The 56,985-nt window shown below is 59.7% G+C and carries 50 protein-coding genes, 1 other RNA gene and 1 pseudogene; 30 read left to right on the top strand and 22 right to left on the bottom strand.

All coding sequences use genetic code 11. The features are described from left to right. Nucleotides 1–157: 157 nt before the first annotated feature. Nucleotides 158–1,006 (top strand): hypothetical protein, encoded by an 849-nt coding sequence (locus tag GIV26_RS20280; protein WP_236281981.1) that lies wholly within the window; start codon nucleotides 158–160, stop codon nucleotides 1,004–1,006. 85 nt (nucleotides 1,007–1,091) lie between these two features. Further along, nucleotides 1,092–1,538: a hypothetical protein gene (locus GIV26_RS20275; protein ID WP_236281979.1), complete on the top strand. Its 447-nt coding sequence runs from the start codon at nucleotides 1,092–1,094 to the stop codon at nucleotides 1,536–1,538. Between the two features lie 43 nt (nucleotides 1,539–1,581). On the opposite strand, the gene GIV26_RS20270 is transcribed toward GIV26_RS20275, so the two are convergent. Next, nucleotides 1,582–2,268, bottom strand: coding sequence for an alpha/beta family hydrolase (locus GIV26_RS20270; protein WP_236281977.1), 687 nt, complete (start codon nucleotides 2,266–2,268; stop codon nucleotides 1,582–1,584). Nucleotides 2,269–2,347: 79 nt separating this feature from the next. Between GIV26_RS20270 and ccoN (GIV26_RS20265) the strand changes: the two genes are divergently transcribed. The 16 genes from ccoN (GIV26_RS20265) (at nucleotide 2,348) to hemN (ending at nucleotide 17,145) form a co-directional block, all read left to right on the top strand. Beyond that, nucleotides 2,348–3,772: a cytochrome-c oxidase, cbb3-type subunit I gene (gene ccoN / locus GIV26_RS20265; RefSeq protein ID WP_034128402.1), complete on the top strand. Its 1,425-nt coding sequence runs from the start codon at nucleotides 2,348–2,350 to the stop codon at nucleotides 3,770–3,772. 10 nt (nucleotides 3,773–3,782) lie between these two features. After that, nucleotides 3,783–4,391, top strand: coding sequence for a cytochrome-c oxidase, cbb3-type subunit II (gene ccoO, locus GIV26_RS20260; RefSeq protein WP_003193159.1), 609 nt, complete (start codon nucleotides 3,783–3,785; stop codon nucleotides 4,389–4,391). 3 nt (nucleotides 4,392–4,394) lie between these two features. Beyond that, nucleotides 4,395–4,595, top strand: coding sequence for a cbb3-type cytochrome oxidase subunit 3 (locus GIV26_RS20255; RefSeq protein WP_236281975.1), 201 nt, complete (start codon nucleotides 4,395–4,397; stop codon nucleotides 4,593–4,595). Further along, the gene (gene ccoP / locus GIV26_RS20250) at nucleotides 4,592–5,539 is read left to right on the top strand and encodes a cytochrome-c oxidase, cbb3-type subunit III (protein ID WP_054897851.1); all 948 of its coding nucleotides are present in this window, start codon (nucleotides 4,592–4,594) and stop codon (nucleotides 5,537–5,539) included. The genes GIV26_RS20255 and ccoP (GIV26_RS20250) overlap by 4 nt, the downstream gene beginning before the upstream one ends. A gap of 417 nt (nucleotides 5,540–5,956) precedes the next feature. Beyond that, nucleotides 5,957–7,399, top strand: coding sequence for a cytochrome-c oxidase, cbb3-type subunit I (gene ccoN / locus GIV26_RS20245; protein WP_014719443.1), 1,443 nt, complete (start codon nucleotides 5,957–5,959; stop codon nucleotides 7,397–7,399). Further along, nucleotides 7,399–8,007, top strand: a complete 609-nt coding sequence (gene ccoO, locus GIV26_RS20240; protein ID WP_003193167.1) for a cytochrome-c oxidase, cbb3-type subunit II — start codon at nucleotides 7,399–7,401, stop codon at nucleotides 8,005–8,007. The genes ccoN (GIV26_RS20245) and ccoO (GIV26_RS20240) overlap by 1 nt, the downstream gene beginning before the upstream one ends. Before the next feature lie 5 nt (nucleotides 8,008–8,012). Then, nucleotides 8,013–8,198, top strand: coding sequence for a CcoQ/FixQ family Cbb3-type cytochrome c oxidase assembly chaperone (locus GIV26_RS20235; protein ID WP_003193169.1), 186 nt, complete (start codon nucleotides 8,013–8,015; stop codon nucleotides 8,196–8,198). Beyond that, nucleotides 8,195–9,172, top strand: a complete 978-nt coding sequence (ccoP, locus tag GIV26_RS20230; RefSeq protein WP_014719444.1) for a cytochrome-c oxidase, cbb3-type subunit III — start codon at nucleotides 8,195–8,197, stop codon at nucleotides 9,170–9,172. Before GIV26_RS20235 ends, ccoP (GIV26_RS20230) begins: the two co-directional genes overlap by 4 nt. Before the next feature lie 170 nt (nucleotides 9,173–9,342). Continuing rightward, the gene (locus tag GIV26_RS20225) at nucleotides 9,343–9,597 is read left to right on the top strand and encodes a type II toxin-antitoxin system Phd/YefM family antitoxin (protein ID WP_034128400.1); all 255 of its coding nucleotides are present in this window, start codon (nucleotides 9,343–9,345) and stop codon (nucleotides 9,595–9,597) included. Then, complete coding sequence (locus tag GIV26_RS20220) at nucleotides 9,597–10,007, top strand: type II toxin-antitoxin system VapC family toxin (RefSeq protein WP_034128399.1); 411 nt, start codon at nucleotides 9,597–9,599, stop codon at nucleotides 10,005–10,007. The genes GIV26_RS20225 and GIV26_RS20220 overlap by 1 nt, the downstream gene beginning before the upstream one ends. A gap of 207 nt (nucleotides 10,008–10,214) precedes the next feature. Then, nucleotides 10,215–11,618, top strand: coding sequence for a cytochrome c oxidase accessory protein CcoG (gene ccoG / locus GIV26_RS20215; protein ID WP_057976226.1), 1,404 nt, complete (start codon nucleotides 10,215–10,217; stop codon nucleotides 11,616–11,618). Nucleotides 11,619–11,632: 14 nt separating this feature from the next. After that, complete coding sequence (locus GIV26_RS20210; protein ID WP_014719446.1) at nucleotides 11,633–12,172, top strand: FixH family protein; 540 nt, start codon at nucleotides 11,633–11,635, stop codon at nucleotides 12,170–12,172. A gap of 125 nt (nucleotides 12,173–12,297) precedes the next feature. Beyond that, nucleotides 12,298–14,748, top strand: a complete 2,451-nt coding sequence (locus GIV26_RS20205; RefSeq protein WP_236281973.1) for a heavy metal translocating P-type ATPase — start codon at nucleotides 12,298–12,300, stop codon at nucleotides 14,746–14,748. Between the two features lie 22 nt (nucleotides 14,749–14,770). Further along, nucleotides 14,771–14,983, top strand: a complete 213-nt coding sequence (ccoS, locus tag GIV26_RS20200; RefSeq protein WP_054898601.1) for a cbb3-type cytochrome oxidase assembly protein CcoS — start codon at nucleotides 14,771–14,773, stop codon at nucleotides 14,981–14,983. Further along, entirely contained in the window at nucleotides 14,976–15,659 is a 684-nt protein-coding gene (locus tag GIV26_RS20195) for a sulfite exporter TauE/SafE family protein (protein WP_034128395.1), read from the top strand. Before ccoS ends, GIV26_RS20195 begins: the two co-directional genes overlap by 8 nt. A gap of 103 nt (nucleotides 15,660–15,762) precedes the next feature. Next, nucleotides 15,763–17,145 (top strand): oxygen-independent coproporphyrinogen III oxidase, encoded by a 1,383-nt coding sequence (gene hemN, locus GIV26_RS20190; RefSeq protein WP_236281971.1) that lies wholly within the window; start codon nucleotides 15,763–15,765, stop codon nucleotides 17,143–17,145. Here the strand turns inward: hemN and GIV26_RS20185 are convergent, their stop codons facing one another. Then, nucleotides 17,146–17,613, bottom strand: coding sequence for a FlxA-like family protein (locus GIV26_RS20185; protein ID WP_080757733.1), 468 nt, complete (start codon nucleotides 17,611–17,613; stop codon nucleotides 17,146–17,148). 152 nt (nucleotides 17,614–17,765) lie between these two features. Between GIV26_RS20185 and fnr the strand changes: the two genes are divergently transcribed. Together fnr and GIV26_RS20175 are read left to right on the top strand one after the other, a co-directional pair. Continuing rightward, nucleotides 17,766–18,500 (top strand): fumarate/nitrate reduction transcriptional regulator Fnr, encoded by a 735-nt coding sequence (fnr, locus tag GIV26_RS20180; protein ID WP_005790290.1) that lies wholly within the window; start codon nucleotides 17,766–17,768, stop codon nucleotides 18,498–18,500. Between the two features lie 76 nt (nucleotides 18,501–18,576). Then, the gene (locus tag GIV26_RS20175; protein ID WP_223023648.1) at nucleotides 18,577–19,125 is read left to right on the top strand and encodes an adenine phosphoribosyltransferase; all 549 of its coding nucleotides are present in this window, start codon (nucleotides 18,577–18,579) and stop codon (nucleotides 19,123–19,125) included. Between the two features lie 109 nt (nucleotides 19,126–19,234). Here GIV26_RS20175 and GIV26_RS20170 read toward each other — a convergent pair whose 3' ends face one another. The 6 genes from GIV26_RS20170 to GIV26_RS20145 all read right to left on the bottom strand — a co-directional run bounded on the left by GIV26_RS20170 (nucleotide 19,235) and on the right by GIV26_RS20145 (nucleotide 25,911). Then, nucleotides 19,235–20,383, bottom strand: a complete 1,149-nt coding sequence (locus tag GIV26_RS20170; RefSeq protein ID WP_060764193.1) for an acyl-CoA dehydrogenase family protein — start codon at nucleotides 20,381–20,383, stop codon at nucleotides 19,235–19,237. Nucleotides 20,384–20,590: 207 nt separating this feature from the next. Continuing rightward, entirely contained in the window at nucleotides 20,591–21,193 is a 603-nt protein-coding gene (gene recR / locus GIV26_RS20165) for a recombination mediator RecR (protein WP_014719453.1), read from the bottom strand. 66 nt (nucleotides 21,194–21,259) lie between these two features. Then, entirely contained in the window at nucleotides 21,260–22,294 is a 1,035-nt protein-coding gene (locus GIV26_RS20160; RefSeq protein WP_236281969.1) for an NADP-dependent oxidoreductase, read from the bottom strand. Between the two features lie 140 nt (nucleotides 22,295–22,434). Further along, entirely contained in the window at nucleotides 22,435–22,773 is a 339-nt protein-coding gene (locus GIV26_RS20155) for a YbaB/EbfC family nucleoid-associated protein (protein ID WP_003193199.1), read from the bottom strand. Between the two features lie 43 nt (nucleotides 22,774–22,816). Next, the gene (gene dnaX / locus GIV26_RS20150) at nucleotides 22,817–24,892 is read right to left on the bottom strand and encodes a DNA polymerase III subunit gamma/tau (RefSeq protein ID WP_054898606.1); all 2,076 of its coding nucleotides are present in this window, start codon (nucleotides 24,890–24,892) and stop codon (nucleotides 22,817–22,819) included. A 77-nt stretch (nucleotides 24,893–24,969) separates the two neighbouring features. Beyond that, nucleotides 24,970–25,911 (bottom strand): DMT family transporter, encoded by a 942-nt coding sequence (locus GIV26_RS20145; RefSeq protein WP_236281967.1) that lies wholly within the window; start codon nucleotides 25,909–25,911, stop codon nucleotides 24,970–24,972. 98 nt (nucleotides 25,912–26,009) lie between these two features. Between GIV26_RS20145 and GIV26_RS20140 the strand changes: the two genes are divergently transcribed. Continuing rightward, nucleotides 26,010–26,873, top strand: a complete 864-nt coding sequence (locus GIV26_RS20140; protein ID WP_060772981.1) for a LysR family transcriptional regulator — start codon at nucleotides 26,010–26,012, stop codon at nucleotides 26,871–26,873. A 141-nt stretch (nucleotides 26,874–27,014) separates the two neighbouring features. Here the strand turns inward: GIV26_RS20140 and GIV26_RS20135 are convergent, their stop codons facing one another. Beyond that, entirely contained in the window at nucleotides 27,015–27,605 is a 591-nt protein-coding gene (locus GIV26_RS20135) for a hypothetical protein (protein WP_236281966.1), read from the bottom strand. A 1-nt stretch (nucleotide 27,606) separates the two neighbouring features. Further along, nucleotides 27,607–28,653 (bottom strand): N-acetylmuramidase family protein, encoded by a 1,047-nt coding sequence (locus GIV26_RS20130; protein WP_034128386.1) that lies wholly within the window; start codon nucleotides 28,651–28,653, stop codon nucleotides 27,607–27,609. Nucleotides 28,654–28,952: 299 nt separating this feature from the next. Between GIV26_RS20130 and GIV26_RS20125 the strand changes: the two genes are divergently transcribed. Beyond that, the gene (locus GIV26_RS20125; RefSeq protein WP_268943232.1) at nucleotides 28,953–30,377 is read left to right on the top strand and encodes an AAA family ATPase; all 1,425 of its coding nucleotides are present in this window, start codon (nucleotides 28,953–28,955) and stop codon (nucleotides 30,375–30,377) included. After that, entirely contained in the window at nucleotides 30,374–31,099 is a 726-nt protein-coding gene (locus tag GIV26_RS20120) for a retron system putative HNH endonuclease (RefSeq protein ID WP_236281964.1), read from the top strand. Before GIV26_RS20125 ends, GIV26_RS20120 begins: the two co-directional genes overlap by 4 nt. Before the next feature lie 10 nt (nucleotides 31,100–31,109). Here GIV26_RS20120 and GIV26_RS20115 read toward each other — a convergent pair whose 3' ends face one another. The 5 genes from GIV26_RS20115 to GIV26_RS20095 form a co-directional block, all read right to left on the bottom strand. Then, nucleotides 31,110–33,071: a hypothetical protein gene (locus tag GIV26_RS20115; protein WP_236281962.1), complete on the bottom strand. Its 1,962-nt coding sequence runs from the start codon at nucleotides 33,069–33,071 to the stop codon at nucleotides 31,110–31,112. Between the two features lie 45 nt (nucleotides 33,072–33,116). After that, nucleotides 33,117–33,383, bottom strand: a complete 267-nt coding sequence (locus GIV26_RS20110) for a hypothetical protein (protein WP_236281961.1) — start codon at nucleotides 33,381–33,383, stop codon at nucleotides 33,117–33,119. 5 nt (nucleotides 33,384–33,388) lie between these two features. Then, nucleotides 33,389–33,823: a hypothetical protein gene (locus GIV26_RS20105; protein WP_236281959.1), complete on the bottom strand. Its 435-nt coding sequence runs from the start codon at nucleotides 33,821–33,823 to the stop codon at nucleotides 33,389–33,391. 126 nt (nucleotides 33,824–33,949) lie between these two features. Beyond that, nucleotides 33,950–34,046: signal recognition particle sRNA small type (gene ffs / locus GIV26_RS20100), an RNA gene on the bottom strand. Between the two features lie 98 nt (nucleotides 34,047–34,144). Then, a complete protein-coding gene (locus GIV26_RS20095) occupies nucleotides 34,145–35,311 on the bottom strand; it encodes a zinc-binding metallopeptidase family protein (protein ID WP_236281957.1) in 1,167 nt (388 codons plus the stop codon). 47 nt (nucleotides 35,312–35,358) lie between these two features. On the opposite strand from GIV26_RS20095, the pseudogene GIV26_RS20090 reads away from it, so the two are divergent. Continuing rightward, a pseudogene (locus GIV26_RS20090) lies at nucleotides 35,359–35,478 on the top strand (outer membrane lipoprotein carrier protein LolA); the annotation flags it as partial. A gap of 120 nt (nucleotides 35,479–35,598) precedes the next feature. Here GIV26_RS20090 and ligA read toward each other — a convergent pair. The 4 genes from ligA to GIV26_RS20070 form a co-directional block, all read right to left on the bottom strand. Next, nucleotides 35,599–37,965 carry an NAD-dependent DNA ligase LigA gene (gene ligA / locus GIV26_RS20085; protein WP_034128382.1) on the bottom strand — a complete coding sequence of 789 codons (2,367 nt, stop codon included), beginning with the start codon at nucleotides 37,963–37,965 and terminating at the stop codon, nucleotides 35,599–35,601. An 87-nt stretch (nucleotides 37,966–38,052) separates the two neighbouring features. After that, nucleotides 38,053–38,916, bottom strand: coding sequence for a cell division protein ZipA (gene zipA, locus GIV26_RS20080; protein WP_054898611.1), 864 nt, complete (start codon nucleotides 38,914–38,916; stop codon nucleotides 38,053–38,055). 259 nt (nucleotides 38,917–39,175) lie between these two features. Continuing rightward, a complete protein-coding gene (gene smc, locus GIV26_RS20075; RefSeq protein WP_236281955.1) occupies nucleotides 39,176–42,664 on the bottom strand; it encodes a chromosome segregation protein SMC in 3,489 nt (1,162 codons plus the stop codon). 2 nt (nucleotides 42,665–42,666) lie between these two features. Next, complete coding sequence (locus GIV26_RS20070; protein ID WP_034128379.1) at nucleotides 42,667–43,326, bottom strand: GntR family transcriptional regulator; 660 nt, start codon at nucleotides 43,324–43,326, stop codon at nucleotides 42,667–42,669. 280 nt (nucleotides 43,327–43,606) lie between these two features. On the opposite strand from GIV26_RS20070, the gene xdhA reads away from it, so the two are divergent. From xdhA to guaD, 4 genes are all read left to right on the top strand, one after another. Continuing rightward, nucleotides 43,607–45,055, top strand: a complete 1,449-nt coding sequence (xdhA, locus tag GIV26_RS20065) for a xanthine dehydrogenase small subunit (protein WP_236281953.1) — start codon at nucleotides 43,607–43,609, stop codon at nucleotides 45,053–45,055. Beyond that, nucleotides 45,048–47,474, top strand: a complete 2,427-nt coding sequence (xdhB, locus tag GIV26_RS20060) for a xanthine dehydrogenase molybdopterin binding subunit (protein WP_236281952.1) — start codon at nucleotides 45,048–45,050, stop codon at nucleotides 47,472–47,474. Before xdhA ends, xdhB begins: the two co-directional genes overlap by 8 nt. Before the next feature lie 65 nt (nucleotides 47,475–47,539). Continuing rightward, on the top strand, nucleotides 47,540–48,379 hold the full coding sequence (gene xdhC, locus GIV26_RS20055; protein WP_236281950.1) for a xanthine dehydrogenase accessory protein XdhC: 840 nt from the start codon (nucleotides 47,540–47,542) through the stop codon (nucleotides 48,377–48,379). A 12-nt stretch (nucleotides 48,380–48,391) separates the two neighbouring features. Beyond that, the gene (guaD, locus tag GIV26_RS20050) at nucleotides 48,392–49,696 is read left to right on the top strand and encodes a guanine deaminase (RefSeq protein WP_034128375.1); all 1,305 of its coding nucleotides are present in this window, start codon (nucleotides 48,392–48,394) and stop codon (nucleotides 49,694–49,696) included. Nucleotides 49,697–49,847: 151 nt separating this feature from the next. Here guaD and GIV26_RS20045 read toward each other — a convergent pair whose 3' ends face one another. Next, the gene (locus GIV26_RS20045; RefSeq protein WP_014719469.1) at nucleotides 49,848–50,612 is read right to left on the bottom strand and encodes a GntR family transcriptional regulator; all 765 of its coding nucleotides are present in this window, start codon (nucleotides 50,610–50,612) and stop codon (nucleotides 49,848–49,850) included. 339 nt (nucleotides 50,613–50,951) lie between these two features. On the opposite strand from GIV26_RS20045, the gene GIV26_RS20040 reads away from it, so the two are divergent. Continuing rightward, nucleotides 50,952–52,142: a benzoate/H(+) symporter BenE family transporter gene (locus tag GIV26_RS20040; RefSeq protein WP_197900413.1), complete on the top strand. Its 1,191-nt coding sequence runs from the start codon at nucleotides 50,952–50,954 to the stop codon at nucleotides 52,140–52,142. A 37-nt stretch (nucleotides 52,143–52,179) separates the two neighbouring features. Here the strand turns inward: GIV26_RS20040 and GIV26_RS20035 are convergent, their stop codons facing one another. Continuing rightward, nucleotides 52,180–52,524 (bottom strand): YggL family protein, encoded by a 345-nt coding sequence (locus tag GIV26_RS20035; protein WP_003193255.1) that lies wholly within the window; start codon nucleotides 52,522–52,524, stop codon nucleotides 52,180–52,182. A 236-nt stretch (nucleotides 52,525–52,760) separates the two neighbouring features. Between GIV26_RS20035 and dacB the strand changes: the two genes are divergently transcribed. Beyond that, a complete protein-coding gene (dacB, locus tag GIV26_RS20030; protein ID WP_034128373.1) occupies nucleotides 52,761–54,221 on the top strand; it encodes a D-alanyl-D-alanine carboxypeptidase/D-alanyl-D-alanine endopeptidase in 1,461 nt (486 codons plus the stop codon). Nucleotides 54,222–54,350: 129 nt separating this feature from the next. Here dacB and GIV26_RS20025 read toward each other — a convergent pair whose 3' ends face one another. Continuing rightward, nucleotides 54,351–56,735 carry a sensor domain-containing diguanylate cyclase gene (locus GIV26_RS20025; RefSeq protein WP_236281948.1) on the bottom strand — a complete coding sequence of 795 codons (2,385 nt, stop codon included), beginning with the start codon at nucleotides 56,733–56,735 and terminating at the stop codon, nucleotides 54,351–54,353. Nucleotides 56,736–56,985 lie beyond the last annotated feature (250 nt).

Here is a 56,985-nt window from a genome sequence, read left to right as displayed (position 1 = left end):
AAGGGCTCACTTTCTCCAACAAGTGAGCCCCTTGCAGATGGCTATCACTCATCATCTTTTTATCACAAAGCATTCTATAAAACTGTCAATTCTCACAGTTAACCTTTGAACGCCTCCCTCCTTATAGTGTGAACCTGTCAAACAGGAGCACACCGCCATGTCCCGACCTGCCGATTCAAATAGCGCCCTGCATCCCTTCCCAAAAACCATGGGGCGTGTGCAATGGACTGAAAAATCATCGAACAACGAAAGAACATTGGAAGGCTGGGCTCTCCCACTGCACCTATCCGAATACAATAATCAGTATTGGGTCAAGTTGACGCTCCAGTCCCCAGACACTCAACAATCACTGTTACTGAAAATACCTTGCGACTCCATAAGTACATCACCTAACAAATCAATCAAGCAAAACCCGGAAGCCTTCGCCCACCTGTACATTCAAGGTGCAAACAATAACGCACCTGAAACGGAAGAACGTATTAAACCTGTCGGCGACATTGAAGTAACCGTTGACGAAAGCACAGGGAACACAACGCTGAATTTCGAAGGTTCTTTCGCTGACACAGCGTCGGAATTACGCGAAATAAAATGCTGCTGTGAGTGGCCTGGAACTACCCTTGCCTCACAACATTCGATCTTTAAGTGGACAGAAGGACAAACTCAATACAAGACGGAGGGCTGGTTGGCCTACTCCAGTTCAAGCAAGGCATGGTATCTGACCAGCGAGGAGGGAGAATGGGGTACGCCTCAATACCGTGAATGGGCTATTTTTATTTACTGCGACGATGAAAATGAACAGATCATCGATGAAACATTTAAAAACGGTGATGAGAAATCGAATTTTTACTATGCTCCCTTCGGCGGTGGCACCTATGAAGACGAATACAATGTAACGCTTACACTGACTCAGCAGCCGTTGCGCTGCGAAGCCACCTTTAAAAATAAAATCCGCGACCGTGTAGACATGACTAACGGCACGTTTATGCCTATAAAAGACTGCCCGTAGCCACATCATTTTCACGGATGCTCGTACAGTGAGACCTCAACCCCCTGACAAACTTAAACCCACCCCGATATAAAGGAGCTTTATAATGTCGACCGACCTCTACTCCTTGGAAAATCAAGAAAACTCCACGTCTAAAAATACGTTTACGTGGATTAAATGCAACGAAAGCACATCTGCGGAAAGAGTATATTTTTACCACAACAAAGATAAGACGCGATGGGCTATCGAAGGGTTAATAGGATCCTTTAAGGATAAGAACCTGCTGGGTTATCACTTCAAGATTCCTTATGAAGAAGGGAATATAACTAAAACCTATAACCTCACAACGGAATTTGGAGGTTATCACTCCATCGATTACCCAAATTATGCAGTTACACATTACCTGGCTGAGGAGGCCCAAGTAACGATCACCATCAATACGTTTACGCAAAGAGCAACAGGTTCTTTCAAAGCAACTTTTGAAGATCGGTCGGCCCACATGAATGTTACGGGTGATTTCGAAATGTTCGAGATTCAATACGAACAGTTTTAAAAAAACTCATCACCTTTGCAACACCCAACCTCCTCACAAAGCGTCAGGCGAGAAAACCTGACGCTTTGATGGCCGCCACCTCCAAATGCTGCTCATGACTGAACCCCGACGCCTTTAACGGCTTCAAATCATGATCCCCCGCCACCAGCCACATCACCTCAATGCTCGGCGATAACGCATACCCCTCCACCGCCGCTCGATTGCCCAAGGCATCACGCTCGCCCTGCACAATCAAGGTGGGCGTCGTAAGCGCAGCCAAGTGCTCCACCCGGGGCTTCTCTGGCTTGCCAACCGCATAAAACGGATAGCCCAGGCACACCAACCCATCGGCGCCCAATTCATCGGCCAACAAACTGGCCATGCGCCCGCCCATGGACTTGCCGCCAATCGCCAGTTTCCCAGCGACATGACGTCGCACCTGGGCATACACCTCACGCCACGCCTCCAGCAGTTTCGGCGCCGGATTCGGCGGGCGCTTGCCCCCGTCCAAGCGGCGCTGGGCCATGTACGGGAACTCGAAGCGCAACACGTTCACGCCATGCCCGGCAAGGCGTGCAGCCATGTCGTTCATGAATGCCGAGTCCATCGGTGCGCCAGCGCCGTGGGCCAGGATCAACGTGACCGGCTTATCCGAAGTCGTGCCCGTGGCGACATCCCACAACCAGCCATGTTCCCGTACACACTGCGCCCATTGATCCCCGTCAATACTGGCCTTGTGCTCTTTGCCCATGCTTGCCTCGCTTTTTAGTCTGCCTATAACTCCAGCCCAAGTGCCGCACTTGCTTGGGTTGAACCGTGGATGGGGAACCATGAACACTACTTTAAGTACCGCCTATAACTACAAGGTGGTCCGCCAATTCGCCATTATGACGGTGGTGTGGGGCATCGTCGGCATGGGGCTCGGGGTTTTTCTCGCAGCCCAATTGGTTTGGCCTGCGCTCAACTTCGATTTGCCTTGGACCAGCTTCGGCCGCCTGCGCCCTTTGCACACCAACGCGGTGATCTTCGCGTTCGGTGGCTGTGCGCTGTTCGCCAGCTCCTTTTACTCGGTGCAACGCACCTGCCAGACGCAGCTGTTCGCGCCGAAAGTCGCCGCGTTCTGCTTCTGGGGCTGGCAGCTGGTGATCCTGCTGGCCGCCATCAGCCTGCCACTGGGCTACACCAGCTCCAAGGAATACGCCGAGCTGGAATGGCCGATCGACATCCTGATCACCATCGTCTGGGTCGCCTACGCCATCGTGTTCTTCGGCACGATCATGAAACGCAAGACCAAGCACATCTATGTGGGTAACTGGTTCTTCGGCGCGTTCATCATCACCGTGGCCATTTTGCATATCGTCAATAACCTGGAAATCCCGGTCAGCCTGACCAAGTCCTACTCGCTGTACGGCGGTGCGACCGATGCCATGGTGCAGTGGTGGTATGGGCACAACGCGGTAGGCTTTTTCCTGACTGCGGGCTTCCTCGGCATGATGTACTACTTCGTGCCCAAACAGGCCGAGCGCCCGGTGTATTCCTATCGTTTGTCGATCGTGCACTTCTGGGCGTTGATCACCCTGTACATCTGGGCCGGCCCTCACCACTTGCACTACACCGCCTTGCCGGACTGGGCGCAGTCCCTGGGCATGGTGATGTCACTGGTGCTGCTGGCGCCAAGCTGGGGCGGCATGATCAACGGCATGATGACCCTCTCGGGTGCCTGGCATAAGTTGCGCAGCGACCCGATCCTGCGCTTCCTCGTCGTCTCCCTGGCCTTCTACGGCATGTCGACCTTCGAAGGCCCGATGATGGCGATCAAGACCGTCAACGCCCTCTCCCACTACACCGACTGGACCATCGGCCACGTACACGCCGGGGCGCTGGGCTGGGTGGCGATGATCTCCATCGGCGCGCTGTACCACATGATCCCGAAAGTCTTCGGTCGCGAGCAGATGTACAGCCTCGGCCTGATCAACGCGCACTTCTGGCTGGCCACCATCGGCACCGTGCTCTACATCGCCTCGATGTGGGTCAACGGCATCGCCCAGGGCCTGATGTGGCGTGCGGTCAACGAAGACGGCACCCTCACCTACTCCTTCGTCGAAACCCTGGTGGCCAGCCACCCAGGCTTCATCGTGCGTCTGGTGGGCGGTGCGATCTTCCTCAGCGGCATGTTCCTGATGGCTTACAACACATGGCGCACCGTGCGTTCGGCGCAACCTGCCGAAGTCACCGCTGCCGCGCAGATGGCCTGAGGAGTCGATGATGAAACACGAAACGATTGAAAAGAACGTCGGCCTGTTGATGCTGCTGATGGTGCTCGCCGTGAGCATCGGTGGCCTGACGCAGATCGTCCCGCTGTTCTTCCAGGACGTGACCAACAAACCGGTCGAAGGCATGAAGCCCTACACCGCGCTGCAACTGGAAGGCCGCGACATCTACATCCGCGAAGGCTGCGTGCAGTGCCACTCGCAGATGATCCGCCCGTTCCGCGCCGAGACCGAGCGCTACGGCCACTACTCGGTGGCTGGCGAAAGCGTGTGGGACCACCCGTTCCTGTGGGGCTCCAAACGTACCGGGCCGGACCTGGCCCGCGTCGGCGCGCGCTACTCGGACGACTGGCACCGCGCGCACTTGTACAACCCGCGCAACGTGGTGCCGGAGTCGAAAATGCCGGCCTACCCCTGGCTGGTTACCGCCGCCGTCGACAGCAGCCACACCGAGACCAAGTTGAAAGTGATGCGCACCCTCGGCGTGCCGTACACCGACGACGACATCAATGGCGCCGTCGCCAGCCTCAAGGGCAAGACCGAGATGGACGCGCTGGTTTCCTACCTGCAAGTGCTCGGCACTGCCATCAAGAGCAAGAGGTGAGCCATGGGATTTGAATTCGATGCAGGCACCATCCGCGGCCTTGGCACGCTGGTGGTCGCCATCGCCTTTATCGGCCTGTCGCTGTGGGTGTTCAACAACCGCCGCAATGCGGAATTCGAGCAGGCGCGCCTGCTGCCGTTTGCCGATGAACCTTCCCCATCCGACGCTCAAGCAGAGCCAGCCACAAGGAGCACTCGGCCATGACTACGTTCTGGAGTACATGGATCTGCGTATTGACCCTGGGCAGCCTGATCGGCCTGACCTGGCTGTTGGTCGGCACCCGCAAGGGCGAGACCAAGGGCAGCGTCGACCAGACTATGGGCCACGCCTTCGACGGTATCGAGGAATACGACAACCCGCTGCCCCAGTGGTGGTTCATGTTGTTCGCCGGCACCCTGGTGTTTGCCGTCGGCTACCTGATCCTCTACCCGGGCCTGGGCAACTGGAAAGGCGTACTGCCGGGCTATGAAGACGGCTGGACCCAGACCAAGGAATGGGACAAGGAAATGGCCAAGGCCGACGCCAGGTTCGGGCCGATCTTCGCCAAGTTCGCGGCCATGCCGGTGGAAGAAGTCGCCAAGGACCCGCAAGCGTTGAAGATGGGCGGTCGCCTGTTTGCCTCCAACTGTGCGGTGTGCCACGGCTCGGACGCCAAGGGCGCCTATGGCTTCCCCAACCTGGCCGACAACAACTGGCGCTGGGGCGGTTCGGCCGAGGCCATCAAGGCCACCATCCTGAACGGTCGCCACGCGGCGATGCCGGCCTGGGGTGAAGTGCTGGGCGAGGACGGGGTGAAGAACGTCGCCGCCTATGTGCGTCACGACCTGGCCAAGCTGCCGTTGCCCGCCGACAACACCGCCGACCTGGCCGCCGGGCAAGCCGCCTTCAGCACCACTTGCGTGGCGTGTCATGGTCCGCAAGGTCACGGCGTGGAAGCCATGGGTGCGCCCAACCTGACCGAGCCTGCGGGCTTTATCTACGGCACCAGCCTGGCGCAGTTGCAGCAGACCATCCGCCATGGTCGCCAGGGCCAGATGCCGGCTCAGGACGTGCTGCAAGGCAATGACAAGGTGCACTTGCTGGCGGCTTACGTGTACAGCCTGTCCCATAACGCTGAAGGCGCAACGCCAGACAGCCAACCGCAGTAAAAGCTCTACCTGTGGCGAGGGAGCTTGCTCCCGCTGGAGTGCGAAGCGCTCCCACGATTTTGGGGCCGCTACGCAGCCCAACGGGAGCAAGCGCCCTCGCCACAGGCATAAGTCGCGACCAAGTGTCGCACCCCTTCCAAACCCAACTTTCCCCTCCTCCTATTCGGGTCTACGCTTGTTCCCACAGTGGAGCAATTCTGGCGTAGGCGACGGTATCCGTTGCGCCCTATAAAATTCCTGTCCACTTGATCAGCTTTCTATTTCGGTCTTTATCCTTACACCAAACATGGAAAGGGCGCAGAATCTGGCGTGGAACGCATTGATACAGGTCAGCCATTGCGTTGCAATGGCCCCTCGGTTTCTACATACTTGCGGCCGATTTTACCTATAAAAAAACCTAAACCGTGGAACCTTAGAATGAGCACAGCAATCAGTCCGACTGCTTATAACTATAAGGTAGTCCGCCAGTTCGCCATCATGACGGTGGTCTGGGGGATCCTTGGCATGGGGCTCGGGGTGTTCATCGCCTCGCAACTGGTTTGGCCGCAATTGAATTTCGACCTGCCCTGGACGACTTTCGGCCGCCTGCGCCCACTGCACACCAACTTGGTGATCTTCGCCTTCGGCGGATGTGCACTGTTTGCCACCTCCTACTATGTCGTGCAGCGCACCTGCCAGACGCGACTGATTTCCGATGGTCTGGCCGCCTTCACCTTCTGGGGCTGGCAGGCGGTCATCGTCGGCGCCATCATCAGCCTGCCCCTGGGCTACACCACCACCAAGGAATACGCTGAGCTGGAATGGCCGATCGCCATTTTGCTTGCCATCGTGTGGGTGACCTACGGCCTGGTGTTCTTCGGCACCATCGTCAAGCGCAAGACCAAGCACATCTACGTGGGCAACTGGTTCTACGGGGCCTTTATCGTGGTCACGGCGATGCTGCACATCGTCAACCACGCCTCCCTGCCGGTGAACCTGTTCAAGTCCTATTCGGCCTATTCCGGCGCAACGGACGCGATGATCCAGTGGTGGTACGGCCACAACGCCGTAGGCTTCTTCCTCACCACCGGTTTCCTGGGGATGATGTACTACTTCGTGCCCAAGCAGGCCGAGCGTCCGATCTACTCTTATCGCCTGTCCATCGTGCACTTCTGGGCGCTGATCACCCTGTACATCTGGGCCGGCCCTCACCACTTGCACTACACCGCTTTGCCGGATTGGGCACAGTCCCTGGGCATGGCGATGTCGATCATCCTGCTGGCGCCAAGCTGGGGCGGCATGATCAACGGCATGATGACCCTCTCGGGCGCCTGGCATAAGCTGCGCACCGACCCGATCCTGCGGTTTCTGGTGGTGTCCCTGGCGTTCTACGGCATGTCGACCTTTGAAGGTCCGATGATGGCGATCAAGACCGTCAACTCGCTGTCCCACTACACCGACTGGACCATCGGCCATGTACACGCCGGGGCGCTGGGCTGGGTGGCGATGATCTCCATCGGCGCGCTGTACCACATGATCCCCAAACTGTTCGGCCGCGTGCAGATGCACAGCGTCGGGCTGATCAACGCACACTTCTGGCTGGCCACCATCGGCACCGTGCTCTACATCGCCTCGATGTGGGTCAACGGCATCACCCAGGGCCTGATGTGGCGTGCGATCAACGATGACGGCACCCTCACCTACTCCTTCGTCGAAGCGCTGCAAGCCAGCCACCCGGGCTTTATCGTACGTGCCCTGGGCGGTGCGTTCTTTGCCAGCGGCATGCTGTTGATGGCCTACAACGTCTGGCGCACCGTGCGTGCCAGCGACCCTGTAGAAGCCGAAGCCGCCGCCAAGATCGCCGTTGTGGGAGCTCACTGATGAAGCATGAAGTAGTCGAGAAGAACATCGGCCTGCTGGCCTTCTTCATGGTCATCGCCGTGAGCATCGGCGGCCTGACCCAAATCGTCCCACTGTTTTTCCAGGACGTGACCAACAAGCCGGTCGAAGGCATGAAGCCGCGCACCGCCCTCGAACTGGAAGGCCGCGACGTCTACATCGCCAACGGTTGCGTGGGCTGCCACTCGCAGATGATCCGCCCCTTCCGCGCCGAAACCGAACGCTACGGCCACTACTCGGTCGCCGGTGAAAGCGTGTGGGACCACCCGTTCCTGTGGGGTTCCAAGCGCACCGGCCCGGACCTGGCCCGTGTGGGTGGGCGTTACTCCGATGACTGGCAGCGTGCGCACCTGTACAACCCGCGCAACGTGGTACCTGAGTCGAAAATGCCGGCGTACCCGTTCCTCGTGGAAAACAAGCTCGACGGCAAGGACACCGCGAAGAAGATGGAAGTCTTGCGCACCCTGGGGGTGCCCTACACCGACGAAGACATCGCCGGTGCGGCCGCCGCCGTGAAGGGCAAGACCGAAATGGACGCATTGGTGGCCTACCTGCAAGGCCTTGGCACCATCATCAAAAGCAAACGGTGACCTACATGGATATCGGGATGATTCGTGGCCTGGGCACCGTTGTGGTGATGGTGGCCTTTATCGGCCTGGCGTTGTGGGTGTTCAGCCCACGGCGCAAGTCGGAGTTTGACGACGCGACCATGCTGCCCTTTGCAGATGATCCCGAAGCCATCAAGCACGTCGAGCAAGCTTCTAGGAGTAACAAAGAATGACTACGTTCTGGAGTCTGTACGTCACAGTCCTCAGTCTGGGTACCATCTTCGCCCTGACCTGGCTGCTGCTGTCGACCCGCAAGGGCCAGCGCACCGAGCAGACGGACGAGACCGTCGGCCACTCGTTCGACGGCATCGAGGAGTACGACAACCCGCTGCCCAAGTGGTGGTTCATGCTGTTTGTCGGCACCATCGTCTTCGCCCTTGGTTACCTGGTGCTCTACCCTGGCCTCGGCAACTGGAAGGGCCTGCTGCCAGGCTACAACTACCTCGACAACGACAAGCAAACCCCGTTCGCCAACGGCCAGACCGGCTGGACCGGCGTGCACGAGTGGGAAAAGGAAATGGCCAGGTCGGAGGCCAAGTTCGGGCCGATCTTCGCCAAATTCGCGTCGATGCCGATTGAAGAAGTCGCCAAGGACCCGCAAGCCTTGAAGATGGGCGGCCGCCTGTTCGCCTCCAACTGCTCGGTGTGCCACGGCTCCGACGCCAAGGGCGCATACGGTTTCCCCAACCTGACCGACGCCGACTGGCGCTGGGGTGGCGAACCCAACACCATCAAGGAAACCATCATGAAGGGCCGCCACGCGGTGATGCCAGGCTGGGCCGAAGTCATCGGCGAGCAAGGCGTGGCTGACGTAGCAGGCTTTGTGGTGACCCAACTCGATGGTCGCAAACTGCCGGAAGGTGCCAAGGCCGATGTGGCCAACGGTGAGAAACTCTTCGCCGCCAACTGCGTGGCCTGCCACGGCCCGGCCGGTAAAGGCACCCCCGCCATGGGCGCGCCGGACCTGACGCATCCGGGGGCGTTCATCTACGGTTCAAGCTTTGCGCAACTGCAGCAGACCATCCGTTATGGCCGCCAGGGCCAGATGCCCGCGCAGGAGCAGTTGCAGGGCAATGACAAGGTGCACTTGCTTGCGGCGTATGTGTATAGCTTGTCGCATGGGGATAAGAAGGCTGAGGAGCAGTAAGACCTCTGAAACAATAATCGAGCCCCGCACAGCGAATGCTGGCGGGGCTTTTTTGTTTTAGCTGCGAACCTTTCAAAGCCAAATCTACCGTTCGTAGCCTCAACCTTGCCGCGCGCATTCGCCAGGTAGTAACGTAACTACATTCAGTCCAGCGAAGGGGGACCTACCCCATGACCATCACGACCATTTCCAGCCGCGAATTCAACCAAGACACAAGTGGTGCCAAAAAAGCCGCCCGCAAAGGGCCGGTTTTTATCACTGATCGCGGCAAGCCTGCCCATGTACTGCTAAGCATTGAGGACTACCAGAAGCTGACAGGTCTGAACGCCGACATCGTTGATCTTTTGGTGATGCCGGAAGCCGCCGATATCGACTTCGAAACCGAACGTGCCGTGATCATTCATCGCCCCGTGGACTTTTCTTGATGTATTTACTCGACACGAATGTGATCTCTGAACTGCGTAAACCTCAGGCTGATGCAAATGTCGTGGCGTGGGCAAAAAGTGTGGTGGCGCCACGTATGTTTATTTCGGCGATCACGCTGAAGGAATTGGAAACCGGAGTCCTGCGAATTGAGCGGCGAGACCCGGCGCAGGGGAAGGTGTTGAGAGCCTGGCTCAAGCGTCATGTGATGCCCGCCTTTGATGCCAGAATCCTGCCCGTCGATGCAGCAGTCGCGTTGCGTTGCGCACACTTGCATGTACCCGACCGAGCCAACGAAAGTGATTCATTGATTGCCGCAACTGCGCTGGTTCATGGGCTCACCGTCGTCACGCGCAACATCAGCGACTTCCAATCGAGCGGCGTTGCACTGATCAATCCATGGGACGAATGACCAGCTTACCGACAAAAACCGTCCATACTTGCCAAGTCAATTGATCCAGGTCACGTACACCATCAATTGATTTCCCCCAACGCGACCAAAGGTCGCACCCTTTGCGCACCATCGGGGGCGTATCATTAGGCCACTGCAACACCCTTAATTTGACCCCGGCTGGCACGTACTGGCCGAGGCAAATCTCCACCGCCGTGGGATGCAATGATGAGCGACCAGATACCGGTACATGACGTTACCCCGCCTGCCAAGACCGTCGACCTTTACGCTTCGAGAGAGAAGATCTACACCCGCGCCTTCACTGGCTTGTTCCGCAACTTGCGCATGGTCGGCGGTGCCGCTCTGTTCCTGTTGTACTTCGGCACGGTGTGGCTGAATTGGGGCGGTCACCAGGCGGTGTGGTGGAACCTGCCGGAGCGTAAATTCTTTATTTTCGGCGCAACGTTCTGGCCTCAGGATTTCATCCTGCTGTCGGGCATTCTCATTGTCGCGGCATTTGGCCTGTTCTTTATCACCGTATACGCCGGGCGTGTGTGGTGCGGCTATACCTGCCCACAGAGCGTGTGGACATGGATCTTCATGTGGTGCGAAAAGGTCACCGAAGGCGACCGCAACCAGCGCATCAAGCTCGACAAAGCGCCCATGAGCGCCAACAAATTCCTGCGCAAGTTCAGCAAGCACAGCCTGTGGCTGCTGATCGGCTTTGCCACCGGCATCACCTTCGTCGGCTACTTCTCGCCGATTCGCGAACTGGTGTTCGACTTTTTCACTGGCCAGGCCGATGGCTGGTCGTATTTCTGGGTGGGTTTCTTCACCCTCGCCACCTACGGCAACGCCGGCTGGCTGCGTGAGCAGGTGTGCATCTACATGTGCCCCTATGCGCGCTTCCAGAGCGTGATGTTCGACAAGGACACCTTGATCGTGTCCTATGACCCGCGCCGTGGCGAAGTGCGTGGCCCACGTAAAAAGGGTACCGACTACAAGGCCCAGGGCCTGGGCGACTGCATCGACTGCACGATGTGCGTGCAGGTGTGCCCTACCGGTATCGATATCCGCGACGGGCTGCAAATCGAGTGCATCGGTTGCGCCGCCTGTATCGATGCCTGCGACAACATCATGGACAAGATGGAGTACCCACGCGGCCTGATCAGCTACACCACCGAACACAACCTTTCGGGGCAGAAAACCCATAAGCTGCGCCCGCGCCTGATCGGTTACGCCCTGGTGTTGCTGGCGATGATCAGCCTGTTGGTGTCGGCCTTCTTCATGCGCTCGCTGGTAGGTTTCGACGTCAGCAAAGACCGCGTGCTGTATCGCGAGAACGCCGAAGGGCGCATCGAAAACGTCTACAGCCTGAAGATCATGAACAAAGACCAGCGCGACCACACCTACGTGCTCGACGCCGCTGGCCTGCCAGACCTCAAGCTGCAAGGCCGGCGCGAAATCAAAGTGGCCGCCGGCGATATCGTCAGCATGCCGGTGGAGTTGTCGAGTGCGCCCGAGCAGTTGCCGTCGAGCACCAACGAGGTGACCTTCATCCTCGAAGACGCCGATGACACCAGCGTCCATATTGAAGCCAAGAGCCGATTCATCGGCCCACAAGTCCGTTAACAGGGAACATACGCATGCCCGCAACTACTGCCGCCAGCCCTTGGTACAAGCACCTCTGGCCCTGGATCATCATCGCGATTCTGGCCTGCTCGGTGACCCTGACCTTGTCCATGGTGACCATCGCAGTGAACAACCCGGACAATCTGGTCAACGACAACTACTACGAGGCCGGCAAAGGCATCAACCGTTCCCTGGACCGCGAACGCCTGGCCCAGACCCTGCAACTGCGCGGCAAGCTGCACCTGGACGAACTGACCGGCGAGGTCGAGCTGCAACTGACTGGCTACAGCAATCCAAATACCCTGGAGCTGAACCTGATCTCCCCGACCCAGCCAGAGAAGGATCGCAAGATCAACCTCACCCGCAGCGACAGCGAGCCCGGCCGCTACATTGGCCAGGTCACCGACAAGGTCGAAGGTCGCCGTTTCGTGGAACTGCTTGGCGTGGAAGGCGGCAACACCTGGCGCCTGTTCGAAGAGGAAGAGGTCAGCCATGACAAGGATTTGTTGCTGGGTGACGAACCGTTGCAGGGCGCTGAAGACTTGAAGAAGTAGACGATGATCGTTCCCACGCTCTGCGTGGTAACGCCTTGCTGGACGCTCTGCGTCCGCTTTGTGACGCAGAGCGTCACGGGCAACATTCCCACGCAAAGCGTGGGAACGATCTGCGGAACCGAGTAATGACCCAACCCACCCCCTGCTACCACTGCGCCCTACCCGTCCCCTCCGGAAGCCGGTTCACCGCCCAGATCCTCGGCGAACGCCGTGAACTCTGCTGCCCGGGCTGCCAGGCCGTGGCCGAGGCGATAGTGGACGGCGGGCTGGAAAGCTATTACCAACACCGCAGCGAAGCCTCGGCCAACCCCGAGGCGCTGCCCGTGCAATTGGTGGACGAGCTGGCGCTGTACGATCGCGCCGATGTGCAAAAACCCTTTGTCCGCCATCAAGGCGACCTGGCCGAAACCACCTTGCTGATGGAAGGCATCAGTTGCGCCGCCTGCGGCTGGTTGATCGAGAAACACCTGCGCAGCCTGCCTGCGGTGGCCGAAGCGCGATTGAACCTGTCCAACCACCGCCTGCACGTGCGCTGGGCCGATGGGCAATTGCCGTTGAGCCAACTGCTCAGCGAGCTGCGCCATATCGGTTACGCCGCCCACCCTTACCAGGCCGACCGCGCCGCCGAACAATTGGCCAGCGAGAATCGCCTGGCCCTGCGACAACTGGGAGTCGCCGGCTTGCTGTGGTTCCAGGCCATGATGGCAACCATGGCCACTTGGCCGGAATTCAATATCGACCTGAGCCCGGAACTGCACGTCATCCTGCGCTGGGTCGCGATGTTTCTGACCACGCCCATCGTGTTCTACAGCTGCGCGCCCTTCTTCAAAGGCGCCCTGCGTGACCTGCGCACGCGCCACCTGACCATGGACGTGTCGGTGTCCCTGGCGATTGGCGGCGCGTACCTGGCCGGCATCTGGACGGCGATCACTGGCGTAGGCGAGTTGTATTTCGATGCCGTGGGCATGTTTGCCCTGTTCCTGCTGGCCGGACGCTACCTTGAGCGCCGCGCCCGGGAGCGTACTGCCGCAGCCACCGCCCAACTGGTCAACCTGTTGCCCGCCTCCTGCCTGCGCCTCAAGGACAATGGCCAGAGCGAACGCATCCTGCTCAGCGAGTTGGCACTGGGTGATCGTGTGCTGGTGCATCCCGGTGCGGTGCTGCCGGCGGATGGGGTGATTCTCGACGGCCAATCCAGCATTGATGAATCCCTGCTGACCGGCGAGTACCTGCCGCAACCTCGGCGCACGGGTGAGAGCGTCACGGCCGGCACGCTGAATGTCGAAGGCGCGCTGACCGTCCAAGTACGCGCCCTGGGGCATGACACGCGCCTGTCCGCCATCGTGCGCCTGCTGGAGCGCGCCCAGGCCGAGAAGCCGCGCCTGGCGCAGATCGCCGACCGCGCTGCACAGTGGTTCTTGTTGTGCTCGCTGATCGCCGCCGCACTGATCGGCCTGCTGTGGTGGGAGCTGGACCCCACCCGGGCGTTCTGGATTGTGCTGGCGATGCTGGTGGCGACCTGTCCGTGCGCCCTGTCGCTGGCCACGCCCACCGCCCTTACCGCAGCCACCGGTACCTTGCACAGTCTCGGGTTACTGCTGACCCGCGGCCATGTGCTGGAGGGCCTGAACCAGATCGACACGGTGATTTTCGACAAGACCGGCACCCTCACCGAAGGGCGCCTGGCGTTGCGCGCCATCCGGCCCCTCGGCGCGCTGGACAGCGACCAATGCCTGGGCCTTGCCGCCGCCCTGGAGAACCGCTCCGAACACCCGATTGCCCGTGCCTTCGGCCGTGCGCCGCTGGCCGCCGATGAAGTGCTGAGCACGCAAGGGCTGGGCCTGGAGGGTCGTGTGGGAGAATGTCTGTTGCGCATCGGCCAGCCGGGTTTTGTCTGTGAACTCAGTGGCTGCGCGATTCCCGCCTCGCCGGACGAAGCCGGGCAATGGCTGCTGCTGGGCGACCGCAGCGGGGCGCTGGCCTGGTTCGTACTCGACGACCGTCTGCGCAGCGACGCCCCCGCCTTGCTGGCCGCATGCAAGGCGCGGGGCTGGCGCACGCTGTTGCTCTCCGGCGACAGTTCGCCGATGGTAGCCAGTGTCGCCTCTGAGCTGGGTATCGACGAGGCCCACGGCAGCCTGCGCCCTGACGACAAGCTGCAGGTACTGCAAAACCTGCACAAGGAAGGTCGCAAAGTGCTGATGCTGGGCGATGGGGTCAATGATGTGCCGGTGTTGGCTGCTGCCGATATCAGTGTGGCGATGGGCTCGGCCACCGACCTGGCGAAAACCAGCGCCGATGCGGTGCTGTTGTCCAACCGCCTGGATGCGCTGGTGCAGGCCTTCAGCCTCGCGCGGCGCACCCGCCGAGTGATCATCGAGAACCTGTTGTGGGCCGGGTTGTACAATGGCCTTATGCTGCCGTTCGCCGCCCTGGGTTGGATCACTCCGATCTGGGCGGCCATCGGCATGTCCCTCAGTTCGTTGACCGTGGTACTCAACGCGTTGCGCCTGACTCGCCTGCCGAGCGCGCAAGCCCCGGGTACCGCCCCAGCAACCCGCCCGCTGCCGGCCTGAGCCGCGTGGGCATGGAGTACAGATGCCAGCTCTCTATGTGATGATTCCGGCAGCACTGCTGTTAGTGGGCGTGGCCATCTACATCTTCTTCTGGGCCGTGGACAGCGGCCAGTACGAAGACCTCGATGGCCCGGCCCATAGCGTGCTGTTCGATGACCAGGACCCGAACCACCTGGCCGCCATCGATGAAGCCAACAACCCCGAGCAACCGCCCAAAGAGCCCCCTCATGCTTGAGCTGATGCCCTTGCTGGTCTCGGCGCTGATCCTCGGCCTGCTCGGTGGTGGCCACTGCCTGGGCATGTGCGGTGGGTTGATGGGCGCGCTGACCCTGGCCATTCCCAAGGAACAACGCAGCCGCCGTTTTCGCCTGCTGCTGGCGTACAACCTGGGGCGCATCCTCAGCTATGCCACCGCCGGTTTATTGATCGGCCTGGCCGGCTGGGCGGTGGCCAACAGCCCGGCAGCGATGTTCATGCGTGTGCTCGCCGGCCTGCTGTTGGTGTGCATGGGCCTGTACCTGGCCGGCTGGTGGAGCGGCCTCACCCGTATCGAAAGCCTGGGGCGCGGCCTGTGGCGGCATCTACAGCCGGTGGCCAACCGGTTGCTGCCCGTGTCCAGCCTGCCCCGCGCCTTGTTGCTGGGTGCGCTGTGGGGCTGGTTGCCGTGCGGGCTCGTCTACAGCACCCTGCTATGGGCGGCGAGCCAGGGCAATGCACTGGACAGCGCCTTGCTGATGCTGGCGTTCGGGCTGGGCACCTGGCCGGTGCTGCTGGCCACCGGGCTGGCCGCCGAACGGGTGACGGCGTTGTTGCGCAAGCGCAGCGTGCGGGTGGCCGGCGGGGTGCTGGTGATGATCTTCGGCCTCTGGACCTTGCCCGGCCCCCATCAGCACTGGCTAATGGGGCATTAACAGGCCCTGTGGCATAGCGCCGCTCCCCGTTGATGCAAATCAACATGCCTTGCCTGCCCTGCCCCTAGACTCGGCCCACTAGCCAATCCGGGGGACCGCCCGCATGCTCGACGCCATTCGTTGGGACACAGATCTGATTCACCGCTACGACTTGGCGGGGCCGCGCTACACGTCCTACCCCACCGCCGTACAATTTGACAGCCAGGTCGGCACCTTCGACCTGCTCCACGCCCTGCGTGACAGCCGCAAGGCAGTGCGGCCACTGTCGCTGTACGTGCATGTACCCTTCTGCGCCAACATTTGCTACTACTGCGCCTGCAACAAGGTGATCACCAAGGACCGGGGGCGCGCCCAGGCCTACCTGCAGCGCCTGGAGCAGGAGATCCAATTGGTGGCCTGCCACCTCGACCCGCAGCAACCCGTTGAGCAACTGCATTTCGGCGGCGGTACGCCAACGTTTCTCAGCCACGATGAACTGCGCCAGGTGATGACACGCCTGCGCCAGCATTTCAATTTGCTGGATGATGACTCGGGCGACTACGGCATCGAAATCGACCCGCGCGAAGCCGACTGGGCCACCATGGGCCTGCTACGCGAACTGGGCTTCAACCGCGTGAGCATCGGCCTGCAAGACCTCGACCCCGAGGTGCAACGGGCGGTCAACCGCCTGCAAAGCCTGGAGGAAACCCGCGCCGTGATCGATGCAGCGCGCACCTTGCAATTTCGCTCGATCAATATCGACCTGATCTACGGCCTTCCCAAGCAGTCGCCGTTGAACTTTGCGCGCACCGTGGAGGAAGTTATCCGCTTGCAGCCTGACCGCCTGTCGGTGTTCAACTACGCGCACCTGCCGGAACGCTTCATGCCCCAGCGTCGGATCAACACAGACGACCTGCCCTCGCCGGCAGAAAAACTGCTGATGCTGCAAACCACCATCGAACAGCTGACCCAGGCCGGTTACCGCTACATCGGCATGGACCACTTTGCGCTGCCGGACGACGAACTGGCGGTGGCCCAGGAAGAAGGCAAGCTGCAGCGCAACTTCCAGGGTTACACCACCCACGGGCACTGCGACCTGATTGGGCTGGGGGTGTCGGCGATCAGCCAGATCGGCGACCTGTATTGCCAGAACAGCAGTGACCTGAACCAGTACCAGAATGCCTTGGCGGGCGCGCAACTGGCGACCAGCCGCGGCCTGGTCTGCACTACGGACGACCGGTTGCGACGGGACGTGATCCAGCAGTTGATCTGCAATTTCAGCCTGGTATTCGAGGGGGTCGAACAGGCGTACAACATCGATTTTCGCGGCTATTTTGCCGAGTTATGGCCGCAATTGCAGACAATGGCTGATGATGGCTTGATCGAACTGGACGCCCAGGGCATTCGCGTGCTGCCAGCCGGGCGCTTGTTGGTGCGCTCGGTGTGCATGGTGTTCGATGCCTACCTGGAGCACCAGAACAGGCAACGGTTTTCGCGGGTGATTTGATTACATCGCCAGGGAGGCAGCTTTCATCGAATCCTCGGCACTCATGCCTTTCATCGCCTTGGCCAGCGACGTCTGAGCCGACATCAGGCCAGCCTGCAGCGAACCGATCTCGGTCTGCAGCGCGCTGGCCTTGGCACGCGCCTCTTCAGGGGAAAGATTACTGTCCGCGGCCACCGCCGCCAGTTCGGCCTGTTTTTCGGCGATCTGTTGCTTCAGTTGGCGGATCATTTTCAATACCTGTTTGACGTTGTCTTCCAGGCCACTGTCATCGATGTCCGCATTGCTGCGCTGCTCCACGCCTGCAGCTTTGAATGCCGCAGCGGAAATAGTCACTGTCACACCTTCCACGACCTTGGTTTCAGAAGATTTTTCAAGGGTGGGACCTTCGTCCTTGAGCGCAGTAACCGGCTTCGCGTCAGGCACAACAGGGATGCGAATAGCCGGGTTGTAGGCCGCTATAACAGACATGATCCGAGCTCCGTCTAAGAGATGTGCTCTTTGTATCGACCTCAAGCAACAAATCTTTATACCTGTGCAGGTTTTCTGTACACGCTGGCCTCGCTGCCCCCCAGTGCGTTACCCTTACGTCTTATGTGTGTTTTCCCACAAGGATTTAAGAAATGTCCGAGCCAGTCAAACTGCGCGCTCACAGCCAGGCCCATTGCAAGGATTGCAGCCTGGCCCCCCTCTGCCTGCCACTTTCGTTGAATCTGGAAGACATGGATGCGCTGGACGACATCGTCAAACGCGGCCGCCCACTGAAAAAAGGCGAGTTTCTGTTTCGCCAGGGCGACAAGTTTGATTCCGTCTATGCAGTACGCTCGGGCGCGTTGAAGACCTTCAGCCTCAGCGACGGCGGCGAAGAGCAAATCACCGGTTTCCACCTGCCCAGTGAGTTGGTCGGGCTGTCGGGGATGGACACCGAGATTCATCCGGTGTCGGCCCAGGCCCTGGAAACCACGTCAGTGTGCGAAATTCCTTTCGAGCGCCTGGATGAACTGGCCCTGCAACTGCCGCAATTGCGCCGCCAGTTGATGCGCGTGATGAGCCGCGAGATTCGTGACGACCAGCAAATGATGCTGCTGCTGTCGAAGAAAACCGCCGACGAGCGTATCGCCACGTTCCTGGTCAACCTGTCGGCGCGCTTTCGCGCCCGTGGGTTCTCGGCCAACCAGTTCCGCCTGAGCATGTCGCGCAATGAGATCGGTAATTACCTGGGCCTGGCAGTGGAGACTGTGTCCCGCGTGTTTACCCGTTTCCAGCAGAACCAGTTGATTGCCGCCGAGGGTAAAGAAGTGCATATCCTCGACCCGATCCAGCTGTGTGCATTGGCTGGCGGTTCGCTGGAGGTCTGATCCAGGCTGCGGCCGCGCCAATCGGCGAGGCCGCAGGTATACTTCGAGTCCGTTTTCCGCTCTGGACTCCTCGACGATGACTTTTGATTCGTTCGACATCAAATCCCTGATTCGCCCCGTTATCGACTTCCCCAAGCCGGGTGTGATCTTTCGTGACATCACGCCGCTGTTCCAATCGCCCCGCGCCCTGCGCCTGGTGGCAGACAGCTTTGCCCAACGCTATGTCGAAGCCGATTTCACCCATATCGGTGCAATGGATGCCCGTGGCTTCCTGATCGGCTCGATCATCGCCTACCAACTCAACAAGCCGCTCATCCTGTTCCGCAAGCAAGGCAAGCTGCCGGCGGACGTGCTGGCCGAGGGTTACCAGACCGAGTACGGCGAAGCCTTCCTGGAAGTGCACGCCGACAGCCTGTGCGAAGGCGATTCCGTGCTGATGTTCGATGACCTGATCGCCACCGGCGGCACCCTGATTGCGGCGGCGAACCTGGTGCGGCGCATGGGGGCAAAGATTTTTGAGGCGGCGGCGATTATTGATTTGCCAGAGCTGGGTGGCTCGCAGCGGTTGGCCGATATGGGGATTCCGACGTTTTGCCTGACGCAGTTCGGGCTGACCGAGAAATAAGCGTCGTCAGTACTGACGCCATCGCGGGCAAGCCCGGCTCCCACCTTGGAATGCATTCTCCTGTGGGAGCCGGGCTTGCCCGCGATGAGGCCCGAAAGAACACCCCGGTTTACAACCCCATCTGCTTACTGATGATTTCATTCATCACTTCACGCGTCCCGCCACCAATCGACAAAATCCGGTTATCGCGATACAGCCGCTCCACCAGACTGCCACGCATATATCCCTGCCCGCCCAATATCTGCACCGCGTCATACGTCACCCGATCAGCGGTATCGGTAGCCAGATTCTTGGCCATGGAAATCTCTTTGATCACGCTCTTGCCGGCGGCCATCTTCGCGGCCTGGCGATAGGTGAACTCGCGGGAAACCTCCACGGCGGTAGCCATTTCCGCCAGGCGATGCTTGAGTACCTGGAATTTGCCGATGGGTTTGCCGAATGCTTCGCGCTGGGCGGCCCACTGGAGGCTTTCCTCCAAGGCCAGTTGCGCGGTCATGTTGGCCATGAGGGCCAAGGCCAGGCGCTCGCTCTGGAAGTTGCCCATGATGCAGGCAAAGCCCATGTTCTCGACACCGACGAGATTGCCCACAGGCACGCGGCAGTCATCGAAGAATAACTCGGCGGTGTCCGACGCCCACCAGCCCATCTTCTTCAGTGGCTGGCCGACGGTAAAACCGGGCGTGTCTTTTTCAATCAGCAGCAGGCTGATGCCACCAAAGCCCGGCCCGCCCGTGCGCACGGCCACGGTGTAGAAATCAGCGCGAATGCCGCTGGTGATAAAGGTCTTGGCACCGCTCACGCGGTAATGCTCGCCTTCACGTACGGCGCGGGTTTGCAGGTTGGCTACATCTGAGCCGCCGCTGGGCTCGGTGACCGCCAGGGCGATGATCTTCTCGCCGGCGAGCACCAGAGGCGCTATGCGCTCACGCACGTCGGGCCGGGCCCATTTGACGATGGGCGGCAGGCCGATATCCAGGGAGCCGAGCCCTGCCACCACGCCGCCGGAGCCGCAGCGCATCAGCTCTTCGCTGGCGGCGACCTTGGCGAACAGATCGCCTTCGTGGCTGCCACCCAGCGTTTCGGGGTAGCCGATGCCCAGAATGCCCGCCGCACCGGCCTTGAGGTAAAGCTCACGGGGAAAGCTCTCAGCTTCCTCCCAGTGCTCGATGCCCGGCAGCATCTCGCGCTCGACAAACCGGCGCACGCTGTCGCGGACCAATTGGTGGCTGGGGTCGAAGTATTCCTGATAGGCAGACATCGGCAAGCTCCATGGCGAGATGGAGCGAACTTACCAAGCGCTTGCTTGGTTATCAAGTCATGTGTCTGCGCTAACCCTGTAGGAGCGAGCTTGCTCGCGAAAAACGTCAACGATAACGCGTGCTTCCTGAGTGAACGCGGCGCCTATTAGTTTTTCGCGAGCAAGCTCGCTCCTACAGGGTTAGGAAGTCCCAGATTGCAATGGGCTTTAGAGCGCGATGGGTTTGCGGCCTGCGAACGAGTGCGCCAGGGTGCCGCCGTCCACCAATTCCAGCTCGCCCCCCAACGGTACGCCATGGGCGATCCGTGAAGTAATCAAACCTTTATTGGTCAGCAACTGGGCGATGTAGTGCGCGGTGGCTTCACCTTCCACCGTCGGGTTGGTTGCCAGGATCACTTCGGTAAAGGTGCCCTGCTCTTCGATTCGCGCCACCAGTTGTGGAATACCGATGGCTTCCGGCCCCAAACCGTCGAGCGGCGACAGGTGGCCCTTGAGCACAAAGTAACGCCCGCGGTAACCGGTTTGCTCCACGGCGTACACATCCATCGGCCCTTCCACCACGCACAGCAACGTGTCGTCGCGACGCGGGTCGGCGCATTGCGGGCAGAGTTCTTCTTCGGTGAGGGTGCGGCACTGGCGGCAGTGGCCCACGCCCTCCATGGCCTGGCTCAGGGCCTGGGCCAGGCGGGTGCCGCCGCTGCGGTCACGCTCCAGCAGTTGCAGCGCCATGCGCTGGGCAGTTTTCTGGCCAACGCCGGGCAAGGTGCGCAAGGCGTCGATCAGTTGGCGAATCAGGGGGCTGAAGCTCATGGGCGAAGGGTCCGACAAAACAACGAGACGCGGTTTATACCCGCGCCCCGGATTAGCGTCAAATACTCAATCCTGCGCGACGCGCACCACCAACTTGCCGAAGTTGCGCCCTTCGAGCAGGCCGATAAAGGCTTCGGGCGCCTGCTCCAGGCCGTCGACCACGTCCTCGCGGAACTTGATCTTGCCCTCGCGCACCCAAGGCGCCATGGCACTGAGGAACTCCGGCTGGCGGTCGCCGTAGTCATCGAACACGATAAAGCCCTGGATGCGCACTCGCTTGGTCAGCAAGGTGCGTTGCAGGGCCGGCAAACGGTCAGGGCCGCTGGGCGCTTCATGGGCGTTATAGCCGGCAATCAACCCGCACAGCGGCACGCGCGCTTTGGGGTTGAGCAAAGGCAGCACGGCATCGAAGACTTTACCGCCGACGTTTTCGAAATAAATGTCCACGCCTTTGAAACAGGCCAGGGCCAGCTCATGGGCGAAATCTTCGCTCTTGTGGTCGATACAGGCGTCAAAGCCCAACTCATCCACCACGTAGCGGCACTTGTCTGCGCCACCGGCAATGCCCACCACGCGCAAGCCCTTGAGCTTGGCCACTTGGCCCACCACCGACCCCACCGCGCCAGACGCAGCCGCCACCACCAGGGTTTCCCCGGCCTTGGGCTGGCCGATATCCATCAAGCCCATGTAGGCCGTCATGCCCGGCATACCCAGTACGCCCAAGGCCATCGACGGACTCGGCAGGCCCTTGGGCAGCGGGATCAGGTTATGGCCTTCGCAAATGCAGTGGCTTTGCCAGCCGGTGGCGCCGACCACCAGGTCGCCCACTTCGAATTTCGGGTTGCGCGATTGCTCGACACGGCTGACAGCCCCACCGGTCATCACCTCGCCGATTTCCACGGGCGCGGCGTAGGACGGCGCGTCACTCATGCGTCCACGCATGTAAGGGTCCAGGGACAGGTACAGGGTCTTGAGCAATACCTGACCGTCTGCCAGGTCCGACAGGCTCACACGTTCCAGGCGAAAGTTTTCCGGCGTGGGTGCGCCTTGAGGGCGTGAAACCAGAACGATGCGTTGGTTGAGCGTCATTTCTTGAGGCATCAGCGGGGCTCCTTTATCGGTGAGTGGTTTCAACGGTATAGGGTGCAGACCATCGGTGAAGGCCTGGGGTTCGATGTTTCGACCGGCCAAAAAAAATGCCAGGCGCGATGCCTGGCATTTGAGTCTAGCTAAAGCGTGTATCAGAACGGCAGTTTCATGCCCGGTGGCAGTTGCATGCCAGCGGTCACGCCGGACATTTTGTCCTGGCTGTTGGCTTCGATCTTGCGCACAGCGTCGTTGACGGCTGCGGCGAACAGCGCTTCGAGCATTTCCAGGTCATCTTCACCCACGCCCGGCAATACGCTTGGGTCGATGCTGACACGCTTGATGTCGTGACGACCGGTCATCACCACGCTGACCATATCGCCACCGGCTTTACCGGTGACTTCGGCGTTGGCCAGCTCTTCCTGCATCTTGGCCATTTTTTCCTGCATCTGCTGCGCCTGCTTCATCAGGCCGGCCATGCCACCTTTCATCATGGGAATCACCTCAAAAGTACGTGGATCAATGAGTAGCCCGGTGTCATGACGCTTGGGGCACCGGGGCTTCGACAGGTTCAATAGTATCGTGGCGGACGACCGCACCGAACTGTTGCATCATTTGTTGGATAAGCGGATCTGCGTGGATCGAGTCCTCGGCCTCGCGCTGGCGGTTAAGGCGCCGACGGGTCGCTGCCTGGGCCGGGGTTTCCTGCTCGGGCTTGATCAGCTCGATGGCGATGGTCAGCGTGCGCCCATGGTACTGGTTGAGCGCATCGTTGAGCCGGCGCTGCTGGGTGGCGTTGAACAAGGCGCTATGGGCCGGGTCCAGGTGCAGCAGCCAGTGGTCGCCTTCGATGGAGATCAGGGTGCAGTTGGCGGCGATACTGCCGGTCATGCCGGAGATCGGCAATTTCGGAAACAATTCCAGCCATTGCAGGGCCAGGCCGGTAGCCGGGGCCGCGGCAGGTTCTGCCTCGGGCTCGGGCGCAGGTTCCGCGGTGTGCTCACTGGCCAAATCGTCCAGGTAGCTGTAGGCCGAATCCATGTCCGGCTCAATGTAGTCTTCGTCCAGCGGCGGTTCGTCGTCCAGGTCAATGCCGGGAGTGGCCGCGTCGACCTGGGCGACCGTCGGTTCAGGAACGGGGGCCGATACCCACTCAGGGGCATCCGGCACCACGCTGTCCGGGGTCGGCGCAGGCATCGGCGTCAGCTCGGGTTGCTCGCCGGTGGTTTCCAGCACGGGCTCCACGGCGGGCTGTTGCTCGGGCTCTACTTGCGCTTCGACCGGGTCATTCCAAGGCAAGTCGACCACGGGCTCGGGCTCGATGACCGGCTCGGGCTCGACCACCGGTGCGACGGCAACCGGCGCAGGTTCAGGCTCAGGTGCCGGCGCAACCGGCTCAGGCACAGCAACCGCAGGCGCAGTAACTACTGGCGCGACAACGGCCGCGCCAGCCACTGGTTTGGCGGAATCAACTGTGGCCTGGCTGATCCCCACTGGCTTTAGCGGCTGTCTCGGTGCGTCTGCCGAATCTGCCGGCCGGAATGCCAGCATGCGCAGCAGCACCATTTCAAAGCCACCCCGAGGGTCGGGTGCCAGGGGCAGGTCGCGGCGACCGATGAGGCCCATCTGGTAGTAGAACTGTACGTCTTCGGCCGGCAACGCCTGGGCCAGGGCCAATACGCGATCTCGGTCGCCATGGCCGTTGTCCACGCCTTCCGGCAGGGCCTGGGCGATGGCGACGCGATGCAATACGTTGAGGATTTCCGAAAGCACGCCATTCCAGTCCGGGCCTTGCTCCGACAGGTGGCGCACCGCTTCGAGCAACGCCTTGGCGTCTCCTTCGATCAGCGCGTGGAGCACGTCGAACACCTGGCCGTGGTCCAGGGTACCGAGCATGGCGCGCACGTCGGCGGCCATGACCTTGCCTTCACCAAACGCGATGGCCTGGTCGGTGAGGCTCATGGCATCGCGCATCGAACCGTCGGCGGCGCGGCCCAGCAACCACAGCGCGTCGTCTTCGAACGGTACGTTCTCGACGCCCAGCACATGGGTCAAATGCTCGACCACACGCTCGGGGGTCATGTTTTTCAGGGAGAACTGCAGGCACCGCGACAAAATCGTTGCCGGAAGTTTCTGCGGGTCGGTGGTAGCCAGGATGAACTTGACGTAGGGCGGCGGCTCTTCCAGGGTTTTCAACAAGGCGTTGAAGGAGTGGCTGGACAGCATGTGTACTTCGTCGATCAGGTAGACCTTGAAGCGGCCACGGCTCGGCGCGTACTGCACGTTGTCCAGCAGCTCGCGGGTGTCTTCGACCTTGGTTCGGCTCGCGGCATCGATCTCGATCAGGTCGACGAAACGCCCTTCGTCGATCTCACGGCACACCGAACAGGTGCCACAAGGCGTCGAGGTAATACCGGTTTCACAATTCAGGCACTTGGCGATGATGCGCGCAATCGTGGTCTTGCCCACCCCACGCGTACCGGTGAACAGGTAGGCATGGTGCAGCCGTTGGCTGTCCAAGGCATTGATCAGAGCCTTGAGCACATGGGTCTGGCCGACCATTTCGCGGAACGAGCGCGGGCGCCATTTACGTGCAAGAACCTGATAACTCATCGAAAACCGTCGCAACTGGGAAGCAGAAGCCGGTAATGCTAGCGGAGCAAGGGGGAAATTGCATCCGGCACGCTCGTCTAATCTGACGAAGCTTGTTCGATTGGCCTCCCGGAGGGCACCTGCGGGCGTTTTGCTGGCACCTTGGAGCGCCAATGTCCTTCCAGACTGATAGCGGCGACACTTGCCAGCACGATCACCGCGCCCAGCATCACCTGCAGGGTGACGTGTTCGCCAAGCAGCGTGGCGGCCATCAGCATGGCAACCGGTGGAATCAGGTACATCGCCACCGACGCACGACTGACCTCGACGTGCTTCAACACGTAACCCCAGGCCAGATAGGCCAAGGCACTGGGAAAAATGCCCAGCACCAGCACGGCAAGATTCTCCACCATCGGTGCCTGCACGATGGCGACGGGCAGGCCCGGCAGGTTCACGCACAGCATCAGGGTGCCGGACCACACCATGTAGCACGCCATCGTCAACGGGCTGTAGCGATGGGCGTAATGTCGCTGAATGGCGAAGTACACACTCCATGAGCAGGCCGCCAACAAGATCAGCAAACCCCGTGGGTTGATATCGCCTATGCCCCGGTCGCCCCAGATCACCACCACTACGCCGGCCAACCCCAACAGCACGCAGCCCCAGCGCCAGGCGCTGACCTGCTCCTTCAAGCACAAAAACGCAATCAACACACTGAACAACGGCGCCGACTGTGCCAACACACTCGACGCCGCCGCCGTCACCCATTGCTGCCCGTAATTGAGACTGGTGTGGTGCAGGAACACCCCGAAAAAGCCCAGCACCAACAACCACGGCAGGTCGCGCAATGGTGGCCGTCCAATCCCCATCACCGAGGCCACGCCGCCCATGAATACCGACGCGATCAAAAACCGCAGCAGCGCCAATTGGCCGGGGCTGTAACTGTGCAGCCCCATGTGCACGCCGATGGGGGAATACGCCCAACAGAGGATGACGCTGGCAATGACTAGCGTAAGCTTCAGAGGTGACGGAGTATTCATCGACAGCATCCACGCAAAAGGAATGCTGCCAGTCTTGGCCCAGGCCAGGCATAGGACAATTAAGCGTTTCTGACTTCTGAAATCATTGGAACTGAGCAATGGAACTGGCCCAACTGAAAATGGTGCGAGCCGTGGCGCAAACCGGCAGCGTGGCCCAGGCTGCGCTGCAATTGCACTGCGTGCCGTCCAATATCACCACGCGCATCAAGCAGCTGGAAAGCGAGTTGGGCACACCGCTGTTTATCCGTGCTGGCCGAGGGCTGGCGATCAGCGCCGCGGGAGAGATCTTCCTGGATTACTGCGAACGTATCCTGGCCTTGGTGGATGAATCCAAACGCGCCGTGGATGCCAGCGCCATTCCCCGTGGCACCTTGCGCATCGGTGCGGTGGAATCCAGCGCCAGCGGGCGCTTGCCGCCGCTACTGGCGGAATACCACCGGCGTTATCCCGATGTCAGCCTGGAACTGGTCACCGGTGCCTGGGCGCAACTGCTGGACGACCTGCAGCACCACCGCCTGGATGTGGCGCTGGTGGCTGCCGGCGGCAAACGCACGAAGCTGGAACAGAGCGTGGTCTACAGCGAGCGCCTGGTGCTGATCGCCAGCGCGTGCAGCGCACCTATCAACAGTGCCGAGGACCTGGCCGGCCGAACCCTGCTGGTGTGGCCGCCGGGCTGCCCTTATCGCGCCGCCCTGGAAAACTGGCTCAAGCCCCATGACATCAAGCCAGCAATCGCCAGCTACGCCAGTTGGGGCACGATCATCGGATGCGTGAGCGCGGGGATTGGCGTGGCGTTGGCACCCGAGGGGATCCTGGCGCGCTATGAACAGGCCAATCAGCTGGCATCGTATCGCTTTGAAGCACTGGCGCCCGTGGACAACCTGTTGTTCTGGCACACGGACACCCAGCGGCACCTGGCGCGAGATGCGTTTGCCGGGCTACTGCGCGAGACCTTTGGCTGACACAGTCCTAAATGTGCGACGAAAATCGCCCTGATACCAAGTAGGAGCGAGCTTGCTCGCGAAAAACTCACAAGCGCCGCGTTTATTCAGGAGGCACGCGTTATCGTTGACGTTTTTCGCGAGCAAGCTCGCTCCTACAATTCAGGGCTTCGGCGCAGCCAACCGTGCGTACTGGCCCTGGCTGATCCAGCCCGTGAACGAACGGTCGTCAGCGTTGATGAACTCCACCTGCGCCCAACCGTCCTTGAACGCCAGTACGCCCACCACATCATGCTTGACGATGTAGGGCCGCTTTGCCGCTTTGGCGCCCGGCGTTTTCAGCAAGTAAGCCTTGTCGGCAGACACCGTCACCAAGCCTATCCATTGTTTGCTGGCGGTCTGGCTCAGCTCCAGGCCGGTGGCGATTTCCGGCATCAGCACATTGATGCAGCCGGGGTGTTGACGGCCCTGCGCCACGGTCAGGGTCACCCCGTCGGACGCCGCTGCCACACTGCCTGGGTAGGCAGCGTCCAGCCAGGTGGTGAGCGCTTCGGGTTTGCCTTGCAGGTAGAACGAGCAACCACGGGCCACACCCTCGCCCATCGATTCCTGGTAGAAACCCTCCACCTGGTGCCCCGGCGTCACCGCCAGCATCAGCCCTTCAAATTGGCCTGAATGCAACGCCGCCGAGCCAGCCAACGCAGGCGCCACGGCGCACCACGACAACACTCCCATCGCCAGATAACGAATCATCTTATTTCTTCCCTTCAAAGGCTTCGTAGGCTTGTTTCATCAGGACGTCATAGTTGCCGTAATCATCGCCGTTATAGTTTCGGGCCATGGCGGTAAAATCCTTGTTTTTCATGGCACTCAATAATGCCGAGTTGTGGCTGCAAAGGCTGAGATAGGCTTTGAGTTGGTTACCGGCATTGATCTTTAATGACGCCACGAACTCAAACACCGTCTTGAATCCGCACGCAGCAAAATTGAACCCCATGATTTGAAACATGCCCCAGGATGCCGACATCAAGGCGGCTTCCTGGTCCAGCGCAAAGGCAGTGGCCATGGTCTCCCAGGCCTTGACCTGATCCTTATTGTTCGTCTGCCATTGCGGGCCGGCTTTTTTCTTGTAGATATACGACAGCAACGGCTGCGACTGGTCGTAGATGTGCTTGGTGTACTTGCGAAAGTGGTGCCCTTCAAAAGCGATGATCGGCAACTTGGCGGGCCCGAACCCCACCTTCCCGCCCGACTCCACCGTGGCGAACGCCTTGACCACATTCACCGAAATGCCGTTGCCCAATTGCTTGGCGGCGTTCTGGAAATCCGTGTCGCTCAATGTCGTCCCGCCATCGCAGGTGGACTGCATCATCAACTGCCGGTTACGCCGCTCGGCCTCGATCACCGCACGCACGCGGTCCAGGTACACATTGACCGTGGCCTGTACCGCATCGACGTTGTTATTGCCGAAAATGTTGAGAAACGTCGGAATGCGCGTATTGGGAAAAGCCCGCACCGGTACCTTCAGCGCCTCTTCGATCAGACTGTTGAACGTCCGCCCGGTGGGGTCGATCACGCCATCGGGATGAGCGTACTTGAGATGGCGAAACTGATACTGGCTGATGCATTGCACCAACTGGCCGTCGCACTTGCCGTTTTCCAGCAAGGCAAACCCCATCTTGGGAATGATCAAATTGAATAAATACTGGATGCACTGAACATCGGCGGGCAAGTTGCGGGCTTTGCCGGGCGTCCCTACCGACGCGCTGATAAGACGAGGCAACCCTTGCAGGCTTTTCATGACAGACATCCTTGTGAGTGAAAGAAGTGATAGCACTTCAATATCAAATCCACGCCCTTGTCATATTCTGAAACAAGTGGCCGGCGCAAGCTAACAAGGCGGTCTGCGGATTGTCCAGTAGCGAGCTTGAAAGTTGTGAGACAGCTATCGAATGCGAAGCAGCCGCTAGCGGCTCGACCGTTTCATCTGACGGCCAGATGAGGTTACCTTAGAAAAATTTAAGCTAAGAATTCGCCCCACTCCGCTTTACTTAGCATTTTCGTCATTTCCCTCTAGTATGCTGTACCACCCGCGACGCAATGGAATACGCCTATGCTTGGTCAGAAAATAAAATCGGAGAAACGACTGTGAGGCTCGACAAACTGCGCGTGCAGAATTATCGCTGCTTTGAAGAGTTCGAAATCGACTTCGACCCTCATCTGACTGTACTGATTGCTTCCAACGGCGGTGGCAAAACCACCATCCTGGATGCTGCACGGGTGGCCCTATGGCCTTTTGTAAAAGGTTTTGACCTGGGTAGCCAGACAGGAAAGTCCGCGACAATTCAAATCGACGACGTTCGCCTTGCCCACCTTTCCAACGGCAACATGGAGCCCCAAGTTCCAAGCGTTATTGAGGCTTTGGGCCCGTGGGGCCACGAAAAGCTTGAAAGACATTGGCTACAACAACGCACGAGCGTGAAAAAATCCACCAATACTCTTGGAGATACTGGCTCCAAGGCGCTGACGGGATACAGTAAATCCCTTCAGGAAAAAGTGCGCAGTGATGAGTCGGTTGTATTACCGCTGATCACTTACCTGGGAACCTCTCGGCTCTGGTTCGAGGGCCGCTTCACATCGGCTGCAGCCCAAACCACTCTCGACAAAACCGAGTACTCCAGGACATCTGGCTATCTAAACTGCCTCTCCTATTCGTCAAGTTTCAAAACCTTTACCGCTTGGTATAGCTGGATTTATCGAAGCTATCGAGAAGCACAGGTTGTAGCTTTAGAACGTAAGACCCAGTTGTCTGATCTTGGAAGCCGCTTCGGACAAATTATCAAATCGATCAAAGAGGCAATTGATCGCTTGATTCAAGCACCAACTGGCTGGCACAGCTTGGAGTACAGCGAGAGTCATCAACAGCAACTGATCATGCATCATCCCGAACAAGGCATATTACCTGTAGAAATGCTAAGCGACGGTTTGCGTAACGCCATCGCCATGGTTGCAGACCTCGCCTTTCGAGCTTGCAAGCTGAATCCACATCTAGGCGCTGAGGCGCCGTTGAAAACGCACGGCATTGCGTTGATCGATGAGGTGGACATGTTTCTCCATCCTCATTGGCAACAAACAATATTGGGGGCATTGCGTGCGGCATTTCCGGCCATGCAATTCATTGTCACTACCCACAGCCCACAAGTCTTGAGTACAGTTCGGCGCGAAAATATTCGAGTAATTGGCAAGGATACGCAAGGCAATCTAGTAGCCTCGCCTCCATTGGCGATGACCTATGGTGAACCGAGCAGTAGTGTTCTGCATAGCGTAATGCAGGTAGATCCGCAGCCACCTGTCATTGAAAAACCTGAGTTGTTACAACTCACTGAATGGGTGGACAAAGGGCGCTATGACGAAAAGCCTGCAATTGAATTGATGAAGCGGCTGACAGAAGCATTGAGTGACCAGCATCCCCAACTTCAACGCCTACAGCGCAGCATCAAACGGCAGAGGGCGCTTAAAAGATGAGGGCTGTTCGCAAACGTGGCCATGGCCCCTATCAATTGAACAATTCACATACAAACCCACCCGTCTCAGCCAAATCGGCAGATAGCCGGTGGTCAGGGTTTGGCTATAAGCAGCAGGTTCTCGCCTACCTGCTGGAAGAGCAATTTGGCCTGTGTTGCTATAGTGAGGTCCGACCAGATCAGATCGGACTAGGCTTTCATATCGAGCACGTCGAAAATAAAAGTCAGAACCCTCGGCGTACTTTTGATTACGACAACCTCGCCGCTTCCGCCCTAAACAGCGAAACCGATTTGCATGCATTCAGAGGAAGGGTATCAGAGGTGTTCGGTGGACACGCCCTCGGCAAATCAGATGCCGTTGATATCAATCGCTTCGTATCCTGCCATCAACCCGACTGCGGTCGTTTTTTCGCTTATCTATCGGATGGCCGCATGGTGCCCGCAGATAAGTTATCCGCAGAAGATGAAGACCGAGCTTTGTACAGTATTGATTTACTCAATTTGAATAGCCCCTTCCTTCAAAACCTGCGTCAGCAGTGGTGGGATGAATTACAGACGCTTTTCGATGATCATATTGACCAAGATATGAGTCTTCATTGCCTCGCTGGTATCGACCTCATTCCTCGCGGCAAAGAGCTGAGCCCTTTTTTCAGCCTCACACGTCAGTTCTTCGGGAGGATCGCACAAGAGGTACTGGACCAGAACCCCATTGATATGAATTAGCTCAACCTGGTCAAAAACCGTGCAACTCACGAGTTTTCTGGTATTTATGGTAATCAATCCACTCGACGACATCATATGGCAAATACAGCTGCATCTTGGCCCGAGAGATCGCGATATACACAGCACAGAGTCGTTGATCGAACGCGTAGGCGTCCTTGAATTTCTCATTGGTTAACAGCTCGGGGGTGAGCAACACCCGGTCGAACTCCATGCCACCAGCGTCTTCTGCCCGCATCAGCATACAGTGCAATCCGGAGCGGATGCTCAAGGGATTCAAGCGCGTGATATCGGCAGCGTTGAAACCTTTTTCTAACTCGTTTTCAATCCACAGGAATGACTCATCGAACTGGCTGGCATCACGTACCTGATGCCAGTTGTCCATGTCGTTGAAATAAGCATGCGGACCATTGGCATTATGCTCCGAGCTATAAAAGTCAGGTTTGAATAGCGCTATGACGCTCATCATGAAGCTCGCAAGATCCTGCTGCGTCCTGCTGTCGGGGAGTCCGAAAGGACAATTAGCCCGATGCAATTGAATGGCCCACTTCATTGTGTCCCAGTGAGATGCTGTCAACACCACGCAACCCTCCGGCGGCACAAAACCCAACGGGTAATGCTCGATGCCGACGTCGGCGTCCCGCGCGCCCTCGAAAGGAGTCTTGCTCTTCTCAGAGTGCACACTGATCAACGGATTAACCAAGCGCTCCACATTGCGACCCGAGCGCACGGAGTAGCTGATATCGCTGTGCCGAACTTCACGTTTTCTTCTAACCATCTCTCCCCTGGCCAATTGATATTCGTCACCCAACGTGATTAAAACCTGACGGCCGCGCTCGATGATCTGCAATAAAGAAGCGGGAATGTCCTGGCTTTCATCAATCAGTATATGGGTATACCGGGGTGGTACCACGCAGCCGGCGAGGCTGGCGCGCTTAATCAGCAAGAGTGCGGGAAAATCGGTCTGGGCGGCCCATTGAGTATTGCGCTCAAGGTAGGCCCACACACGACTTGAATACTCCAATAACACTTGAGCATCCACACCAGATAAAGGTTGTTTTAAGTGTGGTAAATGCCGGACTGAAAGGCTGTAATGGCTGGATTGGCAGTAATTTTCAAGCACCTTGAGACAGACATCGAGAGTCGCCTGACCATCGTGACTACGCCAACCGTGGATGTCCAAGTTCTGCGCCAAGACTTGCTTACTGGGCAACTTGATCCGCGTGCTCGTCTCAAACGACCGAGTGTCATGCAACAAAGCATTGGCAAAAGCAGCAAATGTTAAGCCGGTCCTACTATCAGACGCCAAGCCCATGCGCTTGCGCAGTGTCGCCAGTTTTGCTCCTGTGCGCGCTAATACCAAAGTCTTTTCAGGACGCAGGCACTCCATCAATGCACCAAGCAAGTGGCTTTTACCGATCCCTGCATAACCCTGAACATGTAAGTCTTCATTCAGATTTGCGCGGAAGGTTCGTACCAACTTGTCTTGGGCCGGGCTGAACCAGTGTTCACGGTGCTTAGGTGTAATCATCTGCTGGCTGAACGGGTCATTAGCGCGCAAATGCCGAACCTTATAGTCAAAATCCCATTTTCCAGTTGGCAATAAATAATTACGTCCGGCAATCTCTTCAGGCAGGAGAAGGCGCAGCTTCAAGTCCTTGATGACATTAAGGCCAAAGTACAATTTACGAGGATCAAATAACCGTTGGGCTTCGGATAATAACGTCGGCGCTCCGGACGCAGACACGTCCACCGACCAGCCGATCAATTTGGCCAGGATGCGTTCGGCGCCAGAACAGGTGAGGTCTTTTTCCGAAGCCTGTGCCAAATTCTGGATGACTAGTACTGCCGCCAGCTCTGGATCCGTCAGACTCGTCAGGACATTCGCGCCCTCAGCTCCGAGCAAGGCTGTACAGACTTCGTCCGTAACAGGCAAAAAAACAGGGCTGGATAAATCAAAATGTTCCGGTTGCATACGTCCTCTCGGCCAGGTGCAGACATATCGCGAGACCAATTCCGCTCATTTCAATACGATATAGCGGACATCGTTAAGCCACCCTAACGCGACCAACCTTGAACGCACTTGAGGCACTGATACGCCTAGATCAGTACTCAGATCTGCAAGGATCTGATGAGCCGTGACGATGTTGTAATTTTCATGATTGACATAAATAAAGCCGTGTCCGCGCCATTTCACATCATAATGCTCAAGAAGAGGCACCAGATACTCCGCTAGGGTCCTAGCCTCCATCCAATTAGGCACTTTTGGAGCAGACGAATCAGCCATCGTAATTATTCTCCTTCGATGCTCAACTCGAAGTGATAGTCACCCAATGAACCCGACATGCCACCCGGGTATCGCCGTTGATGGCTGGCTACCATTATCTTCTTTGAATCAATCCGCTGCTGCAGTTCGTAAACCGCAATATCGAGCAGTTTGCGCAAATCCTCAGCGTTATGTGCGGACACATTCAACTCCAACTTATAGACAGCTTCCAAAGGAGCCTGTGCATCCTCAACGGTGACTGCCAGGTGAGGGAATGCTTCTGCGGTCCGATTGATTTCAGACTGGCTGAGAATCGCTGCGTGCTCATCGTCCATGAGGTCAAGCACCCTCGACAGCTCCAGGGTCTGTTCGGGATGCGACTGAATGCGATCCTTTATTTCTAAACGCCGTATCTGCCACTCCCGCAATTTTTCGCGAGTGAGGTCGTCCACTCTTTCCACGTGTGCAATCTCCAGATGCCGGGCACTAGAGTATGCAGCCATGGGCTGCCCTATGGCAGACGACTTTAATGCATTTTTTCAGGTTTTATAGATAAGGGACTGCAGAAGGGAGCGTTATGGAGGCAACCCCACCAGCCACACCCCGGCACACAATGTTCCCGCTGTGGCTGCTGCCTTCCGGCTCTGACCAGGTTCACGGGTAATCGTTGCGGGGGGACCGATGGGGTCACCATAACGACGCTGCCTCTCGGCAAGCCGCGCCATTGTACCCATCTCATCGGAAGTTACAACCGTTGGTTCCGGATTAAAAAATGAGAAGGCTCAAGCACTTGCCATAACCCCATCGGCCCTGCCGCCCTCTTCCTGGATGACCAGGTGAATAAAGTGCAGCTTGGCAATCACCGCGGGCGGCAGCACGAAGGGGTAGAAATCCGGCTGGCCCATGGCGCGGGACAGTTCGTTGAGCATGCCGGCCAGTTCGATCCAGGCATTGACGAAGGAAAGGAATGCCGGGCCTCCAGGGTGTTGCGGGTCGTAGAGCGTGGTCAGGGGGAATGGCTGGTAATCCAGGTCCATCTCGCGGGCGCTCATACCAAAGCCCAGGGCCGTGTCCACGGCGTCCATCATGTGCAAGTAGTGGGCCCAGGTTTCGGCCCAGTCTTCCCAGGGGTGCATGGTGGCGTAGGCGCTCACGCAGGTGAGTTGCCAGTCCGGGCGCGGGCCGTTCTGGTAGTGCCGGTCGAGGGCCTCGGCATAACTGGCACGTTCATCGCCGAACAGGTTGCGAAAAGGTGTGAGCCAGTGACTGTTGGCGATCAGGCGATCCCAGTAGTAATGGCCGACTTCATGGCGAAAATGGCCAAGCAAGGTCCGGTATGGCTCGCGCATCTGTACACGGACTTTTTCGCGGTGGGCGTCATCGGCTTCCTTGATGTCCAGGGTGATCAGCCCATTGGCGTGGCCAGTGGTGGGCGCGTTGCCTTCCAGGTCGATACCGATAAAGTCGAAGGCCAGGCCAGTCTCTTCGTCAACGCTCTTGGGCACCACTTGCAGGCCCAGGCTGATCAGTTGCGCCACCAAGCGGCGCTTGGCGGTTTCGACCTTGCGCCAGCGTTCGGGGTTTTCCGCAATTGATAGGTCAGGAATGGTGCGGTTCAGGCTACAGGCCACGCACAACGGCGCGGTGCTGTGGGCAGGAATCAGCCAGTTGCACGCAGCCGGTGAGTCGAGGTTGGCGCAGCGCCGAAAAGCGCCAGCATCAAGATTGTCGTCGGCCAGCCAAGTACCGACCACCGGCCCAGGTTGCAAGGACGACAGGCGGCTTTGCTGCGGCTGGTAACCCAATGCCGCCTGGCAGGCCAGGCATTGGCTGTTGCGAAAGAACAGCGACTGGCCACATCGGCATTGCCACACCTTGCTGTTGCGCGAGGTTTCGGCCATGAACGGAGCGGCGATGCGCGTGCTGAGTTGCTCGAAGTAGCGGAACATGGCGATCTCTCCCTGGGTGACAGAGACTAGATCATTTCTCGCTCGGGATCGTTCAACTGCTCCCTGTAGGAGCGAGCTTGCTCGCGAAGATCGTTAACGATAACGCAGGCTGCCTGGTTCACAGCGGCGCCCTCCGGTTCTTCGCGAGCAAGCTCGCTCCTACAGTGTTGAGAGATCGTTCCCACGCTCCGCGTGGGAATGCCGCCTTGGACGCTCTGCGTCTGCGCGAAGGCCGTGACGCGGAGTGTCACAGGATGCGTTCCCACGCGGAGCGTGGGGACGATCAATCAGACGGTGATGTTGTGCTTGGCCAGGAAGGCGACGAAGGCCTCTTCGTCCAGTACTTTCAGGCCCAGCTCATTGGCCTTGGCCAGTTTCGAGCCAGCGCCCGGTCCCGCCACCACACAGTGGGTTTTCGCCGAAACGGAACCGGCCACCTTGGCCCCCAGGCTTTCGAGCTTGTCCTTGGCCACATCGCGGCTCATCAGCTCCAAGGAGCCCGTGAGTACCCAGGTGTGCCCGGCTTCGGGCAAGCCTTCAACGACCTTTTTCTCGCTCTGCCAATGCATACCAAAGTCCTTGAGCTGCTGCTCGATGGCCAGGGCATGGCTAGCGTTGTCGGCATTATCGAAAAAGTCCCGCACAGCCTTGGCTTGCTTCTCAGGCAGCGCCTGGCGCATATCGAGCCAGTCAGCCTTGATGACGCCTTCCAGCGAACCGAACTTGTCCGCGAGCTTCTGCGCAGCACCTGGCCCCACCGACGGCACGTGCAGCTTGTCGAGCAAACCGCCCAAGGTGGTGCTCGCGGCGAATTCCGCGCTGAGTTCGCCCTGCTCCTGCAATTGCAAACCGCATTCGTCCGGTGACAATAGCGCGCCAATCACCTGCTGGTTGTGCCCGTCTTCAAAGAAGCTATGGATCTCATGGGCCACTTCCAGACCTACATCCGGCAAGTACGTCAGCACCTCTGGCAACGCCTTTTGAACGCGCTCCAGGGACGCCAGCGAGCGCGCCAGGACCTTGGCCGTCTCCTCGCCCACATCGGGAATGCCCAAGGCGTAGATAAAGCGTGCCAGGGTCGGGGTCTTGCTGTTTTCGATGGCGCTGATCAGCTTCTTGCTGGAGATATCGGCAAAGCCTTCCAGGTCGATGATCTGTTCATATTTGAGCTTGTAGAGATCGGCCGGCGAACCAATGAGCTGTTCATCCACCAGTTGCTCGATGGTCTTGTCGCCCAGGCCGTCGATGTCCATGGCCCGGCGCGAGACAAAATGAATGATTGCCTGCTTGAGTTGCGCACCGCAGGCCAGGCGCCCGACGCAACGGTACACCGCGCCTTCGCTGACGGTTTCCTTGCCCTTGCTACGCTTGACCAGTTGCGTGCGCTCCACATGGGAACCGCACACCGGGCAATTTTGCGGAATTTGCACGGCGCGGGCGTTTTCCGGGCGGCGCTCGGTGACCACCGAGACCACCTGCGGAATCACATCACCGGCGCGGCGGATGATCACGGTGTCGCCAATCATCAGCCCCAGGCGTGCCACTTCGTCCATGTTATGCAGGGTGGCATTGGACACGGTCACGCCGGCCACCTTGACCGGCTTGAGGCGCGCCACCGGCGTGACCGCACCGGTACGACCGACCTGGAACTCCACGTCGAGCAGCTCGGTGAGTTCTTCCATGGCCGGGAATTTGTGCGCGATCGCCCAGCGCGGCTCGCGGGCACGGAAGCCCAGTTCACGCTGGTAGGCAATGCTGTTGACCTTGAACACCACGCCGTCGATTTCATAGCCCAGCGCATTGCGGCGCTCGCCGATGTCGCGGTAGTAGTCCAGACATTCCTGGATACCCTTGGCCAGCTTCAATTCGTGGCTGATCGGCATACCCCACTTCTGCAACTGCTTGAGGTTGCCGATATGGGTGTCGCTGATATCCGCGGTCACCTGGCCGATGCCATAGCAGCAGAATTCCAGCGGGCGACTGGCGGTGATCTTCGAATCCAGTTGGCGCAGGCTGCCCGCCGCGGCGTTGCGCGGGTTGGCGAAGGTCTTGCCGCCCACTTCCAGTTGCGAGGCGTTCAACCGCTCGAAACCGGCCTTGGACATGAACACTTCACCGCGCACTTCCAGGGTGGCTGGCCAGCCCGTGCCGTGCAGTTTCAGGGGGATATTGCGCACGGTGCGCACATTGACGCTGATGTCCTCGCCGGTGGTGCCGTCGCCCCGGGTGGCACCGCGCACCAGCTCGCCATCCTGGTACAGCAGGCTGACCGCCAGGCCATCCAGCTTCGGCTCGCAGCTGTATTCCACCGCCGCGCCAGCGCCAAACAGATCGCCCACCGGCAGATCAAGGCCCTCGGTGACCCGGCGATCAAACTCCAGCATGGTGGTTTCATCGAAGGCGTTGCCCAGGCTGAGCATCGGGATCTCGTGCTTGACCTGGGTGAACGCCGACAATGCCGCACTGCCGACCCGCTGCGTCGGTGAGTCACGCGTCACCAGTTCCGGGTGCTCGGCCTCCAGGGCCTTGAGCTCGTGGAACAGGCGGTCGTATTCGGCGTCCGGAATGCTCGGCTCGTCGAGGACGTGGTAGCGATAGTTGTGCTGATCCAGCTCAGCGCGCAGTTCGAGGATGCGGGTTTGGGCGGCGGTCATGGGTGTTCTCTCATAAAGCAAAAGAGCAGCCGAAGCTGCTCAATATGTTAGTGCACGGATTCTACAGACAACGCTTAAGATCGATCCTCAGCGTTTCTGTGTCAGGGCGCGACGCTCGAACTCGACGATGCGCTGACGGTAGTGTTCGATGGTCTGGGCGGTGAGCACGCTGCGCTGGTCGTCCTTGAGCTCGCCGTTGAGCTCCTGGGACAGCTTGCGGGCAGCGGCCACCATCACGTCGAACGCTTGTTTGGGGTGACGCGGGCCTGGCAGGCCAAGGAAGAAACTCACCGCCGGGGTGCTGAACAGGTCGATATCGTCCAGATCGAACGTGCCCGGCTTGACCGCGTTGGCCATGGAGAACAGCACTTCGCCGTTACCGGCCATGCTTTCGTGACGATGGAAGATATCCATCTCGCCAAAACGCAGGCCGCTTTCGAGGATGTTCTGCAAGAGTGCCGGGCCTTTGAAACCGCCGGCGTCGCGGCAGATCACGCTGATGACCAGGACTTCTTCGGCAGCCGGCTGATCGTTGACCGATTGGCGCGCCGCACTCTTGGCGGACGTCTCGTCCGGGAAATCGTCATCGCGGCTGCTGAAGCTCGGGCCATCATCGACGTCGAGGTTCAGGTCGCCCTGGTGCGGCTCGGCAACCGCCGCGCTACCGCGCTTGCCACGCTTGGACGACGGCTCGCGGGCTTCACGCAGCGGGGCGCTCATCGACGGCAGGTCGTGCTCGTCCAGTTGCGGCTCTTTATGGGTATCCAGCACACGGGGCGGCCCCAGCAGCTCGGCGGCGCCGTCGTCATCAGGCAAGTTGGACAGGTTTCGGTCCAGCCGGAACTTGAGCTTGCCCTTGCCACCGCGCATGCGGCGCCAGCCATCAAAAAGAATACCGGCAATGACAATAATGCCGATGACGATCAGCCACTCGCGCAGACCGATTTCCATGTAATCCCGTGCCTCTAATAAAAAATGCTGAAAAATAAGGGGTTTAGCACCGTGCAAACCGCTTTAAAACGTGGCGCCAACTCTATGTTCTGACTGACGTTTTGCCCACGCACACGAAAAATTGACATTAAACTAGCACGACCAAAGATAACTTTACACCGTCTGTCAAAATGCCTTGAACAAATATGTCCATTTGCCACTTTCCCCAGACCGGTAAATCGCCCTACAGCGTGCTGTAAATTCTCTCTCCCGGCGTGGCTCAGGATTCCACCATCGCCATCGCCTCTTCCACATCCACCGCTACCAATCGCGAACATCCAGGCTCATGCATCGTCACCCCCATCAACTGGTCGGCCATTTCCATGGCGATCTTGTTGTGGGTGATATAGATGAACTGCACGGTCTGGGACATCTCTTTGACCAACCGAGCGTAGCGTCCAACGTTAGCGTCATCCAGCGGCGCGTCAACTTCGTCGAGCATGCAGAACGGCGCCGGGTTCAACTTGAAGATGGCAAATACCAGGGCCAATGCGGTCAGGGCTTTTTCGCCGCCAGACAATAAATGGATGGTGCTGTTCTTCTTGCCCGGAGGCCGCGCCATGATCGTTACCCCTGTATCGAGTAGATCTTCGCCCGTCAGTTCCAAGTAGGCGCTGCCACCACCGAAAACTTTTGGGAATAACGCCTGTAAACCGCCATTAATCTGATCAAAGGTATCTTTGAAGCGGTTGCGGGTTTCCTTGTCGATCTTGCGGATCACGTTTTCCAGGGTGTCCAGGGCTTCAACCAGATCGGCGTCCTGGGCATCCAAATAACGTTTACGCTCGGACTGCTGCTGGTACTCATCGATAGCGGCGAGGTTGATCGCGCCCAGGCGTTGAATACGTGCGGCAATCCGTTCAAGTTCTTCTTCGGCGTCTTTCTCGTTGGCCTGGGCGGTCAGGGTGTTGAGCACGCCGTGCAGGTCATAGCCGTCTTCCAGCAATTGGTCTTGCAAGGTCTTGCGGCGCACGGTGAGGGCTTGCCATTCCATACGCTGTTGTTCGAGCTGGCCGCGGATCAACTGCGATTGCTGCTCGGCCATGGTGCGACGCTTTTCGGCGTCGCGCAGTTCACGGTCGGCGTCTTCCAGAGCGATCTGGGCGGTCTTGAGTTCGACATCGACGGTCATGCGCTTGTCGAGCAATTCCTCAAGCTTGAGGCGCAGCTCTTCCAGCGGCGCCTCGCCCTCCTCCAGGTTGAGGCTCAGTTGCTCGCGCTTTTCGGTCAGGCGTTCGGACTGCATCTCCAGGCGCTCAAGGGCCTGGCGCGTGGAATCATGCTGGGCGCGCAACGAGCCCAGGCGTACGGCCAACTGATGGGCGTGATCCTTGTGCTGCCGGGCTTCCTGGCGCACGCGGTCAAGGCGCTCGCGCAGGCTGTCGCGCTGGGCCAGCAGCAACTCGCGCTGTTCGGTGTCCAGGGCCATGCTGTCGAGGGCTTCCTGCAAGTGCAGGCGCGCTTCACCGATCTGTTCATGTTCCAGGGCGCGCTGTTCGCCCATCTCGGCCACTTCTTCGTCAAGACGGGTGCGGCGCAGGGTCAATTGCTCGACCTTGGCTCTGCTCGCGGAAAGTTGGGCTTTCAACTCGCCTTGCTGGCGCGCTTCGTCCTGCAACAGCCGACGCAGGTGTTCGCGGCCGGTTTCCTGCTGGCGCTGGGTAGCGCGCAGGGTTTGCAGTTCGGTTTCCAGGCTTTCCAGTGTGGCTTCGCGCTCTTCACGCTCGGCGCTCAGGTTGACGATTTCCTGGCCACGGGCCAATACGCCACTTTCCGCCTCACTGGCGCGGCGCACGCGCAGGAAGTGGCGGCCGACCCAATAACCATCGCGACTGATCAGGCTTTCGCCGGCCGCCAATTGGCCGCGTTGGACCAAGGCTTGCTCAAGGGACTCCACGGGCCTGACCTGGCCCAACCATGGCGACAGATCCATCGCCGCCTCGACCTTGTCCAGCAAGCTGCCCGGTACCCTTGCACCCTCGGGCGCCGGGCTGAGCAGGCGCAAATCGCCCTGGGCAAACCCGGCCAGGTCGAAGCCGCCGAAATCATCTACCAGCACCGCTTGCAGATCGGCACCCAACACGGTTTCCACCGCCAGTTCCCAGCCGGCTTCGACTTTCAAGCCTTCGGCCAGGCGCGGGCGCTCGGCCAAATGCTGGTCGCGCAGCCATTCGGCGGTGCCGGTGCCGGGGTCGAGCGCGGCTTGCTGCAAGGCTTCCAACGAAGCCAACCGACCATTGAGCCGCTGCAAGTCGCCCTGGGCTTGCTGCTGCGCCTGGGTCGCGGTGTGCAATTGCTGGCGCAGTTGCTCCAGGCGCTCCACTTGCTGTTCTTCGCTGGCCTCCAGCTCTTCCAGGGTCATTTCGCTTTCGGCCAGTTGTTCGCTCAGCGCCATGATCGCCGCGTCTTCCGGATCGGCAGCGAGCAATACGCGCTCCTCTTGCAACCGACGCTGGCGCTCGGCCAGACGTTCCATGCTGGTTTCCAACTGCTGGATGCGCGACTGCTGAACCTCGGCCTGGCGGCGTGGCTCGGCGGATCGCAGGTTGAAGGCGTCCCACTGTTCCTGCCAGCCGTGCATGGTGGCTTCGGATTCTTCCAGGGCGGCGGCGGCTTCTTCGGCGGCGGCGCTGGTGATTTCCTGCTCGGGGGTGAGCATGTCCAGCTCTTCGCCCAGGGTCAGCAGCAAGGTACGGTCATGGCCCAGGTGCGATTCGGTTTCCAGGCGTGCGCGTTCGGCTTCCTTCAAGTCATCCTGCAACTGGCGCAAACGCTGCTGGCCGTGCTGGATACTCTGCTCGACCCGGGCAATGTCACCGCCCACCGAATAGAAGCGGCCTTGCACCAGATTGAAGCGTTCGGACAACTCATGGTGACCGTCACGCAGGCGCTCAATGCTGGCGTCGGCATTACGCTGCTCGGCCACCAATGCTTCAAAACTGACTTCCTGGGTGCTAATAATCGCTTCGCGCTGGCCCACCTGATCATTCAATGCTTGCCAGCGCAGGGCCGACAATTGCGCCTTGAGCTGGCGCTCTTCACCCTTGTATTCCTGATACTTCTCGGCGGCCTGGGCCTGGCGGTGCAGGCGTTCGAGCTGGCGCTCCAGCTCTTCGCGCAGGTCGGTCAGCCGGGCGAGGTTTTCGTGGGTGCGGCGGATACGGTTTTCAGTCTCGCGGCGGCGCTCCTTGTATTTGGAGATGCCAGCCGCTTCTTCGATAAAGTTGCGCAGGTCTTCGGGCTTGGCTTCGATCAGCTTGGAGATCATGCCCTGCTCGATGATCGAGTAGCTGCGCGGGCCCAGGCCAGTGCCAAGGAAGATATCGGTGATATCGCGACGGCGACACTTGGTGCCGTTGAGGAAGTAACTGTTCTGGCTGTCGCGGGTGACTTTACGACGGATGGAAATTTCCGCGTAGGCTGCGTATTCGCCGATCAGGGTGCCGTCGGAATTATCGAATACCAGTTCGATACTGGCCTGGCTCACCGGCTTGCGGCTGGTGGAGCCGTTGAAGATGACGTCGGTCATCGACTCGCCGCGCAGGTTTTTCGCTGAGCTCTCGCCCATCACCCAGCGCACGGCGTCGATGATGTTCGACTTGCCGCAGCCATTGGGCCCCACCACCGCCGCCATGTTGCTGGGGAAGTTGACGGTGGTCGGGTCGACGAAGGATTTGAACCCCGCCAACTTGATGCACTTGAGCCGCACGCTTAGGCGTCCGCCAAGGCTGCGATGACCAGCGAACTGCTGCGCTGGCAATAGGCTGTGAGCACCAGGCGAATCTGCACCAGATCACGGGCCAGTACTGCGGCGAGCAATTGCTCGAACAGCGCCAGGAACTCGCTCATGGACGCCTTGCGCTGATCCAGCGCCAGGTAATAGGCGCGGTTCATCGCCGGTTGCAGGTTTTCGACGGTTTCCTGCAAATACGGGTTGTTGGCGAAGGGGTACGCAGCGCGCATCACATTGAAGCTTTCTTCGACGAAAGCGCGGATGTCCTCACGCTCCAGGCTCAATTGAAGGCGTTGCTGGATCTGCAGGAACGGAGCCATGTCGGCCTGGGTCTGCCAGCCTTCGGCAACCGCATTGCCGAGCAGGATGTACATCTCGCCCATCAACGTACACAGGCTCTGCACCTTGTGCGCGGTGAGTTCGGTGACGTGGGCGCCACGGCGCGGCAGGATCGCAATCAGATGGCGGCGCTCAAGGATCAGCAAAGCTTCGCGCACGGAACCACGGCTGACGTTGAGCGCCAGCGTGACTTTCTGTTCCTGGATTCGCTCCCCAGGCATGAGATCGCCGCGAATGATACGTTCGGCGAGGTGGTGAGCAATTTGCTCGGCGAGACTGTCCGGCGCCTTGAACGTCATGTTTTCCCTTCAAAATCTGCTATCGGTACAAGCGCGGCAGTGTAGCGCATTGGCCCGCTGATGGCGCTACGCCCACCGTGGCGAATTTGGCACGAAATAAGCAACGTTGAAAGCCTGTAAGCCGCCAAAAACGCCGGTTCCAGAAGACTGGACCATAATTGAAAGTGTTGTGATCGTATTTTCTTGACCCTTAGGTCAGAAAACCATTGACCGAAAAGTCAGACATGACTAGATTCGGCGCAAAGCGGTTAACAACAATAATGAGTCTGCGAGGCCTTCCGTGATCCAGTTTTTACTTAACCAGGAACTCCGTAGCGAGCACGCCCTGGACCCCAACCTGACCGTGCTCAACTATCTGCGCGAGCATGTGGGCAAATCCGGTACCAAGGAAGGCTGCGCCAGCGGCGACTGTGGCGCGTGCACCGTGGTGGTCGGCGAGTTGCGCACCGACGAGCAAGGCGTCGAGCAGATTCGTTATCGCAGCCTCAATTCCTGCCTGACGTTCGTGTCGTCACTGCACGGCAAACAACTGATCAGCGTCGAAGACCTCAAGCACCAGGGCCAACTGCACAGCGTGCAACAGGCCATGGTCGAGTGCCACGGTTCGCAGTGCGGCTTTTGTACCCCAGGTTTCGTGATGTCGCTGTTTGCCCTGCAAAAGAACAGCGATGCCCCCGACAGCCAGAAAGCCCATGAAGCCCTTGCCGGCAACCTGTGTCGTTGCACCGGTTATCGCCCGATCCTCGCCGCCGCCGAACAGGCCTGCTGCAACAAGCCCCAGGATCAATTCGACAGCCGCCAGGCTGAAACCATCGCCCGCCTCAAGGCCATCGCGCCGACGCAAACCGGTGAACTCAACAGCGGTGACAAGCGCTGCCTGGTGCCACTGACCGTCGCCGACCTGGCCGACCTCTATGACGCCTACCCGCAAGCCCGCCTGCTGGCCGGCGGCACTGACTTGGCGCTGGAGGTCACCCAGTTCCACCGCACCCTGCCGGTGATGATCTACGTCGGCAACATTGAAGCCATGAAGCGCATCGAGCAGTTCGACGACCGCCTGGAAATCGGCGCGGCCACCGCCCTCTCCGACTGCTACGCCGCGCTGTACCACGAATACCCGGACTTCGGCGAACTGCTGCAGCGCTTCGCCTCCCTGCAAATCCGCAACCAGGGCACCCTGGGCGGCAATATTGGCAACGCTTCGCCCATTGGTGATTCGCCGCCGCTGCTGATTGCCCTGGGCGCACAGATCGTGCTGTGCAAAGGCAACACCCGCCGCACCCTGGCGCTGGAAGACTACTTCATCGACTACCGCGTCACCGCGCGCCAGGACAGCGAGTTCATCGAGACCATCATCGTGCCCAAGGGCCACACGCTGTTCCGGGCCTACAAGGTGTCCAAGCGCCTGGACGACGATATTTCCGCGGTGTGCGCAGCGTTCAACCTGAACATCGACAACGGTGTGATCAGCGCGGCTCGCGTTGCCTTCGGAGGCATGGCCGCCACACCAAAACGCGCAAAAAATTGCGAGGCCGCGTTGGTGGGCGCCATCTGGAACTTGGCCACGGTCGAGAAAGCCTGCGCCGCCCTGGCACAGGACTTCACCCCACTCTCGGACTTCCGCGCCAGCAAGGAATATCGCCTGCTCAGCGCGCAAAACCTGCTGCGCAAATACTTCATCGAACTGCAAACGCCGCACATCGAGACTCGGGTGACCGCTTATGTCTAACCATCACGCCGTGGTAAAAACCGAGGCTGAACTTGCCGCACTCTTTGCCCAGGACCTCACCACCGGGGTAGGTCGCAGCGTCAAGCATGACAGCGCCGCCAAGCACGTCAGCGGTGAAGCGCAGTACATCGACGACCGCCTGGAATTTCCCAACCAGTTGCACCTGTATGCGCGCATGTCCGACCGCGCCCATGCCCGGATCATCAGCATCGACACCGCGCCCTGCTACGCCTTCGACGGCGTACGCATTGCCATCACCCATGAAGACGTACCGGGACTGAAAGACATTGGCCCGTTGATGCCCGGCGACCCGCTGCTGGCCATCGACACCGTGCAGTTCGTGGGCCAGGTGGTACTGGCCGTGGCCGCCCGCGACCTGGAGACCGCACGCAAGGCGGCGATGGCGGCGGTGATCGAATATGAAGACCTGGAACCGGTACTGGATGTGGTCGAGGCGTTTCGCAACAAGCACTTCGTGCTCGACAGCCACACCCACCAGCGCGGCGATTCGGCCACTGCGCTGGCAAGCGCCAAGCACCGTATCCAGGGCACCTTGCATATCGGTGGCCAGGAACACTTTTATCTGGAAACCCAGATCTCTTCGGTGATGCCCACCGAAGACGGCGGCATGATCGTCTACTGTTCCACGCAAAACCCCACCGAAGTGCAGAAGCTGGTGGCCGAAGTGCTTGACGTGTCGATGAACAAGATTGTCGTGGACATGCGCCGCATGGGCGGCGGGTTCGGCGGCAAGGAAACCCAGGCCGCCAGCCCGGCATGCCTGTGCGCCGTGGTGGCGCGCCTCACTGGCCAGCCGACCAAGATGCGCCTGCCACGGGTCGAAGACATGCTGATGACCGGCAAGCGTCACCCCTTCTATATCGAATACGACGTAGGGTTTGACGACAACGGCCGACTGCACGGCATCAACCTGGATCTGGCGGGTAACTGCGGTTGTTCGCCGGACCTGTCCAACTCGATTGTCGACCGCGCCATGTTCCACGCCGACAACTCGTATTACCTGGGCGACGCCACGGTCAATGGCCATCGCTGCAAGACCAACACTGCCTCCAACACGGCCTATCGCGGCTTCGGCGGCCCCCAAGGCATGGTCGCCATCGAAGAGGTAATGGACGCCATTGCGCGCCATCTGGGCCAAGACCCGTTGGCGGTGCGCAAGGCCAACTACTACGGCAAGACCGAACGCAACGTCACCCACTACTACCAGACCGTCGAGCACAACATGCTCGAAGAAATGACCGCCGAACTGGAAGCCAGCAGCCAATATGCCGAGCGCCGCGAAGCGATCCGCCTGTACAACGCCCACAGCCCGATCCTGAAAAAAGGCCTGGCGCTGACCCCGGTGAAATTCGGTATTTCGTTCACCGCCAGCTTCCTCAACCAGGCCGGCGCGCTGATCCATATCTACACCGATGGCAGCATCCACCTGAACCACGGCGGCACCGAGATGGGCCAGGGCTTGAATACCAAGGTCGCGCAAGTCGTGGCCGAGGTATTCCAGGTCGAAATCGACCGCGTCCAGATCACCGCCACCAACACCGACAAGGTACCCAACACCTCGCCCACCGCTGCCTCCAGCGGCGCCGACCTGAACGGCAAGGCCGCGCAGAATGCGGCCGAAACCATCAAGCAGCGCCTGGTGGAGTTTGCGGCGCGCAAGTACGACGTAAGCGAGGCGGACGTGGAGTTTCGCAACGGCCATGTGCGCGTGCGCGAGCAGATCCTGAGCTTCGAGGCGTTGATCCAGCAGGCGTATTTCGCCCAGGTATCGCTCTCCAGCACAGGTTTCTACAAAACCCCGAAAATTTTCTACGACCGCAGCCAGTCTCGCGGGCGACCGTTCTACTACTACGCCTTCGGGGCTGCTTGCTGCGAAGTGATCGTCGACACCCTGACCGGTGAATACAAGATGCTACGCACCGACATCCTGCATGACGTCGGCGCTTCGCTGAACCCAGCCATCGACATCGGCCAGGTGGAAGGCGGCTTCATCCAGGGCATGGGCTGGCTGACCATGGAAGAGCTGGTGTGGAACAACAAGGGCAAGCTGATGACCAACGGCCCGGCGAGCTACAAGATCCCGGCAGTGGCCGACATGCCGCTGGACTTGCGGGTGAAGCTGGTAGAGAACCGCAAGAACCCGGAGGACACGGTGTTCCATTCCAAGGCCGTGGGCGAGCCGCCGTTCATGCTCGGGATTGCTTCGTGGTGTGCAATCAAGGATGCGGTGGCGAGCTTGGCTGACTATCGCCAGCAGCCCAGGATCGATGCGCCGGCCACGCCCGAGCGGGTGTTGTGGGGATGTGAACAGATGCGGCAGTTGCGGGCGCTAAAGGCTGTTGATCGTTCCCACGCGGAGCGTGGGAATGCCGCCCTGGACGCTGTGCGTCCGCTCTAGTGACGCTGAGCGTCACGGTATGCATTCCCACGCGGAGCGTGGGAACGATCTGACTGGAGGTAGACATGGACAACTGGATCAGCGCCCTCGCCACCCTGCAAAACCAGGGCGAACCCTGCGTGCTCGTCACCATCATCGAAGAACTCGGCTCAACCCCGCGCAACGCCGGTTCCAAGATGGTCATCAGCGCCGCGCACACCTTCGACACCATCGGCGGCGGGCACCTGGAATACAAGGCGATGCAGATCGCCCGGGACATGCTGGTGCGCGGCCAGCAGAACACCCATCTGGAGCGCTTCAGCCTCGGCGCCAGCCTGGGCCAGTGCTGCGGCGGCGTGACCGTGCTGCTGTTCGAACCCATGGGCCAGGCGCAAGCGCACATCGCCGTGTTTGGCGCCGGCCACGTCGGCCGTGCGTTGGTGCCATTGCTGGCGAGTCTGCCCTGCCGGGTGCGCTGGATCGATTCCCGCGAGCAAGAATTCCCGCAGCACATCCCCCAAGGCGTGCGTAAAATCGTCAGCGAAGAGCCGGTCGACGAAATTGCCGACCTGCCTGCAGGCAGCTACTGCATCGTCATGACCCACAACCACGCGCTGGACCTGGAACTGACCGCCGCCCTGCTCAAGCGCAACGACTTCGCCTACTTCGGCCTGATCGGCTCGAAAACTAAGCGGGTCAAATTCGAACACCGCCTGCGTGATCGCGGCTTTGACACCGCGCAGTTGCAACGCATGCGTTGCCCCATGGGCCTCCCCGAGGTCAAGGGCAAGCTTCCGGTGGAGATCGCCATCTCCATCGCCGGCGAAATCATCGCCACCTATAACGCCAATTTCGGCCAGCATCTTGCCGGCGCCGAACCTATTGCCAAACTGCTGCCGGCTTCGCGCCGCAGCCACGCTATCTGAATTGAGACGATCATGCCTTTGACTCGCAAAGCCTACCGTGCCGCCATCCTGCACAGCATCGCCGACCCTGCCATCGTGGGGATCGAAGCCTCTTATGAATATTTCGAGGACGGCCTGCTGGTGATCGACAACGGCCAGATCAGTGCCCTCGGGCACGCCAGCGACCTCCTGCCGAGCCTGCCCGCCGATATCGACATCACCCATTACCAGGACGCGCTGATCACCCCTGGCTTGATCGACACCCATATCCACCTGCCGCAGACCGGTATGGTCGGCGCCTATGGCGAGCAGTTGCTGGACTGGCTCAACACCTACACCTTCCCCTGTGAAAGCCAGTTTGCCGACAAGGCTCACGCCGAAGAAGTCGCCGATATCTTCATCAAGGAACTGCTGCGCAACGGCACCACCACGGCGCTGGTGTTCGGCAGCGTGCACCCGCAATCGGTGAATGCATTCTTTGAAGCGGCCGAGAAACTCGACCTGCGCATGATCGCCGGCAAGGTGATGATGGACCGCAACGCGCCGGACTACCTCACCGACACCGCCGAATCCGGCTACCAGGAAAGCAAGGCGCTGATCGAACGCTGGCACGGCAAGGGGCGCCTGCATTACGCGGTGACGCCACGCTTCGCCCCTACGAGCACGCCGGAGCAACTGACGCTGGCCGGTCAGCTGCTGGGCGAGTACCCGGATTTGTACATGCAGACCCACATCAGCGAGAACAAGCAGGAAATCGAGTGGGTCAATGAGCTGTTCCCGGAGCGCAACGGCTACCTGGATGTCTACGACCATTACAAGCTGCTCGGCGAGCGCTCGGTGTTTGCCCACGGCGTACACCTGTGCGACGACGAATGCGCACGGCTGGCAGAGACCGGTTCGGCGGTGGCGTTCTGCCCGACTTCGAACTTCTTCCTCGGTAGTGGGTTGTTCAACCTGCCGATGGCCGAGAAACACAACTTGAACGTGGGCCTGGGCACCGACGTGGGCGGCGGCACCAGCTTCTCGCTGCTGCAAACCCTGAACGAAGCGTACAAGGTCATGCAGCTGCAAGGTGCGCGCTTGAGCCCGTTCAAGTCGCTGTACCTGGCAACCCTGGGCGGCGCACGGGCGTTGCGCCTGGAAGACAAGATCGGCACGTTGCAGCCGGGTACCGATGCAGACTTCCTGGTATTGGATTACAACGCCACGCCGCTGCTGAGCTATCGCCTGAAACAGGCCAATAACATTGCCGAGACGTTGTTTGTGCTGATGACGTTGGGGGATGACCGGACGGTGTTGCAAACCTATGCAGCCGGGCAACTGGTGCACCAGCGCTGATTCAAGCTACATACAACCAATGTGGGAGCTGGCTTGTGTGGGAGCTGGCTTGCCTGCGATAGCATCACCGCGGTGTAACTGATACACCGCGGCGCCTGCATCGCGGGCAAGCCCAGCTCCCACACAAGCCTGCTCCCACATTTGATTGGGTTTACAACTTTACAGACGAGCGCCCAGGTTTTTTAGTCTGTAAAAGATGCGAAAACACCGCATGCAAATCATCCGACGCACTCTCTTCATCGAGGTTGAGCTTGCTGTCGATGTGATCCATGTGATGCATCATCAAGTTCACCGCCAACGTCGCATCCCGGGCTTCGATCGCGTCGATCAACTGGGTGTGCTCATCGTAGGAACAGTGCGAGCGGTTGCCGCTTTCGTACTGGGCGATGATCAATGACGTCTGGGACACCAGGCTGCGCTGGAAGCTGATCAGCGGCGCGTTCTTCGCGGCTTCGGCCAGCTTCAAATGGAATTCGCCAGAGAGACGGATACCGGCGCCGCGATCACCGCGCGAGAAGCTGTCGCGCTCGTCGTTGACCATCTGGCGCAACTCGGCCAACTGCTCGGCCGTGGCGTGCTGCACCGCCAACTCCGTGATCGCCCGCTCCACCAGGCGCCGGGCCATGAACACCTGGCGTGCTTCTTCGACGCTTGGGCTGGCAACCACCGCACCGCGATTGGGCCGCAGCAGTACCACGCTTTCATGGGCCAGGCGCGACAGCGCACGGCGAATGATGGTGCGGCTCACGCCGAAGATCTCGCCCAGTGCCTCTTCACTCAATTTGGTTCCGGGCGCCAGGCGTTGTTCAAGGATCGCCTCGAAGATATGCGCATAGACGATATCGTCCTGGGTTCCGCTGCGACCGGCCTTGCCGGCTCGCGGTTGTTTCTTGAGAGGTTGCAACTGTTCGTTCATGAGCACTCGGGTTTGAGAACGGCGAATTAACGGTAATACGGCAACAGCGTGTCGCTGGCAAGTATCACCTAAAAACAGCGCACATTGTACACAACCCATTGCGCCAACACACTGTACGGCTGTTTGCGGCCTCGGCTGTATTGCAATGACTCGTTACGTTTGAGTTTAGGCTTGATTCCACGATTTCCCATGAACGACATCCCACTGTAGGAGCGAGCTTGCTCGCGAAGATCCCAAGGGCGCCGCGTTTAATCTGATTGCCCGCGTTATCGTTGGCGATTTTCGCGAGCAAGCTCGCTCCTACAGCGTGCGGAGTCAGGTAAAAAGGAACACCTCTCCATGACCGACGCCACCCAAGCGCCCTTGCGCCCGCTGGCCGACACTTCTGCGTCGGCCGTCGTCGCCGGCTTTATCGCCATGATGACCGGCTACACCAGCTCCCTGGTGTTGATGTTCCAGGCCGGCCAGGCCGCAGGCTTGACCACCGCGCAGATTTCTTCGTGGATCTGGGCGATTTCCATCGGCATGGCGGTGTGCAGCATCGGCCTGTCCCTGCGCTATCGCACACCGATCACCATCGCCTGGTCTACCCCTGGGGCGGCGCTGCTGATCACAAGCCTGGGTGGGGTGAGCTATGGCGAGGCCATCGGTGCCTACATCACCTGTGCGGTACTGGTGACGCTCTGCGGGTTGACCGGCAGCTTTGAGAAGCTGGTCAAGCGGATTCCGGCGTCATTGGCGGCGGCGCTGCTGGCGGGGATCCTGTTCAAGATCGGCAGCGAGATTTTCGTCGCCGCCCAGCACCGTACCGGGCTGGTGCTGGGGATGTTCTTCACCTACCTGATCATCAAGCGTGTGTCACCGCGCTATGCCGTGCTGGCCGCCTTGCTCATCGGCACCGCCTTGTCAGGGCTGATGGGGCTGCTGGATTTCAGCGGCTTTCATCTGGAGGTGGCGACGCCTGTGTGGACCACGCCGCACTTCTCGCTGGCGGCGACCATCAGCATCGGCATCCCGCTGTTCGTGGTGGCCATGACCTCGCAGAACATGCCCGGCGTAGCCGTGCTGCGGGCCGATGGCTACACCGTGCCGGCTTCGCCGTTGATCACCATCACCGGCCTGGCGTCACTGGTGCTGGCACCGTTCGGCTCCCACGGCATCAACCTGGCGGCGATCAGCGCCGCGATCTGCACCGGGCCGCACGCCCATGAAGACCGCAACAAGCGCTACACCGCTGCGGTGTGGTGTGGGGTGTTCTATGGGATTGCCGGGGTATTCGGCGCCACGCTGGCAGCACTGTTCGCAGCCCTGCCCAAGGAACTGGTGCTGTCGATTGCGGCATTGGCGTTGTTTGGCTCGATCATCAATGGCTTGAGCATCGCCATGAATGAGCCGAAGGAACGAGAAGCGGCGCTGATTACCTTTATGGTCACGGCGTCAGGCTTGACGTTGTTTTCCATCGGGTCGGCGTTCTGGGGGATTGTGGCGGGGGTGTTGACGCTGCTGATTCTGAATTGGCGCAAGGCATAAAAAAACGGCGACCCTCAGGTCGCCGTTTTTTTCAGTATCACTTAGCCGCGTTGATCGGCTTTTCCGGATACCACACGTCCAGCAACGGGCTGACTTCAGCCTTGGTCAGCTCGGAACGGGTTTTCAGCCAGGCTTCGACCGCAGCACGCTGCTCTTCGGAGACCGAGCCACGCTTTTGCAGGCAAACCAGACCGTAGTCATCGCCGCCGACATAGCCCAGGCCATTGGCTTCCATGGCTTCTTTGATGAATGCTTCGAGGAAAGCGTCGATAGCTTCTTCACTCAGGCCTTCGTTGAAGTCCAGGTTCAGTTCGAAACCCAGCTCTTGAAATTCATCAACGCACAGTTTTTTGCGCAGACGCTGGGAACGGTTAGTCGCCATTGGAACAATCCTCATAAGTATTAACGGGCGGCACTTTAGCAGTTTAAGGCGGCAATTGCCCGACTCTCTGGGACCGACGGGCAAATGCGCGCAAAAAAACCGCAATTAGCGGCTATCGTTCAGCTACAAGCAGCGCCAGCTTGGGGCATAATGCCGACACTTTCGTGACCAATGAGGGATTTTCTTCCGTACCCCTCGCCTTTTTCACCCTCCTCAGCAGTAGGGTTTTATTTCTTATGATCAAATCTTTGCGTTCAGTGTTACTTGCCAGTGTTGTCTTGCCCCTGGCCTTTTCCGTTTCCGCTGCTCCCGTCAATAACACCCTGCCACCCAGCGTTGCGCAGGCCTTGCAGAAGGCCAAGCTGCAAAATACCGCGCTGTCCCTGGTGATGCTGCCCCTGAACGGCCCTGGTACCCCTACGGTTTTCAACGCCGACGTCTCGGTGAACCCGGCTTCCACCATGAAGCTGGTCACCACTTACGCGGCCCTGGAAATGCTCGGCCCCAACCATCAGTGGAAGACCGAGTTCTACACCGATGGCACCCTCAGCGGCGGCGTATTGCGTGGCAACCTATACCTCAAGGGCGGCGGCGACCCCAAGCTGAACATGGAAAAGCTCTGGCTGCTGATGCGCGACCTGCGCGCCAATGGCGTTCAGCAAGTCACCGGCGACCTGGTGCTGGACCGTAACTTCTTCAACCAGCCGCAATTACCCGAGTTCAACGACGACGGCAACGATGAGAACAAGCCGTTTCTGGTCAAGCCCGACGCCTTGCTGGTCAACCTAAAGGCCCTGCGCTTCGTGACCCGCAATGATTCGGGGCGGGTGATCGTATCGGTCGAGCCGCCGATTGCCAGCATTCGCATCGACAACCAGGTGAAAGTCACCAACGCCAAGCAGTGCACCGGTGACGTGCGCTACAGCCCGGTGACCGCCGCCGACGGCAGCGTGACCGTGACCGTCAGCGGCCAACTGGGTGATGGCTGCAGCTCGCAGACTTACCTGTCGCTGCTCGACCACGCCACCTACACCGCAGGCGCCGTGCGGGCGATCTGGAAAGAGTTGGGCGGTACCATCCAGGGCCGTGATATCCAGGCTCCGGTGCCAAAGGATGCCAAGGTGCTGGCGCGCGCCTTCTCGCCGGACCTGGCGGAAATCATCCGCGACATCAACAAGTACAGTAACAACACCATGGCCCAGCAGTTGTTCCTGAGCCTGGGTGCACAGTTTCGCAACGATGCCGATGGCGACGATGCCAAGGCCGCGCAACGCGTCGTGCGCCAGTGGCTGGCCAAGAAAGGCATCACCGCGCCGCACCTGGTGATGGAAAACGGCTCCGGCCTGTCCCGCGCCGAACGGGTCAGCGCCCGCGAAATGGCGGCCATGCTGCAAGCGGCGTGGAAAAGTCCTTATGCGGCGGAGTACATCAGCTCGATGCCGATCGCCGGCACCGACGGCACCATGCGTAAACGCCTGAAAACCACCGCCCTGCGCGGCGAAGCCCACGTAAAGACCGGCACCTTGAACACCGTACGCGCCATTGCCGGTTACAGCCGCGACAACAATGGCAATACCTGGGCGGTGGTGGCTATTCTCAACGACTCCAAGCCTTGGGGAGCCTCGTCGGTATTGGATCAGGTGCTGCTGGACCTGTATCGCCAGCCGAAGGCCGTTGCAGCCGCGCCAGTCCTCTAAGCACCCCATTACCCTGTCTGATCATTCCCACGCTCTGCGTGGGAATGCTTTTTTGGACGCTCTGCGTCCGCGCTCAAGGCGTGACGCGGAGCGTCTTAGGATGCATTCCCACGCAGAGCGTGGGAACGATCATTCAAGCATCAGGGCTTCCTCGACCCGATCCCTGCCCGCCTGCTTGGCCACATACACCGCCGAATCAGCGCGCAGCAGCAACCCATCGATGCCTTCGTCAACCCGCCAACTGGCCACGCCGAAGCTGGCGGTGACCACTCCCACCGGTTCCATCGCCGCATCGCGCAACGACTGCCACAACTGTATCGCCAGGCTGTAGGCCTGAGCGCCATCGGTGTTGGGGCACAGCACCACGAACTCTTCCCCGCCGATCCGGCAAAACACATCGGTGCGGCGCAAGCGTTGGCCGATACGCTTGCACAACTCCTGCAACACGCTGTCGCCCACGGCATGGCCGTGCTGATCGTTGATGCGCTTGAAGTGGTCGATATCGAGCATGATCAACGACAGCGCGCCAGATATACGGTTGAGCCGAAGCATTTCGCCCTTGAGACGATCCTGGAAATAGCGCCGGTTATAGATCCCTGTCAGGGAGTCGGTGATGGACAACGCGCGCAGTTCTTCCTCGACCCGTTTGAGGTCAGAAATATCCGATACATAACCGTGCCAAAGCGTACCGCCTCCCGGCAACTCTTCCGGCGTCGCTTCGCCGCGAATCCAGCGCAGGCCTCGCTGGGGTAATTGCACGCGGTACTCTTCTCGCCAATGGCTCATTTGCAACGCAGAAAGGCGTATCGACGCACGCACTCGCTCCAGATCCAAAGGGTGAATGCGCTCCAGGACCGTGCGCGCATCCTTCTGCAGCATGCCCAGCTCGATTTCATAGATATCGCGCATGCCTTCGCTGGCATAGATGAAACGCCCGTTGTCCTGGGGCTCCAGGGTGAACTGGAAGATGCCACCAGGCACATGGGCGCTGAGTTTTTTCAGCAGGCGGTCGCGGACGGCAAGGGCCTCATAGGCGCGCTTTTGCTCGGTGACATCCAGGTAAATCGCCAAGTGCCCGACCCATAGGCCATGGTCATCCAAGAGCACGGTCGGCAACATGTTGACCGTCAACTGGCTGCCATCCTTGCGCACCAGCGTCCACTCACGTCCTTCATGTTGACTGTCTGGGCTCTCCACCAGCATCGCCTGACTCGCTGGAATGCGCTTGCCCAGCGCCCTGCTCAACGGCTCGGCGCGGGCGTCAAGTTCCACGGCCACATGCAGACGGTCCAAGGTCATATGCCCAAGCACCTCCTCGGCCTTGAAGCCCAACATCTGTTCGGCACCGGCATTGAAGGTGTTGATCACACCGCGCAGGTCAGTGGCAATGATCGCCACTTGAGTCGCCGCATTCAACACGCTGCGCAGTTGCCCATGGGCGCCACGCAACTCCTGCTCACGGGCACGCAATTGAACGGTGCGTTGCTCCACCAGTTTCAGTGCGCGCTGGCGCTGGCTGACCAACATGTAAAGCAGCGCACTGAGCAAGGCGCTGAGCAACACGCCCATCGCCAGAATGGTGTGCATCGAAGAATGGTTGGCCCTGTCGAACACTTCGCTGGCGCTCAGGCTCAGGGCATAGACATGATCCCCCAGGGAGAGGCGGCGTGCAGCCGTCAAGCCACTACTGCCCAACGCGTTACTGGACGCATACAACACCCGTTGCTGGGTGTCGGAGGTGTCTACGATCTGCATCACCAGGTTGTCACGGTTGGGCCTGGGCAACCCCTCGGCCACCAGCTGGCGCATGCTGATCACCGCCATCACAAAACCATAAGGCTCGGCCCCCACGACTTTGCTCACGGGCGCCACCAATAACACGCCTGCCGCATAAGCGGGCTCCACCCCCACCAATTGCATGGGCTGTGACACCGCCAACTGGCCGCTTTGTTGTGCACGCTCCAGCGCTGCACGGCGCAGGGGCTGCGCCAGCAAATCAAAGCCCAGCGGCGAGCCCAGCAAACTTTGCGTCTGGCTGTACAGCACCGGTACGTATTCATCGCGCTCAGCCGCTGGCGCCAATTCACCGGAGGTATTCAGTTCGCGGATACTGAAGGGAATGCCACGCTGGCGAGAAATGTCCTGTTCAAACAGGCTGCGCTGCGTGCGAAATATCCGTGGTGCCCAGGCATAAGCACGGGCATGCAACAACAGCGGTTTGGCGAAACCGTCGAACTCGTTGCGGGACACCTCGCCGGAATTGACGAAGAAACGCTGCAGGCTGCCCAGGCGTTGTTCCTGGTCTTCAAAACGTTCCTGGATGCGGCTGTAGCGCTCGTTGACCAGCAACTGGAACCGCTGGCGCACCTGTTGCTGATACAGATCCGAAGCCGCCCACGCGACGACCACCGTCAGCGCGCTACCAACCACTAACACCACCAATGCCACCAGCCAAGCCGATGCCTGCTCACTGATAAAACCAAGGATTTTCGGGCGAACGACTTGCATCGGCATAGGCAACACTCACAGCGCCAGTGTGCGGGGGTGTCACTTTGGCTAGGGCTTAAGTTATAGCCATCGGTCATGGGTTTGACCAGTGCAAAACCGTCAACGGGCTTATTGTGGCGAGGGGGCTTGCTCCCCCTCGCGGGGGGAGGGCCCGCACGGTTCTTCTGGCGGCTCCGCAGCCCCGCCGGGGCGAGCTCCCTCTCCCCACAAACTCGCTTCTCTCTGGGGGAAGTCACGTTGGGGGTGTTTTCTAGCC

The organism is Pseudomonas sp. PA-1-3F (assembly GCF_021609665.1).
GTDB lineage: Bacteria > Pseudomonadota > Gammaproteobacteria > Pseudomonadales > Pseudomonadaceae > Aquipseudomonas > Aquipseudomonas paracarnis.
Note: the sequence above shows the minus strand (reverse complement) of the source record. Positions and strands in the feature narration are given on the sequence as shown.

What these genes read in the sequence shown, in the direction of transcription:
- GIV26_RS20280 (WP_236281981.1), top strand. Translation starts at nt 158, where the DNA reads ATGTCCCGACCTGCCGATTCAAATAGCGCCCTGCATCCCTTCCCAAAA.
- GIV26_RS20275 (WP_236281979.1), top strand. Translation starts at nt 1,092, where the DNA reads ATGTCGACCGACCTCTACTCCTTGGAAAATCAAGAAAACTCCACGTCT.
- GIV26_RS20270 (WP_236281977.1), bottom strand. Translation starts at nt 2,268, where the DNA reads ATGGGCAAAGAGCACAAGGCCAGTATTGACGGGGATCAATGGGCGCAG.
- ccoN (WP_034128402.1), top strand. Translation starts at nt 2,348, where the DNA reads ATGAACACTACTTTAAGTACCGCCTATAACTACAAGGTGGTCCGCCAA.
- ccoO (WP_003193159.1), top strand. Translation starts at nt 3,783, where the DNA reads ATGAAACACGAAACGATTGAAAAGAACGTCGGCCTGTTGATGCTGCTG.
- GIV26_RS20255 (WP_236281975.1), top strand. Translation starts at nt 4,395, where the DNA reads ATGGGATTTGAATTCGATGCAGGCACCATCCGCGGCCTTGGCACGCTG.
- ccoP (WP_054897851.1), top strand. Translation starts at nt 4,592, where the DNA reads ATGACTACGTTCTGGAGTACATGGATCTGCGTATTGACCCTGGGCAGC.
- ccoN (WP_014719443.1), top strand. Translation starts at nt 5,957, where the DNA reads ATGAGCACAGCAATCAGTCCGACTGCTTATAACTATAAGGTAGTCCGC.
- ccoO (WP_003193167.1), top strand. Translation starts at nt 7,399, where the DNA reads ATGAAGCATGAAGTAGTCGAGAAGAACATCGGCCTGCTGGCCTTCTTC.
- GIV26_RS20235 (WP_003193169.1), top strand. Translation starts at nt 8,013, where the DNA reads ATGGATATCGGGATGATTCGTGGCCTGGGCACCGTTGTGGTGATGGTG.
- ccoP (WP_014719444.1), top strand. Translation starts at nt 8,195, where the DNA reads ATGACTACGTTCTGGAGTCTGTACGTCACAGTCCTCAGTCTGGGTACC.
- GIV26_RS20225 (WP_034128400.1), top strand. Translation starts at nt 9,343, where the DNA reads ATGACCATCACGACCATTTCCAGCCGCGAATTCAACCAAGACACAAGT.
- GIV26_RS20220 (WP_034128399.1), top strand. Translation starts at nt 9,597, where the DNA reads ATGTATTTACTCGACACGAATGTGATCTCTGAACTGCGTAAACCTCAG.
- ccoG (WP_057976226.1), top strand. Translation starts at nt 10,215, where the DNA reads ATGAGCGACCAGATACCGGTACATGACGTTACCCCGCCTGCCAAGACC.
- GIV26_RS20210 (WP_014719446.1), top strand. Translation starts at nt 11,633, where the DNA reads ATGCCCGCAACTACTGCCGCCAGCCCTTGGTACAAGCACCTCTGGCCC.
- GIV26_RS20205 (WP_236281973.1), top strand. Translation starts at nt 12,298, where the DNA reads ATGACCCAACCCACCCCCTGCTACCACTGCGCCCTACCCGTCCCCTCC.
- ccoS (WP_054898601.1), top strand. Translation starts at nt 14,771, where the DNA reads ATGCCAGCTCTCTATGTGATGATTCCGGCAGCACTGCTGTTAGTGGGC.
- GIV26_RS20195 (WP_034128395.1), top strand. Translation starts at nt 14,976, where the DNA reads ATGCTTGAGCTGATGCCCTTGCTGGTCTCGGCGCTGATCCTCGGCCTG.
- hemN (WP_236281971.1), top strand. Translation starts at nt 15,763, where the DNA reads ATGCTCGACGCCATTCGTTGGGACACAGATCTGATTCACCGCTACGAC.
- GIV26_RS20185 (WP_080757733.1), bottom strand. Translation starts at nt 17,613, where the DNA reads ATGTCTGTTATAGCGGCCTACAACCCGGCTATTCGCATCCCTGTTGTG.
- fnr (WP_005790290.1), top strand. Translation starts at nt 17,766, where the DNA reads ATGTCCGAGCCAGTCAAACTGCGCGCTCACAGCCAGGCCCATTGCAAG.
- GIV26_RS20175 (WP_223023648.1), top strand. Translation starts at nt 18,577, where the DNA reads ATGACTTTTGATTCGTTCGACATCAAATCCCTGATTCGCCCCGTTATC.
- GIV26_RS20170 (WP_060764193.1), bottom strand. Translation starts at nt 20,383, where the DNA reads ATGTCTGCCTATCAGGAATACTTCGACCCCAGCCACCAATTGGTCCGC.
- recR (WP_014719453.1), bottom strand. Translation starts at nt 21,193, where the DNA reads ATGAGCTTCAGCCCCCTGATTCGCCAACTGATCGACGCCTTGCGCACC.
- GIV26_RS20160 (WP_236281969.1), bottom strand. Translation starts at nt 22,294, where the DNA reads ATGCCTCAAGAAATGACGCTCAACCAACGCATCGTTCTGGTTTCACGC.
- GIV26_RS20155 (WP_003193199.1), bottom strand. Translation starts at nt 22,773, where the DNA reads ATGATGAAAGGTGGCATGGCCGGCCTGATGAAGCAGGCGCAGCAGATG.
- dnaX (WP_054898606.1), bottom strand. Translation starts at nt 24,892, where the DNA reads ATGAGTTATCAGGTTCTTGCACGTAAATGGCGCCCGCGCTCGTTCCGC.
- GIV26_RS20145 (WP_236281967.1), bottom strand. Translation starts at nt 25,911, where the DNA reads ATGAATACTCCGTCACCTCTGAAGCTTACGCTAGTCATTGCCAGCGTC.
- GIV26_RS20140 (WP_060772981.1), top strand. Translation starts at nt 26,010, where the DNA reads ATGGAACTGGCCCAACTGAAAATGGTGCGAGCCGTGGCGCAAACCGGC.
- GIV26_RS20135 (WP_236281966.1), bottom strand. Translation starts at nt 27,605, where the DNA reads ATGATTCGTTATCTGGCGATGGGAGTGTTGTCGTGGTGCGCCGTGGCG.
- GIV26_RS20130 (WP_034128386.1), bottom strand. Translation starts at nt 28,653, where the DNA reads ATGAAAAGCCTGCAAGGGTTGCCTCGTCTTATCAGCGCGTCGGTAGGG.
- GIV26_RS20125 (WP_268943232.1), top strand. Translation starts at nt 28,953, where the DNA reads ATGGAATACGCCTATGCTTGGTCAGAAAATAAAATCGGAGAAACGACT.
- GIV26_RS20120 (WP_236281964.1), top strand. Translation starts at nt 30,374, where the DNA reads ATGAGGGCTGTTCGCAAACGTGGCCATGGCCCCTATCAATTGAACAAT.
- GIV26_RS20115 (WP_236281962.1), bottom strand. Translation starts at nt 33,071, where the DNA reads ATGCAACCGGAACATTTTGATTTATCCAGCCCTGTTTTTTTGCCTGTT.
- GIV26_RS20110 (WP_236281961.1), bottom strand. Translation starts at nt 33,383, where the DNA reads ATGGCTGATTCGTCTGCTCCAAAAGTGCCTAATTGGATGGAGGCTAGG.
- GIV26_RS20095 (WP_236281957.1), bottom strand. Translation starts at nt 35,311, where the DNA reads ATGTTCCGCTACTTCGAGCAACTCAGCACGCGCATCGCCGCTCCGTTC.
- ligA (WP_034128382.1), bottom strand. Translation starts at nt 37,965, where the DNA reads ATGACCGCCGCCCAAACCCGCATCCTCGAACTGCGCGCTGAGCTGGAT.
- zipA (WP_054898611.1), bottom strand. Translation starts at nt 38,916, where the DNA reads ATGGAAATCGGTCTGCGCGAGTGGCTGATCGTCATCGGCATTATTGTC.
- GIV26_RS20070 (WP_034128379.1), bottom strand. Translation starts at nt 43,326, where the DNA reads ATGACGTTCAAGGCGCCGGACAGTCTCGCCGAGCAAATTGCTCACCAC.
- xdhB (WP_236281952.1), top strand. Translation starts at nt 45,048, where the DNA reads ATGTCTAACCATCACGCCGTGGTAAAAACCGAGGCTGAACTTGCCGCA.
- xdhC (WP_236281950.1), top strand. Translation starts at nt 47,540, where the DNA reads ATGGACAACTGGATCAGCGCCCTCGCCACCCTGCAAAACCAGGGCGAA.
- guaD (WP_034128375.1), top strand. Translation starts at nt 48,392, where the DNA reads ATGCCTTTGACTCGCAAAGCCTACCGTGCCGCCATCCTGCACAGCATC.
- GIV26_RS20045 (WP_014719469.1), bottom strand. Translation starts at nt 50,612, where the DNA reads ATGAACGAACAGTTGCAACCTCTCAAGAAACAACCGCGAGCCGGCAAG.
- GIV26_RS20040 (WP_197900413.1), top strand. Translation starts at nt 50,952, where the DNA reads ATGACCGACGCCACCCAAGCGCCCTTGCGCCCGCTGGCCGACACTTCT.
- GIV26_RS20035 (WP_003193255.1), bottom strand. Translation starts at nt 52,524, where the DNA reads ATGGCGACTAACCGTTCCCAGCGTCTGCGCAAAAAACTGTGCGTTGAT.
- dacB (WP_034128373.1), top strand. Translation starts at nt 52,761, where the DNA reads ATGATCAAATCTTTGCGTTCAGTGTTACTTGCCAGTGTTGTCTTGCCC.
- GIV26_RS20025 (WP_236281948.1), bottom strand. Translation starts at nt 56,735, where the DNA reads ATGCCGATGCAAGTCGTTCGCCCGAAAATCCTTGGTTTTATCAGTGAG.